This is a genomic window from Ramlibacter agri, from assembly GCF_012927085.1.
GTDB classification, from domain to species: Bacteria; Pseudomonadota; Gammaproteobacteria; order Burkholderiales; family Burkholderiaceae_C; genus Ramlibacter; species Ramlibacter agri.
Genome location: NZ_JABBFX010000006.1, coordinates 54,490 through 110,328, shown reverse-complemented (window position 1 = coordinate 110,328; position 55,839 = coordinate 54,490). Strand labels below are relative to the sequence as shown.

General features: G+C 69.2%; 51 protein-coding genes and 1 pseudogene (2 of these 52 cut by a window edge). 30 read left to right on the top strand and 22 right to left on the bottom strand.

Annotated elements, in window-relative coordinates:
- The 7 genes in view from HHL11_RS33295 to HHL11_RS33265 are tightly spaced (at most 46 nt apart) and all read right to left on the bottom strand, a layout consistent with a single transcriptional unit that may run on beyond the window.
- A protein-coding gene (locus HHL11_RS33295) for an adenosylcobalamin-dependent ribonucleoside-diphosphate reductase (RefSeq protein ID WP_169422945.1) crosses the window boundary here: on the bottom strand, positions 1-2,132 show its 5' portion. It extends 277 nt beyond the left edge of the window; the window shows 2,132 of its 2,409 coding nt (coding positions 1-2,132); it begins with the start codon at positions 2,130-2,132; the stop codon falls past the left edge of the window.
- Positions 2,129-3,289 carry an NAD(P)H-dependent flavin oxidoreductase gene (locus tag HHL11_RS33290; RefSeq protein ID WP_169422944.1) on the bottom strand — a complete coding sequence of 387 codons (1,161 nt, stop codon included), beginning with the start codon at positions 3,287-3,289 and terminating at the stop codon, positions 2,129-2,131. The genes HHL11_RS33295 and HHL11_RS33290 overlap by 4 nt, the downstream gene beginning before the upstream one ends.
- A 46-nt stretch (positions 3,290-3,335) precedes the next feature.
- A complete protein-coding gene (locus tag HHL11_RS33285; protein ID WP_169422943.1) occupies positions 3,336-4,529 on the bottom strand; it encodes an NnrS family protein in 1,194 nt (397 codons plus the stop codon).
- Positions 4,526-5,611, bottom strand: coding sequence for a hypothetical protein (locus HHL11_RS33280; RefSeq protein ID WP_342593319.1), 1,086 nt, complete (start codon positions 5,609-5,611; stop codon positions 4,526-4,528). The genes HHL11_RS33285 and HHL11_RS33280 overlap by 4 nt, the downstream gene beginning before the upstream one ends.
- A complete protein-coding gene (locus tag HHL11_RS33275; protein ID WP_169422942.1) occupies positions 5,608-5,940 on the bottom strand; it encodes a metal-sulfur cluster assembly factor in 333 nt (110 codons plus the stop codon). The genes HHL11_RS33280 and HHL11_RS33275 overlap by 4 nt, the downstream gene beginning before the upstream one ends.
- The gene (locus HHL11_RS33270; protein WP_169422941.1) at positions 5,937-6,401 is read right to left on the bottom strand and encodes an Rrf2 family transcriptional regulator; all 465 of its coding nucleotides are present in this window, start codon (positions 6,399-6,401) and stop codon (positions 5,937-5,939) included. The genes HHL11_RS33275 and HHL11_RS33270 overlap by 4 nt, the downstream gene beginning before the upstream one ends.
- Before the next feature lie 11 nt (positions 6,402-6,412).
- Positions 6,413-8,692 (bottom strand): cbb3-type cytochrome c oxidase subunit I, encoded by a 2,280-nt coding sequence (locus HHL11_RS33265; protein WP_169422940.1) that lies wholly within the window; start codon positions 8,690-8,692, stop codon positions 6,413-6,415.
- A 189-nt stretch (positions 8,693-8,881) separates the two neighbouring features.
- On the opposite strand from HHL11_RS33265, the gene nirK reads away from it, so the two are divergent.
- From nirK to HHL11_RS33245, 4 genes are read left to right on the top strand one after another with little or no spacing between them, the layout of a single operon-like run.
- Positions 8,882-10,360 (top strand): copper-containing nitrite reductase, encoded by a 1,479-nt coding sequence (gene nirK / locus HHL11_RS33260; protein ID WP_169422939.1) that lies wholly within the window; start codon positions 8,882-8,884, stop codon positions 10,358-10,360.
- A gap of 10 nt (positions 10,361-10,370) precedes the next feature.
- Complete coding sequence (locus HHL11_RS33255) at positions 10,371-11,147, top strand: SUMF1/EgtB/PvdO family nonheme iron enzyme (RefSeq protein ID WP_169422938.1); 777 nt, start codon at positions 10,371-10,373, stop codon at positions 11,145-11,147.
- Positions 11,144-11,713, top strand: coding sequence for an SCO family protein (locus HHL11_RS33250; protein WP_169422937.1), 570 nt, complete (start codon positions 11,144-11,146; stop codon positions 11,711-11,713). Before HHL11_RS33255 ends, HHL11_RS33250 begins: the two co-directional genes overlap by 4 nt.
- A gap of 5 nt (positions 11,714-11,718) precedes the next feature.
- Positions 11,719-11,922, top strand: coding sequence for a DUF3079 domain-containing protein (locus HHL11_RS33245; RefSeq protein ID WP_169422936.1), 204 nt, complete (start codon positions 11,719-11,721; stop codon positions 11,920-11,922).
- Here HHL11_RS33245 and HHL11_RS33240 read toward each other — a convergent pair.
- A complete protein-coding gene (locus tag HHL11_RS33240) occupies positions 11,900-12,316 on the bottom strand; it encodes a hypothetical protein (RefSeq protein WP_169422935.1) in 417 nt (138 codons plus the stop codon). The genes HHL11_RS33245 and HHL11_RS33240 overlap by 23 nt on opposite strands.
- A complete protein-coding gene (locus HHL11_RS33235) occupies positions 12,316-14,403 on the bottom strand; it encodes an ATP-dependent helicase (RefSeq protein WP_169422934.1) in 2,088 nt (695 codons plus the stop codon). The genes HHL11_RS33240 and HHL11_RS33235 overlap by 1 nt, the downstream gene beginning before the upstream one ends.
- A 115-nt stretch (positions 14,404-14,518) precedes the next feature.
- Between HHL11_RS33235 and HHL11_RS33230 the strand changes: the two genes are divergently transcribed.
- The 7 genes from HHL11_RS33230 (at position 14,519) to HHL11_RS33200 (ending at position 19,929) form a co-directional block, all read left to right on the top strand.
- The gene (locus HHL11_RS33230) at positions 14,519-15,484 is read left to right on the top strand and encodes an AEC family transporter (RefSeq protein ID WP_169422933.1); all 966 of its coding nucleotides are present in this window, start codon (positions 14,519-14,521) and stop codon (positions 15,482-15,484) included.
- Positions 15,485-15,594: 110 nt separating this feature from the next.
- Positions 15,595-15,969 carry a hypothetical protein gene (locus tag HHL11_RS33225; RefSeq protein ID WP_169422932.1) on the top strand — a complete coding sequence of 125 codons (375 nt, stop codon included), beginning with the start codon at positions 15,595-15,597 and terminating at the stop codon, positions 15,967-15,969.
- A gap of 137 nt (positions 15,970-16,106) precedes the next feature.
- Positions 16,107-16,526, top strand: a complete 420-nt coding sequence (locus tag HHL11_RS33220) for a hypothetical protein (RefSeq protein WP_169422931.1) — start codon at positions 16,107-16,109, stop codon at positions 16,524-16,526.
- A 191-nt stretch (positions 16,527-16,717) separates the two neighbouring features.
- A complete protein-coding gene (locus HHL11_RS33215; RefSeq protein ID WP_205964812.1) occupies positions 16,718-18,082 on the top strand; it encodes an Eco57I restriction-modification methylase domain-containing protein in 1,365 nt (454 codons plus the stop codon).
- A gap of 274 nt (positions 18,083-18,356) precedes the next feature.
- On the top strand, positions 18,357-19,013 hold the full coding sequence (locus HHL11_RS33210) for a hypothetical protein (protein ID WP_169422930.1): 657 nt from the start codon (positions 18,357-18,359) through the stop codon (positions 19,011-19,013).
- 43 nt (positions 19,014-19,056) lie between these two features.
- Positions 19,057-19,314: a hypothetical protein gene (locus HHL11_RS33205; protein ID WP_169422929.1), complete on the top strand. Its 258-nt coding sequence runs from the start codon at positions 19,057-19,059 to the stop codon at positions 19,312-19,314.
- A gap of 27 nt (positions 19,315-19,341) precedes the next feature.
- Positions 19,342-19,929, top strand: coding sequence for a TMEM175 family protein (locus HHL11_RS33200; protein ID WP_169422928.1), 588 nt, complete (start codon positions 19,342-19,344; stop codon positions 19,927-19,929).
- On the opposite strand, the gene HHL11_RS33195 is transcribed toward HHL11_RS33200, so the two are convergent.
- Positions 19,930-21,798, bottom strand: coding sequence for a carboxyl transferase domain-containing protein (locus HHL11_RS33195; protein WP_425355236.1), 1,869 nt, complete (start codon positions 21,796-21,798; stop codon positions 19,930-19,932).
- Between HHL11_RS33195 and HHL11_RS33190 the strand changes: the two are divergent.
- The 3 genes and pseudogenes from HHL11_RS33190 (at position 21,792) to HHL11_RS33180 (ending at position 26,949) form a co-directional block, all read left to right on the top strand.
- Positions 21,792-22,810, top strand: a pseudogene (locus HHL11_RS33190) (asparaginase). The gene HHL11_RS33195 and the pseudogene HHL11_RS33190 sit on opposite strands and share 7 nt — an antisense overlap.
- Positions 22,811-22,893: 83 nt before the next feature.
- Positions 22,894-23,802, top strand: coding sequence for an arginase (gene rocF / locus HHL11_RS33185; RefSeq protein WP_169422926.1), 909 nt, complete (start codon positions 22,894-22,896; stop codon positions 23,800-23,802).
- A 6-nt stretch (positions 23,803-23,808) separates the two neighbouring features.
- Positions 23,809-26,949, top strand: a complete 3,141-nt coding sequence (locus HHL11_RS33180; protein ID WP_169422925.1) for a PAS domain-containing protein — start codon at positions 23,809-23,811, stop codon at positions 26,947-26,949.
- A gap of 10 nt (positions 26,950-26,959) precedes the next feature.
- Here HHL11_RS33180 and HHL11_RS33175 read toward each other — a convergent pair whose 3' ends face one another.
- Positions 26,960-28,627: an FAD-dependent oxidoreductase gene (locus HHL11_RS33175; protein ID WP_169423018.1), complete on the bottom strand. Its 1,668-nt coding sequence runs from the start codon at positions 28,625-28,627 to the stop codon at positions 26,960-26,962.
- Positions 28,628-28,632: 5 nt separating this feature from the next.
- Positions 28,633-29,604 (bottom strand): Bug family tripartite tricarboxylate transporter substrate binding protein, encoded by a 972-nt coding sequence (locus tag HHL11_RS33170; RefSeq protein WP_169422924.1) that lies wholly within the window; start codon positions 29,602-29,604, stop codon positions 28,633-28,635.
- Positions 29,605-29,784: 180 nt separating this feature from the next.
- Here HHL11_RS33170 and HHL11_RS33165 point away from each other — a divergent pair, with 180 nt between their 5' ends.
- Entirely contained in the window at positions 29,785-30,594 is an 810-nt protein-coding gene (locus tag HHL11_RS33165) for a LysR family transcriptional regulator (protein ID WP_240980538.1), read from the top strand.
- Positions 30,595-30,597: 3 nt separating this feature from the next.
- Here HHL11_RS33165 and HHL11_RS33160 read toward each other — a convergent pair whose 3' ends face one another.
- Complete coding sequence (locus HHL11_RS33160; RefSeq protein ID WP_169422923.1) at positions 30,598-31,239, bottom strand: glutathione S-transferase family protein; 642 nt, start codon at positions 31,237-31,239, stop codon at positions 30,598-30,600.
- 113 nt (positions 31,240-31,352) lie between these two features.
- Between HHL11_RS33160 and HHL11_RS33155 the strand changes: the two genes are divergently transcribed.
- Entirely contained in the window at positions 31,353-31,853 is a 501-nt protein-coding gene (locus tag HHL11_RS33155) for a pyridoxamine 5'-phosphate oxidase family protein (protein WP_169422922.1), read from the top strand.
- Here the strand turns inward: HHL11_RS33155 and HHL11_RS33150 are convergent.
- The 5 genes from HHL11_RS33150 to HHL11_RS33130 form a co-directional block, all read right to left on the bottom strand.
- Complete coding sequence (locus HHL11_RS33150) at positions 31,850-33,208, bottom strand: methyl-accepting chemotaxis protein (RefSeq protein WP_205964810.1); 1,359 nt, start codon at positions 33,206-33,208, stop codon at positions 31,850-31,852. The genes HHL11_RS33155 and HHL11_RS33150 overlap by 4 nt on opposite strands.
- Before the next feature lie 59 nt (positions 33,209-33,267).
- Positions 33,268-33,912: a D-Ala-D-Ala carboxypeptidase family metallohydrolase gene (locus HHL11_RS33145; RefSeq protein ID WP_169422921.1), complete on the bottom strand. Its 645-nt coding sequence runs from the start codon at positions 33,910-33,912 to the stop codon at positions 33,268-33,270.
- Positions 33,884-34,969, bottom strand: a complete 1,086-nt coding sequence (locus HHL11_RS33140; RefSeq protein WP_169422920.1) for a D-alanyl-D-alanine carboxypeptidase family protein — start codon at positions 34,967-34,969, stop codon at positions 33,884-33,886. Before HHL11_RS33140 ends, HHL11_RS33145 begins: the two co-directional genes overlap by 29 nt.
- 157 nt (positions 34,970-35,126) lie before the next feature.
- Positions 35,127-37,211, bottom strand: a complete 2,085-nt coding sequence (locus HHL11_RS33135) for a sensor histidine kinase (protein ID WP_169422919.1) — start codon at positions 37,209-37,211, stop codon at positions 35,127-35,129.
- Complete coding sequence (locus HHL11_RS33130; RefSeq protein WP_169422918.1) at positions 37,208-37,909, bottom strand: response regulator; 702 nt, start codon at positions 37,907-37,909, stop codon at positions 37,208-37,210. The genes HHL11_RS33135 and HHL11_RS33130 overlap by 4 nt, the downstream gene beginning before the upstream one ends.
- Positions 37,910-38,053: 144 nt before the next feature.
- On the opposite strand from HHL11_RS33130, the gene HHL11_RS33125 reads away from it, so the two are divergent.
- From HHL11_RS33125 to HHL11_RS33115, 3 genes are read left to right on the top strand one after another with little or no spacing between them, the layout of a single operon-like run.
- The gene (locus HHL11_RS33125; protein WP_169422917.1) at positions 38,054-38,695 is read left to right on the top strand and encodes a hypothetical protein; all 642 of its coding nucleotides are present in this window, start codon (positions 38,054-38,056) and stop codon (positions 38,693-38,695) included.
- Between the two features lie 33 nt (positions 38,696-38,728).
- The gene (locus HHL11_RS33120; protein ID WP_169422916.1) at positions 38,729-40,003 is read left to right on the top strand and encodes an SPFH domain-containing protein; all 1,275 of its coding nucleotides are present in this window, start codon (positions 38,729-38,731) and stop codon (positions 40,001-40,003) included.
- A 2-nt stretch (positions 40,004-40,005) separates the two neighbouring features.
- The gene (locus HHL11_RS33115) at positions 40,006-41,439 is read left to right on the top strand and encodes an SH3 domain-containing protein (RefSeq protein WP_169422915.1); all 1,434 of its coding nucleotides are present in this window, start codon (positions 40,006-40,008) and stop codon (positions 41,437-41,439) included.
- Between the two features lie 64 nt (positions 41,440-41,503).
- On the opposite strand, the gene HHL11_RS33110 is transcribed toward HHL11_RS33115, so the two are convergent.
- Complete coding sequence (locus HHL11_RS33110; protein WP_169422914.1) at positions 41,504-43,219, bottom strand: RecQ family ATP-dependent DNA helicase; 1,716 nt, start codon at positions 43,217-43,219, stop codon at positions 41,504-41,506.
- Between the two features lie 7 nt (positions 43,220-43,226).
- On the bottom strand, positions 43,227-43,568 hold the full coding sequence (locus HHL11_RS33105; protein ID WP_169422913.1) for a hypothetical protein: 342 nt from the start codon (positions 43,566-43,568) through the stop codon (positions 43,227-43,229).
- 134 nt (positions 43,569-43,702) lie between these two features.
- Between HHL11_RS33105 and HHL11_RS33100 the strand changes: the two genes are divergently transcribed.
- The 7 genes from HHL11_RS33100 (at position 43,703) to HHL11_RS33070 (ending at position 51,256) form a co-directional block, all read left to right on the top strand.
- A complete protein-coding gene (locus tag HHL11_RS33100; RefSeq protein ID WP_169422912.1) occupies positions 43,703-45,208 on the top strand; it encodes a class I adenylate-forming enzyme family protein in 1,506 nt (501 codons plus the stop codon).
- A 76-nt stretch (positions 45,209-45,284) separates the two neighbouring features.
- Positions 45,285-45,770 (top strand): MarR family winged helix-turn-helix transcriptional regulator, encoded by a 486-nt coding sequence (locus HHL11_RS33095; RefSeq protein ID WP_240980537.1) that lies wholly within the window; start codon positions 45,285-45,287, stop codon positions 45,768-45,770.
- A gap of 20 nt (positions 45,771-45,790) precedes the next feature.
- Entirely contained in the window at positions 45,791-47,206 is a 1,416-nt protein-coding gene (locus tag HHL11_RS33090; RefSeq protein WP_169422911.1) for an efflux transporter outer membrane subunit, read from the top strand.
- 20 nt (positions 47,207-47,226) lie between these two features.
- Positions 47,227-48,540 carry an HlyD/EmrA/EmrK family protein gene (locus HHL11_RS33085; protein ID WP_169422910.1) on the top strand — a complete coding sequence of 438 codons (1,314 nt, stop codon included), beginning with the start codon at positions 47,227-47,229 and terminating at the stop codon, positions 48,538-48,540.
- A gap of 12 nt (positions 48,541-48,552) precedes the next feature.
- Entirely contained in the window at positions 48,553-50,121 is a 1,569-nt protein-coding gene (locus HHL11_RS33080; RefSeq protein ID WP_169422909.1) for a DHA2 family efflux MFS transporter permease subunit, read from the top strand.
- 152 nt (positions 50,122-50,273) lie between these two features.
- Positions 50,274-50,537: a hypothetical protein gene (locus HHL11_RS33075; protein ID WP_169422908.1), complete on the top strand. Its 264-nt coding sequence runs from the start codon at positions 50,274-50,276 to the stop codon at positions 50,535-50,537.
- 161 nt (positions 50,538-50,698) lie between these two features.
- Positions 50,699-51,256, top strand: a complete 558-nt coding sequence (locus HHL11_RS33070; protein ID WP_169422907.1) for a DUF3617 domain-containing protein — start codon at positions 50,699-50,701, stop codon at positions 51,254-51,256.
- Here the strand turns inward: HHL11_RS33070 and HHL11_RS33065 are convergent.
- Positions 51,228-51,935, bottom strand: a complete 708-nt coding sequence (locus tag HHL11_RS33065) for a YggS family pyridoxal phosphate-dependent enzyme (protein ID WP_169422906.1) — start codon at positions 51,933-51,935, stop codon at positions 51,228-51,230. The genes HHL11_RS33070 and HHL11_RS33065 overlap by 29 nt on opposite strands.
- Positions 51,936-52,000: 65 nt before the next feature.
- Here HHL11_RS33065 and HHL11_RS33060 point away from each other — a divergent pair, with 65 nt between their 5' ends.
- The 4 genes from HHL11_RS33060 (at position 52,001) to HHL11_RS33045 (ending at position 55,615) form a co-directional block, all read left to right on the top strand.
- Positions 52,001-53,044 carry a PilT/PilU family type 4a pilus ATPase gene (locus HHL11_RS33060; RefSeq protein ID WP_169422905.1) on the top strand — a complete coding sequence of 348 codons (1,044 nt, stop codon included), beginning with the start codon at positions 52,001-52,003 and terminating at the stop codon, positions 53,042-53,044.
- A gap of 24 nt (positions 53,045-53,068) precedes the next feature.
- Complete coding sequence (locus HHL11_RS33055) at positions 53,069-54,205, top strand: PilT/PilU family type 4a pilus ATPase (RefSeq protein ID WP_169422904.1); 1,137 nt, start codon at positions 53,069-53,071, stop codon at positions 54,203-54,205.
- Positions 54,206-54,305: 100 nt separating this feature from the next.
- Entirely contained in the window at positions 54,306-54,689 is a 384-nt protein-coding gene (locus tag HHL11_RS33050) for a tautomerase family protein (protein ID WP_169422903.1), read from the top strand.
- Positions 54,690-54,712: 23 nt separating this feature from the next.
- Entirely contained in the window at positions 54,713-55,615 is a 903-nt protein-coding gene (locus tag HHL11_RS33045; RefSeq protein WP_169422902.1) for an NAD(P)-dependent oxidoreductase, read from the top strand.
- Here the strand turns inward: HHL11_RS33045 and HHL11_RS33040 are convergent, their stop codons facing one another.
- On the bottom strand, positions 55,616-55,839 hold the 3' portion of the coding sequence (locus tag HHL11_RS33040) for a BON domain-containing protein (RefSeq protein WP_169422901.1). It continues 514 nt past the right edge of the window; 224 of the gene's 738 nt are visible here — the last part of the coding sequence; its start codon lies off the right edge, out of view; the stop codon is at positions 55,616-55,618.

The window sequence follows — 55,839 nt, the reverse complement described above, 5'->3', positions numbered from 1 at the left end:
CGCACCGGCCCGCGGTCCCACAGCACCTTGCGCATGTCGGCCAGCGCGCGCTCCAGGAAGCCGCCGCGCGCGGCCAGCGACAACATGCGCATGCTGGAGGTGATCCACTGCTGCGACTCGCCGCTCTGGCCCACCGGCATGAAGAACTCGATGGCGCGCTCGCGCCCGTCTTCCACCGGCAGGAAGGACACGACGATGTACAGGGTCTGCCGGCCTTGCTGCGTCCAGTATTCGACCTTCTCCACCACGCCGGGCAGCTGGCCCTTGGGCCGGCTTTCGACGATGGCGCGCATCGGGTCGACCTTGCGCCGCTCCACCTCGGGCGCGGGGGCGGTGTCCGTCGACAGCACGGCGCCGAGGATTTCGTTGGGCCGGTAGGTGGCCAGGCCCTTCAGCCCGGCGCGCCAGGCTTCGAGGTACAGGCCCTGGAAGTCGGCGTAGGGGTAGTCGGCCGGCACGTTCACCGTCTTCGAGATCGCGCTGTCGATGAAGGGCTGTACCGCTTCCATCATCGCCAGGTGGTCCGCGGCGGGCATCTGCAGCGCCGAGACGAAATAGGGCGGGAGCTGCGTGGTGTCGCCACCCAGCGAACGGAACAGGCGCCAGGCGTGGTCTTCCACCACGTACTCGACGAAGGTGTTGTCGGCCCCGCGCTTGCGGCGCTTGTAGGCCCAGGAGAAGGGCGGCTCGATGCCGTTGGACGCGTTGTCGGCGAAGGCGAGGCTGACGGTGCCGGTGGGAGCGATCGCCAGCAGGTGGCTGTTGCGGATGCCGTGCTGGCGGATCGCCTGCTTGAGCGGCTCGTCCAGGCGGCTCGCGAAGGTGCCGGCTTCCAGGTAGGGGTCCGCGTCGAACAGCGGGAAGGGCCCCTTCTCCGCGGCGAGTTCCACCGAAGCCGCATAGGCGGCATCGCGCATGCAGCGGCCGATGCGCGCGGCCATCTCGCGGCCGTCGGCCGCGTCGTAGCGCAGGCGCAGCATGGCCAGCGCATTGCCCAGGCCCGTGAAGCCGACGCCGATGCGCCGCTTGGAGACCGCTTCCGCCTGCTGCTGCGGCAGCGGCCAATGCGTGATCTCCAGCACGTTGTCGAGCGCGCGCACCTGCACCGCCACGGCCCGGGCGAAGCGCTCGAAGTCGAAGGCCGGCGCGCCGCCGAAGCCGAACGGGTGGCTCACGAAACGGGTGAGGATGACGGGGCCCAGGTCGCAGCAGCCGTACGGAGGCAAGGCTTCCTCACCGCACGGGTTCACGGCATCGATCCGCTCCGCATACCGCAGGTTGTTGTCGCGGTTGATCGTCTCCATGAACAACACGCCCGGCTCGGCGAAGTCGTAGGCCGAACGCATCACCGTGTCCCACAACTGCTGCGCCGGCAGCGTGCGATACACCCACAGACCGTCGCTGCGCAGGTGCGCGCCCTGCGCGACCAGCGCGGCGCCAGGCTTCGCCTTGTGCACCAGCGCCCAGTCGCCGCCGGCCTGCAGGATGCGCATGAACTCGTCGCCCACCGCCACCGACACGTTGAAGTTGTTCCAGCGGCCCGGCGTGCGCTTGGCCGTGATGAACTCCAGCACGTCGGGGTGGTCGATGCGCAGCACGCCCATCTGCGCGCCGCGGCGCGCGCCGGCGCTTTCCACCGTCGAACACGAGTGGTCGAACACGTCCATGTAGCTGCACGGGCCCGAGGCCAGCGAATGCGTGGCCTTGACCTCGGCCCCGCGCGGGCGGATGCGCGAGAAGTCGTAGCCGACGCCGCCGCCGCGCCGCATGGTCTCGGCCGCTTCGCGCAGCGCTTCGTAGATGCCGGGGAAGCCTTCGTCGTCGCGGCCCTGGATGCTGTCGCCCACCGGCTGCACGAAGCAGTTGATGAGAGTGGCTTCCAGCGCGGTGCCGGCCGCGCTCATGATGCGGCCCGCGCCGATCGCGCCGCCATTCAGGTTGTCGAAGAACTTCTGTTCCCAGTCGGCGCGCACAGGCTCGGCCTCGGCGCTCGCGAGTGCGCGCGCGACGCGTCGCAGCACGTCGGCCTCGGCCGCTTCGCCGGGCTTCAGGTACTTCTCGCGCAGGACGTCCTGGCTGATCTGCTGCGCGGGCAGCGCCGGCAGCTGGTTCGGGGAAGGATCGCGCTTCATGCGTTGCTTGCCTCCATGGAGTCGCCGCACAGCTGTTGCAGCAGGTCGCGCACGGGGCGGATCTGCTCGCCGAAGGGGAGCCGGCCCGCTCCCCGGAAGAATAGCCCTTTGCGAACGTCCCCGCTGAGGGCGTGGCCGAGGACCTTGTCGATGCAGAACTGGCCCCAGGCGGCCTTGCCGTCGCGCAGCCCGCAATGGGCCAGGCAGTCGAACCACATGGTGCAGTGCGCCTTTTCGTGCGCATGCTTCTGCATGCGCTCCTGCAGCCGCAGGTATTTCTCCAGCCAGGGCGTGCGCACGGCGCGCGCGGGCAGGCCGGCGACGCTGGTGAATTCGACGATGTCCTCGGGCTTGGCGCCGGCCAGCACCTGCTTGAAAGCCTCGCTCGCATCGCTTTCGCAGGTGACGGCGAAGGCGGTGCCCAGCTGCGCCGCCGCCGCGCCCAGGCCTTGCAGGCGCACGATGTCTTCGTGGCTTGCGATGCCGCCGGCGGCGATGAGCGGGATCTTGCCTTCCAGTCCAGCCGCGCGGAAGAAGGCCAGCACTTCGGGCAGCACCACGTCGAAGTCGAAGCGGCGGTCCTGCAGGTCGGCCAGTGCGGCGGCGCCGAGGTGGCCGCCGGCCAGGCGCGGATGCTCGATCACGATGGCGTCCGGCAGCCGGCCCTTCTTCTCCCACTTGCGCACCAGCAACTGCACGCCGCGAGCGTCCGAGAGGATCGGGATCAGCGCCACCTGCGGGAAGTCGCGCGCCAGCTCCGGCAGGTCCAGCGGCAGGCCGGCGCCGACAGCGAGCGCGTCGGCGCCGCTCTCCAGGGCCTGCCGGACGTAGGTCGTGTACTGGTCCAGCGCCTTCATCACGTTGACGGCGATGAGGCCGCGGCCCTGCGCGAGTTCTCGCGCGCGACGGATCTCGCGGGCCAGTGCTTCGCGGTTGGCCGCATCGATCTGCGCCTTGGCCTCCGGGCCTTCGAGGCGGGCGGTGCGCTCCATCAGGTCCGGATGCAGCCGGCGCAGGTCGACCGAGGAGATCGTGCCCATCGCGTCGAAGGAAGCCACGGTGCCGGCGAGCCGGCCGGCGGAGACGCCGACGCCCATGCCACCCTGGACGATGGGGCGCAGCTTGCGGCCCCGGAAGTTCCATGCCTGCAGTTCCATGAAAGTCACTTTAGGTTCGAGGGAGCCGGCGCGTCCTTGATCGTGATCAGCCTGGCTTGCCGTCCAGCCGCGGGCGAGTCAGCACGTTGAAGTAGCGCACGGTGTACAGCGCGAATCCCGCGGACCAGAGCACGCCGGAGGCGAGGATCGCCTGCAGCAGCAGCGCCGGCGCGATGACCGGCAGCAGCACGCGCACGAAGGCGGCCGCTGCCACGAGCAGGTAGGCGCTGGTGTCCCAGCGATCGGCCTTCAGCGGCCGCGCGGTGTGGCCGCGCGCGGTGCGGGTCATCATGCCGATCACCAGGCCGCCGATCGCGCCGACCGTGAGCGCGTGCGTGGCGGTGGACGACTGAACCCAGGCCAAGGCCGCTAGCGCACGCAAGGCGAGGTGCACCGGGATCCAGCCGTAGGCCAGGTGCAGCACCCACACGAGCGGCGTGCGCAGCGTGCGCCACGGACGCCACAGCAGCCAGCGGGTGAGATGCGCGGCGGCGGCGATGGCTGCCACGGCGGCCAGCAGCCACGCGGGCACTTGCAGCGCATCGGCCACCAGCAAGGCCAGCACCGAACCCAGCGCCAGCTTCTCGACCCACGGACGCTTTTCGGCGCCCGCGCCGGGCACGCCGTTGTTGGTGAACATGGGAATCACGCGGCCGCCCATCACGCACAGGATGAACAGCACCACGTCCAGCCCGAGGCCGATGCCGGCCCAGGCGGGCAGCGCCAGCACGCCGAGCTGGCTGAGGTGCACCGCGAGGTTCGCGATGGACAGCAGCACGAGCAGGCCGACGAAGAAATAGTTGCGCTTGTTGCCCGCACGCACGAACGGGATCGCGAGTGCGATCGCGGCGGCCAGCGGGAACGCGGCGTTCACCAGGGCCGAGGCCCAGCCCCAGGGTGTCAGCACCAGCAGGCGGCCGGCGAGCCACAGCGCGGCCAGCGCCGCGAGCTTGCCGCCGGCGGGCGTGGGCAGGCCGCTCCAGTTGCGTCCGGCCGTGAACAGGAAGCCCACGACCACCACGAGCGTGAAGCCGAACAGCATCTCGTGCGCGTGCCACAGCGGGCCGGGCAGGTAAGGCGCGGCCAGGTGGCCGGTGAACTGCAGCGCCCACAGCAGGATGGACACGGCCGCGAAAGTGCTGGCCAGCAGGTAGAAGGGCCGGAAGCCCAGCTGCCACAGGGCGAAGCCGCGCGGTGCGGCCGCGCGCGGCGGCTCTTCGATCTTGAGGAACTGCGTCATGGTTGTCGGGTGTCGTGGCGGCGGCGCCAGGCGCATGCGGCTGCGACGACCGTGAGGGCGAACAGAGCGAGCGCCACGGCATTGAGGAGGGCGCCGGTGCGCCGCGCCTGGAAATCGGCGAGGCCGCCGAACAGGCGCAGCAGCAGCGAGAGGTGCAGGGCGGCGAGCGGCAGGTAGAAGAAGTTGCCGAACAGCAGCTTGATGCGCGCGATGGCCGGCAGGATCACCGGCGCGTGGCCCAGGATCATGCTGAAGAGGAAGCCGAGGCCGAGCGCGTGCAAGGCGATGTCGCGTGCGGGCAGGCCGAGCGCAGTGGCGGCCCAGGCCAGGCCGCCGGCGGCGAGCCAGGCGTAGCCGGCGAGCAGGCACACGGCCATGTAGCGTGGCAAGCCCTGCGCGCGCACGGTGCGCCGGGCGATGTCGAAGGTGAAGAGCCACGCGGACAGGGCGAGCAGCGCGAGGCCGAACAGCACGCCGCAGGCCACCGGCGCCACGCCCGATAGCGCGGCGCCCAGCAGCAGCAAGGCGAGGACCAGCGCCAGCAGCGGTTGCGCCGCGGGGCGGCGGCGCATCAGCCGCGTCATCTCCAGCCGCTCCGCGGCGACGGTCATCACGAGGAAGGCGAACCACCAGGGCAGCACGGCCACCGGCGCGGCAGCGGCTGCAAACAGGAAGTTGCCGATGGCCCAGGCACAGGCGCTCGCCAGCAGCAGGAAGGTGTGGGCTGCGCGCTGGCGCCGCAGCAGCAGTGCGTTCACCGCGATGAAGGCGATGCCGGCGGCGAGCAGCAGGAAAGCCGCCGCGGTGTTCGCACCGCGCAGCAGCAGCAGGCCGGCGGTGCCCGAGAGGAGTGGCGCACTCCACGCGAACCGGTGCCTGGCGGCGACGGCGCGTTCGATGCCGATGACCGTGCCCATCAAGCCGCACATCATCAATGCCGCATGCGAAAGCGCGGCGCGCCCGAGCCAGTCCGCGCTGGCGACGACGATGCCCACCCGCATCAACCCGCCGGCGATGCCCGCCAGCAGCGAAGCGGCGACGCAGGCGAACAGCGTGGCGCCCAGCAGGCGCCGCGCGCTCACCAGCCCATGAAGGCGCGGGCGCGCGGGCTCATGCGCTGTGGTGTCCATGGCGGTTCCCACACGAGTTCGACGTGGATCTTCAGATCGGGCGGCAGCGCGTCGTCGAGCGCGTTCTCGACGTCGTCGACGATGATGTCGGTGACCGGGCAGGCGGCCGAGGTCATGGTGATGTTCACGTCCATGCGGCCTTCGCGCACCGTCACGCCGTACACCAGGCCGACGTCTACGATGTTGAGGGCGACCTCGGGGTCGACCACCTTCTCCAACGCCTGCACGATGGTGGGCAGCAGCTCCCGCGGCCCTTCGTAGGCGAAGCGTTCTTCCGTCATGCGGCCGCCTTGGCGCGCCGCGCCGGTGGCTGCTCGAAGAACAGCACCTGCGCCAGCTGCTGCCGGTTGCTCACCAGGTCGGCCAGGGTGTAGCGGTCCAGGACGGCCTCGAAGGCGGTGACCGCTTCGCGCAGCACGCCGCGCAAACGGCAGCTCGGTGCGATGCAGCAGTCGCCGCCTTCGCCGAAGCACTCGGCCACCACGGCCTCGCCTTCGGTCGCGCGCACCACCTGGCCCAGCACGATGCGCTCCGGCGGCAGGCCCAGCTCCAGCCCGCCGCCCTTGCCGCGCACGTTCTTCAGCCAACCCTGCTGGCCGAGGAAGTGCACGACCTTCACCAGGTGGTTCTCGGAGATGCCGTAGGCGGCCGCGATGCGGGCGATGGTGGTGCGCTGCGCCGGGTCGGTGGCCAGGTACATCAGCACCCGCAGGCTGTAGTCGGTGAAGGCGGTGAGTTTCATGGGCTTGAGGATCAACGTGCGGCTGCGGCCACCTCCGCCGCGGGCACCGCGACAGCCCGTGCCTTGCCGGGCACCAGCAGCCGCAGCGCATAGATGGCCAGGTACAGCGCGCCGATCGAGAACACGATATCACCCGGCACGCGCAGCCACACCAGCGTTTCCATCACGTGCGAGTGGACGATCTCCGCCGAGCGGGCGTACCACAGGCCTTGCGTGATGCTGGCCCAGGCCTGGTACATGCCGGCGGGCAGCAGCGACAGGAACACCATCATGGCCAGGCCGATATTGAGGCCCCAGTAGGCGGGCTTCAGCAGGCCGTCGGCGTGCAGGTTGCGGGCATACAGCCCACGCAGGCAGAACAGCATCAGGCCGATGCCCAGCATGCCGTAGACACCGAAGAGCGCGGCGTGGCCGTGGGCGGCGGTCATGTTGAGGCCCTGAACGTAGTACAGCGAGGCAGGCGGGTTGATGGCGAAGCCCAGGAGGCCGGCGCCGACGGTGTTCCAGAAGCCCACCGCGACGAAGCACAGCACGGGCCACTTGTAGGCATCGAGCCAGGCGACGCCTTGCGACTTCTTCCAGTTCTGCAGCGCTTCGAGGCCGATCAGCGTGAGCGGCACCACTTCCAGCGCCGAGAACACGGCGCCGACGGCGATCACCGAGGTGGGCGTGCCGGTCCAGTACAGGTGGTGCAGGGTGCCCAGGATGCCGCCGAACAGGAACACGATGGTCTCGGCGATGATGGCGCGGTTGGCGCTGCCGGCGCGGACCAGGCCCAGCTTGACGAACAGCAGCGCGATGACGGCGGTGGCGAACACTTCGAAGAAGCCTTCCACCCACAGGTGCACCAGCCACCAGCGCCAGTATTCGACCATCGAGTAGTGGGTATGCTGGCCCCAGGCGAGCGAGCTGGCGTAGAAGCCGCCGATGCAGGTGGCCGACAGGAACACCATGGCGATCAGGCCGCGGCTTTCCGAAGGCGTCTTCAGCGCGGGCCAGAGGGCGCGGCCGAGGAGCAGGGCCCACAGCAGCAGGCCGATGAACAGCAGGTATTGCCAGACACGGCCCATGCTGGTGTATTCCAGGCCCTGGTTGCCGATCCAGAAGCTGAAGTCGGTGCCTTGCTTCTGCAGGCTGCCGAGCCAGCCGCAGGCGGTCGAACCCACGACGATCAGCAGCAGCGCGTAGAACAGGAAGTCGACGCCCAGCTTCTGGTACTTCGGCTCCTTGCCCCCGAGCAGCGGCGCGATGTAGAGGCCGGTGGCCAGCCAGGCGGTGGCGATCCAGAAGATGCCGACCTGGGTGTGCGCCGTGCGGCTCACCACGTAGGGCAGGAACTCGGCGAGCGGGAAGCCGAAGAACGACTTGCCTTCCACCGCGTAGTGCGCGGTGATGGCGCCCATGCCGATCTGCAGCAGCAGCAGGCCGATGACGACGAAGAAGTACTTGCGGGTGGCCTTCATCGAAGGCGTGGCGGCCGCTCCGATCAGCGGGTCGGCCTTGGGCACCACGGCGTCTTCCTCGTGCTTGCCGGCGCCGTGCAGCCACAGCATGGCGGCGATGGCGGCCAGCAGCAGGATCACCGAAGCCATCGACCACATCGCGGCCGAGGTCGTCATGGTGTTGCCCACCAGCGGCTCGTAAGGCCAGTTGCTGGTGTACGAGAGGCCGGTTTCGCCGGGACGGTCGGTCGCGGCGGCCCAGGCGCTCCAGAAGAAGAACGCGGTCAGCGCTTCACGGTCCGAGGCCTGCACCACTTCGCCGTCGGTCATGGCGTACTGCTCGCGCAGCTTGGCCAGCGCCGGGTCGGTGCCGAACAGGCCGGCGTAGTGGTCCGCGGTCTGCCTGATCGCCTGCGCGCGGACATCGCTCACCGTGACCTTGCCGGTGGCGGCATCGTAGGTGTTGCGGCGCATCTCGTCCTGCACGATGCCTTGCACTGCGCCGCGTTCTGACGGGCTCAGGTTCTTCGCATCGAGCGCGATCGACTTGGCGCGCAACGCCTGCAAGGCCAGCGCTTCGCGGTGCAGCCAGTCAGCCGACCAGTCGGGCGCCACATAGGCGCCGTGGCCCCAGACGCTGCCTTGCTGCTGGCCGCCGGCCGCCAGCCAGACCTGCTGGCCGCGGCCTATCTGTTCGCCCGTGTAGAGCGTCTGCCCGCTGGCGCTGACGACGGCCTGCGGGATGGGCGGGGCAGTCAGGTAGATCTGCCAGCCCAGGTACGACAGGGCGCCGAACGACAGCACGAAGATCAGTGCCAGCCAGCGCCAGAGGGTGTTGTTTGACCTCACGGTAACCTCTTTAAGGTGCATTGTGAATGCACCTAATATCCTGGGTCCAGCCTCATGGGTATTTGACGTGGATCAAGGAAGTGGTCGGCGGCAGGGGAAAGGCGGGGCCGTTGACGTGCGTCAAGCCGGTTCCGGCGGTGGCTCGATAAGGTTGATCCGCGATGCACCTAAAGCATCCGGAGGAAAAAAATGAGAGCCCTGAACCTGGCGCGCACGCTGCTCGTCGCGGCGAGTGCCTGCCTCCCCCTGTTGTCCCTGGCGGCGCCGAAGGCGGCCACCGGCGACTTCGGCCCGCCGCGCGGCGAACCCATTCACGCCGTGCTGACCAGCCCGCCGCACGTGCCGCCGCCCACCAACCGCAACTACCCGGCCAAGGTCATCGTGGACCTGGAGGTGGTCGAGAAGACGATGCAGATCTCCGAAGGCGTGAACTACACCTTCTGGACCTTCGGCGGCAGCGTCCCCGGCAGCTTCATCCGCGTGCGCCAGGGCGACACGGTGGAATTCCACCTGAAGAACCACCCGGGCAGCAAGATGCCCCACAACATCGACCTGCACGGGGTCACCGGCCCCGGCGGCGGCGCCGCGTCCAGCTTCACCGCGCCCGGGCACGAATCGCAGTTCACCTTCAAGGCCCTCAACGAAGGCATCTACGTCTACCACTGCGCCACCGCGCCGGTGGGCATGCACGTGGCCAACGGCATGTACGGCCTGATCCTGGTCGAGCCGCCGCAGGGCCTGCCCAAGGTGGACCGCGAGTACTACGTGATGCAGGGCGACTTCTACACCGCCGGCAAGTACCGCGAGAAGGGCAACCAGGCCTTCGACATGGAGAAGGCGATCGACGAGAAGCCGACCTACGTGCTGTTCAACGGCGCGGAAGGCGCTCTGACCGGCGACAAGGCGATGACCGCGAAGGTCGGCGAGAAGGTGCGCCTCTATGTCGGCAACGGCGGGCCCAACCTGGTGTCCAGCTTCCACGTGATCGGCGCCATCTTCGACCAGGTGCGCTTCGAGGGCGGCACCAACGTGCAGAAGAACGTGCAGACCACGCTGATCCCCGCCGGCGGCGCGGCCATCGCGACCTTCACCGCCAAGGTGCCGGGCAGCTACGTGCTGGTGGACCACTCGATCTTCCGCGCGTTCAACAAGGGCGCGCTGGCCATCCTGAAGATCGAGGGCGACGAGAACAAGGGCATCTATTCGGGCAAGGAACTCGATGCGGTGTACCTGGGCGACCGCGCCGGCCCGAACCTCGCAGCCGTGGCGCAGGCCACCCAGGCGGCCGCGGCCGGCAAGCTGACCGCCGACGAGCAGGCCAAGGCGGGCCAGGCGCTCTTCGCCGGCACCTGCTCGGTGTGCCACCAGGGCAACGGCGCGGGCATGCCGGGTGTGTTCCCGCCGCTGGCCAAGTCGGACTTCCTGGCAGCGGACGTGAAGCGCGCGGTCAACGTGGTGCTGCACGGCCTCTCGGGCAAGGTCACCGTCAACGGCCAGGAATACAACTCGGTGATGCCGCCGATGAACCAGCTGAATGACGACGAGGTCGCCAACATCCTGACCTACGTGCTCAATAGCTGGGGCAATCCGGGCGGGCAGGTGTCCAAGGAGGACGTGAAGGCGCAGCGCGCCGCCAAGCCGCCGGCGCAGAACCAGGCCAAGGAGTGAGGAGAGCGTCGTGAAGGTGCTGCCCGTCCTCGCCCTGCTGGCCGCGCTCGCGGCGCCGGCGCAGGCCGCGAACTACGTGGACCTGCCCGGTGGCCGCTTCGAGAGCGTGCTGCCGCAGGGGGCGGTGCCGACCTTGTCGACGCCAGTGGACGTGCAGCCCTTCGCCATGCGCGCGCTGCCGGTCACGGTGGCGGAGTTCGCCGCCTTCGTGCAGGCGCATCCCGAGTGGCGGCGCGGCGAGGCGCCTTCCGTGCTGGCCGATGCGCGCTACCTGCTGCAGTGGCAGACGCCGGTGGATCCGGGCCTGCGCGCCGACATGCCGGTGACCGAAGTGAGCTGGTTCGCCGCCCGCGCCTTCTGCGAGGAAGAGGGCGGCCGCCTGCCGACCTGGCTGGAATGGGAATACGCTGCCGCGGCCGATGCGAGCCGCGCCGACGCGCGCCGCGACCCGGCCTGGACCCGCCGCATCCTGGGCTGGTACGAGAAGCCGGGCGGCGAAGCACTGGCCAGCGTGGGCGGCGAAGCCAACCTGTGGGGCGTGCGCGACCTGCACGGCCTTGTCTGGGAATGGGTGGACGACTTCAATGCCCTCTTCATCGCCGGCGACAGCCGCACCCAGGGCGACCCGGACCTGCTGAAGTTCTGCGGCGCCGGCGCCATCAACATCATCGATCGCGACAGCTACGCGGTGCTCATGCGCATCGCCTTGCTGTCGTCGCTCAACGCCGCGGACAGCACCAGCACGCTGGGCTTCCGCTGCGTGCGTCCCGCGAAAGGACAATCATGAACACCCTGTATTCACGCCGCGCGGCGCTGCTGTCGCTGGGCGCGCTCGCTGCCTTGCCGGCCTTTGCCACCAACGCACCGGGCGACTCCATCTACCGCCTCGACGCCACGCTCACCGACCAGGACGGCAACGCCTTCCAACTCGCTTCGCTGCAGGGCCTGCCGGTGCTGGCGAGCATGTTCTACACCTCGTGCGACATGGTCTGCCCGATGATCTTCGAGACGGTGCAGGCCACCCTGCGTGCGCTGCCCGCCCCCGAGCGCGCCAATGTACGCGTGCTCATGGTGAGCTTCGACCCCGCGCGCGACACGCCCGCGGTGCTGAAGAAGGCCGCGCAGGCGCATGGCTGCGACGGCCAGTGGGTGCTGGCACGGGCCGAGGAAGCGACCGCGCGCAAGGTGGCCGCCGTGCTGGGCATCCAGTACCGGCGCCTGGCCAACGGCGAGTTCAATCACTCCACGGTGATCAGCCTGCTGGATCGCCAGGGCCGCATTGCCGCGAAGTCCGGCAAGCTGGGTCCGGCGGACCCGGCGCTGGTCGCGGCCGTGCGCAAGACGGTGGCCTGAACGCCATGGCCAAGAAATTCCCGATCCATCCCGCGCACCCGGAGCGCACTTGCTGGGGCTGCGACCGCTACTGCAAGGCCGACGAGATGATCTGCGGCAATGGCACCGAGCGGACGCAGCATCCGATCGAGACTTTCGGGGAAGGGTGGGAGCACCTGGGGTCCGACCCCTTCGTGCCGGTGGACCTCAACGAGGAGCTGCGGGCGTAACCTTGCGCAGCACGAAGTCCTTCCCTTCCTTCGCCCCATCCGCCTTCCACGTCCCGCGGATCTCCTTGCCGCAGGAGCCGTCGACGACTTCGCCGATCCACGCCGCCGTGATGTGCACGCCGTCCGCGGATTCCTCCAGCGTGAAGTCGCCTTCGTCGACGTCGCCGGTCGCCTGGCTCACGCCGCCCGCGCGCTTGACGCCGCCGCGGAAGTTGCCGGCGTAGTCGGGATGCTTCTCCAGCAGCACGATGGTGGTGTCCCACTCGCCGGCGAACTGGGCATGCCACACGCCGAGCATCTGCTCCGTCGTCACTTCCCACGCCTCGGGGCAGGGCGCCTGCGCGCCGGCGGTGCCGGCGCAGGCGAGCAGCAGGAGCGCGAGCAGGCGCCGCATCAAGCCGCCGCGCTGCCGCCCGCAGCAGCAGCCGCCGCCGCGGCTGCCGACTCGGCGCTCTTCTTCGCGAACTCCGCGCGCAGCGCCCTCAGCTTCTCGCGCGGGTCTTCCTTCATGGTCTTCACGTCCAGCGCCATCTCCGCGATGAAGCGGCTGGGCTGCGCGTGCACCATCTCGCGGCCCTTCTTGCGCTTCTTCGGGTAGCTCACCACCAGCGAGCGCTGGGCCCGCGTGATGCCCACGTACATCAGGCGCCGCTCTTCCTGGATGCGCTGCAGCCCGCCTTCGCTGGGTGCCTGGCCGGCCTCGAGCTCTTCCGGCTTGAAGGGCAGCAGCCCCTCCACCACGCCGGCCAGCACCACGTTGGGCCACTCCAGGCCCTTGGAAGCATGCAGCGTGGACAGCGTCACGACGTTCTGGTCCTTCTCGCGCTCGCTGATGGTGGACAGCAGCGCGATGGTCTGCGCCACTTCCAGCAAGGTCTTGGTCTCGGCGACGGTCGTCACGCCGGCGGCGTCGTCGATCTGGCCGCCGCAGCGGCCGGCCATCCACTCGGAGAACTCCAGCACGTTGTTCCAGCGCGCCGCCGCGACCTTCTCGTTGTCCTCGGCGTCGTACAGGTGCTGCTCGTAGCCGATCTCCTTCAGCCATTCCAGCATGAAGCGCTTGGCGTCCTCGGCGCCCACGGTGTGGCGCGCGCGGTATTCGAGGTCGTTGATGTAGCGGCCGAACTCGTGCAGGCTGCCCAGCGCCCGCGCGTTCAGCACGCTGGGCAGCGAGGACGCGAACAGCGCCTCGAACAGCGACAGCTTGTACTGGCTGGCGAACGTGCCCAGTGCGCCCAGCGTCTGGTGGCCGATGCCGCGCTTGGGCGTGGTCACGCAGCGCAGGAAGGCTGGGTCGTCGTTGTTGTTCACCCAGAGCCGCAGCCAGGCGCACAGGTCGCGGATCTCGGCGCGGTCGAAGAAGCTCTGGCCGCCCGACACCTTGTACGGAATCTGCGCGCGGCGCAGCGCCTGTTCCAGCACGCGCGCCTGGTGGTTGGCGCGGTACAGGATGGCGAAGTCCTTCCATTCCTTGTACACGCCGTTGGCGCGGATGGACTGGATGCGCGCCACGGCGCGCTCGGCCTCGTGCTCCTCGTTGTCGCAATCGACCACGCGCACGGGCTCGCCTTCACCGAGTTCGGAGAACAGCGTCTTCGGGAACAGCTTGGGATTGGGCTGGATGACGTTGTTGGCCGCGCGCAGGATGGCGCTGGTGGAGCGGTAGTTCTGCTCCAGCTTGATGACCTTCAGCTCCGGGTAATCCACCGGCAGCTTGCGCAGGTTGTCCAGCGTGGCGCCGCGCCAGCCATAGATGGACTGGTCGTCGTCGCCCACCGCGGTGAAGCGGCCGCGCTCGCCCACCAGCAGCTTCAGCAGCTCGTACTGCGTCGCGTTGGTGTCCTGGTATTCGTCGACCAGCACGTGGCCCAGCGCCTTCTGCCACTTCTCGCGCACTTCGGGGAAATCGCGCAGCAGCTTCAGCGGCATGCCGATCAGGTCGTCGAAGTCCACGCTCTGGTAGGCCTGCAGGCGCTCTTCGTAGCGCTCCATCACCATGGCGGCGACGCGCTCGTTTTCGTCCTTGGCCTGGGCCAGCGCCTGCGCGGCGTTCAGGCCGTTGTTCTTCCACAGGCTGATGGTCCACTGCCACTGGCGCGCGGTGGCGATGTCGGTGGTGCCGCCGGCATCCTTGAGGATGCCCGTGACGTCGTCGGCGTCGAGGATGGAGAACTGCGGCTTCAGCCCCAGCACGTGGCCGTCGCTGCGCATCAGGCGCACGCCGAGCGCGTGGAAGGTGCAGACCAGCACGTCCTTCGCCTCGCGGCCGATCAGGTGCTTGGCGCGCTCGCGCATTTCGGCGGCGGCCTTGTTGGTGAAGGTGATGGCGGCGATGCGCTTGGCCGCCAGGCCGGCCTGGATCAGGCGGCCGATCTTCATCGTGATCACGCGCGTCTTGCCGGAGCCGGCGCCGGCCAGCACCAGGCAAGGCCCATGCAGGTAGTTGACGGCTTCTTGCTGGGCGAAATTCAGGCCGGACATCGATGGGGCGTAGCTGCGGGAGAAACGGGAAGCAGCGGGGGATGATACCGGCGCATCCTTTCACAGGCTGGGACGGGGGCGAGCCGTGGAACGTGTTACAGGGACAATACGCCCCGTGCTTGACATCCTGCTGGTCACCTTCCCCTTCTTCGCGCTGGTGCTCGCCGGCTACGTGGCGGCCCGCCGCCGCATGCTGCCGCTGGAGGCGATCAGCGGCCTGAACACCTTCGTGCTGTTCTTCGCGCTGCCCTGCATGCTGTATCGCTTCGGCGCCGGCACGCCCATCGCGCAGTTGCTGGACCCGTCCGCGCTGCTCACCTGGGTGGTGTGTGCGTTGCTGATGGTCGCCGGAACCGTGAAATTCAGCATGAATGCGCGCATTCGCTGGAACGACGCCTCGTTCGGCGCGCTGGTGGCGGCCTTTCCCAACACCGGCTTCATGGGCGTGCCGCTGCTGGTGGCGCTGCTGGGCGCCGCGGCGGCGGGGCCGGCCATCCTCACCATCCTGATCGACCTGGTGGTCACCAGCTCGCTGTGCATTGCGCTGTCGCGCCTGGACAGCGCGGACGAACACGGCGCGGCCGAAGCGGCGAAGAAGGCGCTGAAGGGCGTCGCGCTGAACCCGATGCCGTGGGCCATCCTGCTGGGTGGGTTGTCGTCGGCGCTGGGCGTGGTGCCGGTGAAGCCCGTGATGAACACCATCGGCCTGCTGGCGGATTCGGCCTCGCCGGTGGCGCTGTTCACCATCGGCGCCGTGCTGGCGCGCTCGCAGTTCCTGGCGGCGCAGGAGGAGCACGCGCCGCTGCCGCTGCGCGACTTCGTGCCGGTGTCGCTGGCCAAGCTGCTGGTGCACCCGCTGCTGGTGTGGGGCGTGGGCCTGGGCGCGCGGGCGCTGGGGCTGGGCCTCGATGCCTTCACCTTGAAGGTGATGGTGCTGGTGGCGGCGCTCCCGAGCGCCAGCAACGTGTCGTTGCTGGCCGAGCGCTTCGGCGCGGACACGGGGCGTATCGCGCGGATCATCCTGCTGACGACGGCGGCGGCCTTCTTCACTTTCTCCGGAGTCGTTGCGCTTTTCTCGTAGGGTGCGCAGCTTCGCTGCGCACCGCGCCCGAATCGTCCTCGCACGGTGCGCAGCAAGCTGCGCACCCTACAAGGCTATATTCGCGGGACAACGATTGGGAGGAATCACACATGTCCGGACTCGGCCTGCTGCGCATCGCCGCGCTCTGCGCCTTCGCCTACGCTGCGCTCTGCATCGCCGGCCTCGTCACCCACTTCCAGCACACCGGCAACTTCGGCGCGCTGCTGCACGGCCTGCTGCGGCCCGAAGTGGGGCTGGTGTTCGCCATCGCGCTGCTGGTGGGCATCGGCGTGTGGGCGCGCTACGCGTGGGCGTGGTGGGTCGGGCTGGCGGCCGCGGTTTTCCAGATCTATCGCATCACCATCGGCTACTGGCACGCCGGGCGCATCCCGCATGCTTTCGCGGTGCTGTTGGCGCTCGCACTCCTGATCGCCTTCCTCGTGCTGGTGCTGCAGCGCAAGGCGCGGCTCGCCTGCAACAGGTGAGTGCGAAAGGCGTTAAGCGCCTGCCCTAACCGTGGCGCGGGCGCTGCAAATGGCGCCCGTTCTTCGCGCAGCCATCGACGCGCCGCCCCTGCTCGCGTAGATTGGCCCGCGACCGCACAACAACGAGGAGAGAGCCCATGGACTCTGGCGGCGGCGATTTCTACGCGCTTTCCGAAGACCAGCTCAAGCGCCTGCTGGCGGGCGAGCTCGATCACGCCCAGTTCCTGGCCGCCGGCGGCAGCGAGCAGCCGCGCGAACGCTTCGCGCAGGCCAATGCCGTCTGGTACGAGCTGAGCCAGGTGCTGCAGGCCGAAGCCGCCTGCGGCAAGGAGCAGACCACCGCCATCCCCGCGATGGCCGGCTACTCGTATGCCGCGCAGGTGCAGGCCACGGCCGGCGAGCTCGCGCAGCTGGCCGAACCCGAGCTGCGCACGCGCTGCGCCGGCGCGCTGATGGAAGCCTCGGTGGACCAGGTGCTGGAGGCGATCCAGGCCTTGACTGGTTTCTACGCCCGTGCCGCAGGCAACAAGGACGCCATCCTGTTTCGCGTCATGTAGATCGGCGCCCTCCGTAGCAGCGGGGCGATGGTGTCCGGCATACAATCCTGTATAAACGTACACCCCTCGCGAGATACGGGCGAAAATTGAACAAGCGACCTTTGAATCGGAAGGAAGCCGGGGCGTACTACACGCCGCCCCAGGTTGCCAGTAGCCTCCTGCGATGGGCTCTGCGGAGTGAGCGCGACCGCTTGCTTGATCCCTCGTGCGGCGATGGTCAGTTCATCGCTGGTCACCCAAACGCTGTTGGCATCGAGCAGGATCCCTACGCCGCGAGGCAGGCAATGGATCGTGCACCTGGCGCGCTGGTGCACGAAGGTGACTTTTTTTCCTGGGCTTCCAACACGTCGGAGCGCTTTGAGTGCGCGGCGGGCAATCCGCCGTTCATTCGCTATCAGACGTTCAAAGGTGAGCTCCGAGACCGGGCGTTGGCCTTTTGCTCTCGACTTGGGGTCCGCTTCAGTGGGCTCGCATCGTCCTGGGCCCCCTTCTTGGTCGCAACGGCAGCCCTGCTGAGACGGGGGGGGCGGATGGCATTCGTTGTTCCAGCGGAAATCGGCCATGCTCCCTATTCGGCTCCCCTGCTTGAATATCTGCTCGCCAACTTCGCGGTTGTGCACATCGTTGCAATACGAGAGAAGCTCTTCCCAGAGCTTTCGGAAGATTGCTGGCTGATGTACGCCGAGGGGCATGGAGCATCGACAAACGAGATCCGCTTCACTGCATTGGATGCATTCAGTGAGATGTCTGCTCCTCCGCGACAATTCCAAAACATCCCGGCGGACGTATGGCGCACCACGTGGAAGAGGCGCCTTCGACCGTTTCTCATGACCAGCGAAGCTCGGTTGCTCTATCAGGAGATAGTTGAACACCGAGGAACACACCGGTTTGGGGAGCTTGCGACGATTGGGATCGGGTACGTGACCGGAGCCAACGATTTCTTTCATCTGCGCCCATCGGATGCGCATCAGTGGCGGATACCTAAGGATTTTCTTAGACCAACCGTACGTAAGGGCGCGTCTCTACGTGGCGATAGGCTTACGACAGCCGTCGTTGACAAATGGCGCAAGGACGACGAGCAGGTTTTGCTTTTGCACATTCCGAAGCATGAGCGGGTTCCGAGAGCGGTAGAGCGGTACTTGGACACAGAGGCTGGGCAGCTAGCGCGAGAGGCCTATAAGTGTCGCGTGCGCGAACCGTGGTATTCGGTTCCAGACGTGCAAGTCCCGGACTTCTTTCTTTCCTACATGTCTGGCGTACAAGCGAATCTTGTTGTAAACGAAGCGAGTTGTACGTGCAGCAATTCAGTTCATGGTGTGCACCTGAAGCGCAAGGGGGGCGGGGCCACGCTGCTTGAATCCTGGAGCACGGAGTTTGTAAAACTGAGCTCGGAAATTGAAGGCCATCCCCTGGGGGGTGGAATGCTTAAGCTGGAGCCCCGTGAGGCTAAGGAGATCGCCATCCCTTCGAAATCCATACTGCAGCGGATATCAAAGCCTGTTGTCGAGGATGCCCTTTCTACTCTGAGGAAATGGAGGCACTATGACTCGGCGTAGCGACGCGATTCAGACCGAGTTTCGCGTTTGTCGATGGGTCAATCTTCGAGAGGCGCTCCATCACTTCGGGACTTATGCAGGAGGCATTCAAGGCCAGCAGCACATCAAGCCTCTCCACTGGTACGTAGCATGCCGGCTGGTCCTGGAAGGCGGATTCCATCCCGACGACATCACGCCACGGCCTCCGTTTCGGGTGAAAAGCAGAGGTGGAAGGTTCATTCTTGAGTTCGACCCAGCTGCTGCCGGAGGTGGCGAGCGTACGGTCTTGGGCGGCATGAAGACGAAAAACGTGGATGTGGTTGTGACCAAGAACGGCATAGGTCCAGTCCTCGCAGTCTCGTGCAAGGGCATGACTGGGGCATTCCGAAATCTCACAAACCGGATGGAAGAAACGATTGGGGAGTGCACGAACCTCCACATCACGTACCCGGCCATGGTCTTCGGGTACCTGTTCGTCCTTCGCGCGAACCGTCAGGCAGAAGCTGCTGCGGCATTGTTGCCCAGCGAACATGCCGAGCCTGCACGTCAGCTTGCGGCCAACGATATCGCCGTAACGTCGGGTGGAGAGACGGTTGAATCGATCATTCGATTCCATTCAGCGTTGCGTGAACTTACAGGCAGGAGAGGTATCCGCGATGATGTCAGTCGGTATGAGGCTGTTGCACTTGGAATGGTCGAGGCCGTTGGCAAGGATGCGGGCAATGTATTGGCTGGTTTCCCGCCGGTAGATAGTCCGCTTCGCGTCGAAGACTTCTTTCAGACCATGTACCTTCGATACGAAGAGCGATTCTTGTTCGGAGCGCCTGATCTGAAATCGGTGACGACACGTTTGGAGTGGGATCCCGATTCGCCGGCGTTTCACGCCGAGCCTTGGCAGGAGCCTGTTCGTCCGCAACTCGACTACGAAGTTCGCACTGCACAGAGCACTTAATTTTGCGGCGATGTCACATCGTTTGGTTTGGATCGCGGTTGCCATGCTGCTGCCGGCCTGCGTCTATGTGCCGGTGGCGGTGGACACGTACGACTACGAGTGCCGCACGGTGGCGCGCCAGTACACCCTGCAGCCGGTGCAGATCGCGGCCATCCAGGGCTGCGCCAACAGCGGCTGCGCCGCGCTGATGGCCGCCGCGGGCATCACGGCCGCCGGCAGCCTGGTGATTTCCGGCAGCGTCGCGATCGTCGGCAACGTGGTCTACTGGCTGGAGAAACAGGGGCGCTGCCTGCGCGGTTGAAGCCGGGCCGCCCACCCGGAGGCGAGCATGGGCAAGGCAAGGCTGGAAGCGTTCAGCGATGGCGTGATCGCCATCATCATCACGATCATGGTGCTGGAGTTGAAGGTGCCGCACGGCGATTCGCTCCAGGAGCTGGCGCCGCTGGTGCCGGTGTTCCTCAGCTACGTGCTCAGCTTCCTGTACGTCGGCATCTACTGGAACAACCACCACCACATGCTGCATGCGGCGCGCACCGTGAATGGCGGCGTGCTGTGGGCCAACCTCCACCTGCTGTTCTGGCTGTCGCTGTTTCCTTTCGCGACCGGCTGGATGGGCGAGAACCATTTCACCGCCGTGCCGTCCGCGCTGTACGGCGTGGTGCTGCTGATGGCGGCCATCGCGTACTGGATCCTGCAGCAGGCGATCATCCGGGCCGAGGGCAATGCGTCCGTGCTGCAGCGCGCGGTGGGGCGCGACCTGAAGGGCAAGCTGTCGCCGCTGTTCTACATCGCGGCGATCCTGAGCACCCTGTGGACGCCCTGGGTCAGCGAGGCGCTGTACGTGGCGGTGGCGCTGCTGTGGCTGGTGCCGGACCGGCGCATCGAGACGCTGATCGGGCACGAGCGGCCGCAGTGATCACCAGGCGTCGATCGCCGGCGCGCCCACGGCCGGCGCCACACGCGCCGCGGACAAGCCGCGCACCAGCCAGTCGCGGGTTTCGGCGGGGTCGATGACCGCATCGATTTCCAGGGTTGCCGCCATGTTCGTCGCCTGGCCGGCGGCGTACTGCTTCGCAACCAGTTGCTCGAACAGCGCCTCGCGTTGCGGGCCTTCCGGCAGCGCCTCGAGTTCCCTGCGATAGCCCAGGCGCACCGCGCCTTCCAGGCCCATGCCGCCGAATTCGCCGCTGGGCCAGGCGACCATCGCGTCCGGTTCGTGGAAGCCGCCGGCCGCCATCGCCATCGCGCCCAGGCCATAGCCCTTGCGCAGGACCACGCTGAAGAACGGGACGCGCAGGTGGGCGGCGGCGATGAACATGCGGCTGACGTGCCGCACCTGCGCCTGTTCCTCGATCGCCGGGCCCACCATGAATCCGGGCGTGTCGACGAGGCTCACGATGGGCAGGCCGTGCGCGTTGCACAACTGCATGAAGCGCGCCGCCTTGTCGGCCGCATCGGCATCGATGGCGCCGCCCAGGTGCAGCGGGTTGTTCGCCAGCAAGCCCACGGGCCGGCCTTCGATGCGGCCCAGCGCGGTGTGGATGCCCAGCCCGAAGCCGCTGCGCAGATGCAACAGCGATCCGGCATCGACGATGCCTTCCAGCGCGGCGCGGCTGTCGTACACGCGCAGCCGGTTTTCCGGCACCACGTTGCGCAGCGCCAGTGGATCCGGCGGCTCGAAGAAGGGCACCTCGCCCTGGAAGAAGGCGAGGTAGCGGCGCGCAGCGGCAACGGCTTCTGCCTCGTCCTGCACCAGCACGTCGATGACGCCGTTGCCATGCTGCACGCCTGCCGGGCCGATCTGCTCCGGCTGGAACACGCCGAGGCCGCCGCCTTCCACCATCGCCGGGCCGCCCATGCCGATGTTGCTGTCCCGGGTGGCGATGATCACGTCGCAGCATCCCAGCAGCGCCGCATTGCCGGCAAAGCAACGGCCGGCCGCAATGCCGATCACCGGCACCTGGCCGTTCAGCCGCGCGAAGCTGGCGAAGGTGGGCACGTGCAGGCCGGCGACGATGGGCATGTCGGTGTCGCCCGGCCGGCCGCCGCCGCCCTCGGCGAACAGCACCACCGGCAGGCGGTTCTTCAGCGCCACGCCCAGCATGCGGTCGGTTTTCTGGTGGTTGCGAAAGCCCTGGGTGCCGGCGAGCACCGTGGCGTCGTAGGCCAGGACGACGGCGCGCGAGCGCTCCGGCGGGAACAGCTCGCCGTTGATGCTGCCGACGCCCGTGACCATGCCGTCGGCGGGCGTGTTGCGCTGCAGGTCGTCCTCGCTGCGCCGGCTGCGCTGCGCGGCGACGGCCAGCGTGCCGTATTCGCTGAAGGAGCCGGCGTCGCACAGGTCGGCGATGTTTTCGCGGGCGCTGCGCAGGCCCAGCGCATGGCGCCTGGCGATGGCTTGCGGGCGCGCGGCGTCCTGAGTCAGGGCGTGGCGGTCGAGGACGCGTTGCAGGTCGGGGCGGATAGCGCTGGCCGCAACTTGCGCTGCCGGCTTCGACCCGTTGTCGCCTTCAACGGCCGCAAGCTCCAGCGTCGCCAGCAAGTCCCGCTCACCGACCGTCTCGCCTTCCTCGAAAAAGCGCTCGCGTACGCGCCCTGCGCCCGGGCTGCGCAGCTCGTGCTCCATCTTCATCGCTTCCAGGATGACGAGCACGTCGCCGGTGCGCACGGTGGCGCCGGGCGCCACCAGCCACTGGACGACCTGGGCTTGCAGGGGAGAGCGCAGTTCGGTCATGCGCGGCATCGTAAGGCAGCGTCCCCGGATGCAGAATCGCCTGCATGACAACGCTCGCTCCCCTGGTCGAGACCACCCGCGGCGACACGCGCGAGAACCTGCACTTCGGCGCCGTCGCCGTCAGCGACGCCGCCGGCCAGGTGCTGGCGAGCGCCGGTGACCCGCACTGGCTCACCTTCACGCGTTCGACGCTCAAGCCGCTTCAGGCGCTGCCCTTCCTGGAGGGCGGCGGCGTGCAGCATTTCGGCTTCACGCCGGCCAACCTGGCGCTGCTGTGCGCCAGCCACAGCGGCGAGCCGATGCACGTGGCGCAGGTGGACAACATCCTGGCCAAGACCGGCGTCGGCTACCAGCGGCTGCAATGCGGCTGCCACTTGCCCTTCTACGCCGAGCTGGGCGCGTGGCCGCCGCCCGCGCCGGGCAGCTACGACGAGCGCAACCACAACTGCAGCGGCAAGCACAGCGGCTTCCTCGCGTACTGCGTGCAGCATGGCGCGGCGCTGGAGAGCTACCTGCAGCCGGCGCATCCGCTGCAGCGCGCCGTCCGCCGGCAGGTGGCTGCGGTGGCCGGCCTGGACGAAGCGCAGCTGGCCATGGCATCGACGGCTGCTCCGCGCCCAACTACGCCCTGCCGCTGTCCCGCCTGGCGCGGGCCTTCGCCCGCATCGCCAGTGGCAAGGCCGACGCCCAGTTCGGCGCCAGCTTCCAGCAGGTCGCCGATGCGATGACGGCGCATCCGGAACTGGTTTCCGGGACCGGCCGCAACGACCTCGCCTTCATGCAGGCCGGCCGCGGCGACTGGGTCACGAAGGCGGGCGCCGATGGCGTCCAGGTGGTGGCCAGCCGCAGCCGCGGCGAAGCGCTGGCGGTGAAGGTCAGCGACGGCAGCAAGCCGGCGGTCTACGCCGCGACCGTGGAAGCGCTGGACCAGCTGGGCTGGCTGGACGCAGCACAGCGCGAGGCGCTGCGGCCCTGGCGCGGCGAAGTCATCGCCAGCATCCAGGGCGTGCCGGTGGGCGCGCGCCGCCCGCTCTTCCGGCTGGCCGGCTCCCGGCTTCGGTGACTGCCTGCAACGCTTCCAACCCGGATCCCGGCTCCTTGCCGCAAAATGACCCGCATTCGCGGCCGACCTGGAGCGAGGACCGGATGAAAACTGTGAGCCTGATCGGTGCGCCCACGGACGTGGGCGCGAGCGTGCGCGGGGCCGGCATGGGCCCGGACGCGCTGCGCGTGGCCGGCATCGGCGATGCCCTGCGCGGCCATCGCATCGAGATCATCGACCGCGGCAACCTGTCCGGGCCGCCCAATCCCTGGTCCTCGCCGCAGAGCGGCATCCGGCACCTGCCGGAAGTGGTGGCCTGGAACCGCGCCGTGTTCGACGCGGTCTCCACCGACCTCGCCATGGGCCACGTCCCGGTGCTGATGGGCGGCGACCACTGCCTGGCCATCGGCTCCATCAGCGCGGTGGCGCGGCAGTGCCGGCAGCAGCACAAGAACCTGCGCGTCGTCTGGCTGGACGCGCACACCGACGTCAACACCGAAAGCATCAGCCCCAGCGGCAACATCCATGGCATGCCGGTGGCCGCCCTGCTGGGGCACGGGCCGGCCGACCTGGTGGGCTGGAGCGGCGAACGCGCCGCGTTGACGCCGGACAACATCGACTTCATCGGCATCCGCAGCGTCGATGCCGAGGAGAAGCAGGCGATCCGCCAGCTCGGGCTGCAGGTGTTCGACATGCGCCACATCGACGAACACGGCATGCGCTACACCATGACCGAGGTGCTGCAGGACGTGGACGAGGACACCCACCTGCATGTGAGCTTCGACCTGGATTGCCTGGACCCGATGGAGGCGCCCGGCGTCGGCACCGGCGTGCGCGGCGGCCCGACCTACCGCGAGATGCAGCTTTGCATGGAGATGATCGCCGACACCGGCCGCCTCGGCTCGCTGGACGTCGTCGAGATCAATCCGGCGCTGGACGTGCGCAACCGCACCGCAGAACTGGCCGTGGAATTCATCCAGAGCCTCTTTGGCGCTTCGACACTGGCAAGATAGGAGCCGATGAACGGCGCCTCCTCCACCCCTGAAACCGAGCGCCTGGAGGCGCTGCACCGGCTGGGCGTCCTGGACACGCCGGCCGAAGCCCTGCTGGACACGCTGGTGCGCAGTGCCGCGGCCGCCTGCGGCACGCCCATGGCACTGATCGGCCTGATGGATCGCGACCGCCTCTGGATCAAGGCGCAGGTCGGCCTGCCGGGCCTGTCCGAGCTGCCGCGCGAAGCCACCTTCTGCGACCTGGTGCTGGGCTCCGGCGCCACCGTGGAAATCGCCGACGCCCGCCAGGACCCGCGCGTGCAGGCCAAGGCCTGCGTCACCGGGCCGCCGCACGTCGTCTTCTACGCTGGGGTGCCGCTGCGCACGCCGGGCGGCCACGCGATCGGCACCTTGGCCGTGCTGGACCAGCAGCCGCGGACGGCGCTGGCGCCCGCCCAGCGCGCCGCCCTGGAGGAACTCGGGCGCGCCGTCGTGCAGGCCTTGCTGCTGCGGCAGGCGGCGCACCGCACGGTTCAGGCGTCCAGCGAGCAGATGTTCCGCCAGATGTCGGAAGCCTGCCCGGTGGGCATCTTCCACAACGACGCGCGGGGCGGCTGCACCTACGTCAACCCCGAGTGGCAAGCCATCTTCGGCATGCCCTTCGAACAGGCGCTGGGCGAGGGCTGGACGCGGGCCATCCATCCCGACGACCTGCCGGCCGTGCTGGCGAAGTGGGACGAGGCGACGGCGCGCGGCGAGGTGTTCGACATGAATTTCCGCGTGCTGCGCCCGGATGGCCAGGTGCGGCACGTCTGGGCGCACGCGCGCAGCATCACGTTGCCGGACGGCTCGCGCGCAGCCTTCGTCGGCACCATCAGCGACGTCAGCAAGCAGGTTGCGCAGGAGCAGCAACTGCGCGCCAGCAACACCTTCCTGGCGCGCGCCGAGGAGATCGCCGGCGTCGGCGGCTGGCGCATGGACCTGCGCACGCGCGAAATCCTGTGGACCCGGCAGGTGCGCCGCATCTACGAGCTGCCGCCCGAGTACGAGCCGCGCGGCGACGAGCACAAGCGCTTCTTCTCGGACGGGGCCCAGGCCGTGATCCGCGACACGGCCAGGGAGTGCATCGCGAGCGGACGGCCGTGGGACGTGCTGTTGCCGATGGTGACGGCGCAGGGCCACCCGCGCTGGGTCCGTTCCATCGGCCAGGTGGAGATGGAGGGCGGCCAGCCGGTGGCGCTGGTCGGCGCGCTGCAGGACGTGTCGGACACGCACGAGGCGCGCACCGCGCTGCTCGAAAGCCAGGAGCGCCTGCGCCGCGCGCTGGAAGGCTCCAGCCTCGCGTTGTGGGACCTGGACGTCGGCGCCGGCACGCTCTATCTCTCCGAGACCTGGAGCCTGATGCTGGGCGGCGAGCCCGTGGAGACGCGTCTGCGCGCCGGCGACCTGCTGAAGATGGTGCCGGTCGAGGAGCTGCCGCGCATCCAGGCGGCGCTGGAGCCGGTGCTGGAAGGCCGCTCGCCGCGCTACATGGTGCAGCACCAGGTCAGGCGCGTCGACGGCAGCCTGATGTGGATCCACAGCGAAGGCCGGGTGGCCGAAAAGGACCCGCAGGGCCTGCCGCTGCGCATGATCGGCACCAACCGCGACATCACGGTCATCAAGCGCACCGAGCAGGAGCTGCGCATCGCGCGCGACGCCGCGGACGCGGCCAGCCGCGCCAAGAGCGTGTTCCTGGCGACCATGAGCCACGAGATCCGCACGCCGCTGAACGGCATCATCGGCATGACGAAGCTGCTGCTGGACGAGCCGCTGTCGACGGAAGTGCGGCGGCACGCGGACCTGATCGACCGCAGCGCGCATTCGCTGCTGGCGCTGGTGAACGACATCCTGGACGTCTCCAAGATCGAGGCCGGGCAGATGGAGATCGAGGACGTCTCCTTCGACCTGCTCGAACTGCTGGAGGACCTGGCCTCGCTGTACCGGCTGCGCGCCAGCGAGAAGAGCCTGCTGTTCCGCCTGCGCATCGACCCCGAGGTCCCGCGCCACGTGCGCGGCGACCAGACGCGCATCCGCCAGGTGCTGGTCAACCTGCTGGGCAACGCGCTGAAGTTCACGCAGGCCGGCTGGATCGGCATGGACGTGCAGGGCCGCACGGACCACGAGCAATGCACGCTGCAGGTCACGGTGGCCGACACCGGCATCGGCATCCCGGTGGAAGTGCAGCCGCAGCTGTTCACGCGCTTCATGCAGGCCGACAGCTCCACCTCGCGCAAGTACGGCGGCACCGGCCTGGGCCTGTCGATCGTGCGGCAGCTGGTGGAATTGATGGGCGGCACGGTGGACTTCCACAGCGCTCCGGGGCAGGGCTCGCGCTTCACGGTGAAGGTGCCGGTGACCTGCAGCGAGCAGGCGCTGCCCACCTCGAGCTGGCAGGACCTGCCGCGGCCTTCGCGCAGCACGCGGGTGCTGGTGGCCGAGGACAACCCGACCAACCAGGTGGTCGCCTTCGGCATGCTGCACAAGCTGGGCTACGACGACGTCAGCGTCGCCAGCGACGGCCTGCAGGCCGTGGAGATGGCCGCGGGCGATGGCTTCGACGTGATCCTGATGGACTGCCAGATGCCGGAGATGGATGGCTACGAGGCGACGCGCCGGCTGCGCGCGCTCGGCTCGAGGGCGACCATCATCGCGATGACGGCCAATGCGATCAAGGGCGACCGCGAGCGCTGCATCGAAGCCGGCATGAACGACTACCTCACCAAGCCGATCGACCTCAAGCTGCTGGGGCAGGTGCTGGGGCGCTGGGCGCCGCCGGGCGAGGGCTCGCCTTCGCAGATGGGCGACCTGCCGGCCTTCGGCCGCGATTCGATGCGTTCGCGCTTCGGCGGCGACGTCGAGCTCGAACAGGTGGCGCTGGCTTCCTTCCAGGCCGCCACGCCGCCGCTGCTGGCCAAGCTGCGCGCGGCGCTCACCGCCGGCAACCGCGCGCAGGTGCAGCTGCTGGCGCACTCGGCCAAGGGCGCGGGCGCGATGATCTGCGCCGAGCGCTATGCCGCCATCGCCGGGGCGATCGAGGAGCGCGCCGGCGCCGCGCCGCTGCCGGTGCTGGAGCAGCTGCACCAGGAGCTGGCGCAGGCCTTCGACGCCTTCCTCGCCTCGCTGTAGCGGCGCGGCTTCAGGCCGCGAGCTGCATCGAGTCTCGCCGTGCGCCGCGCAGGAAATCGACCAGCGCAGTCGCATCCGCCGGCACCGCATCGGAACGCCAGGCCACGTGCTGGTCGTCGCGGCACAGCACCAGCTTGTGGCGATAGGCCGCGGGCACTGCGGCGGCGTCGACGTCGATCACCTGCAGCGGCAGCTTGCGAGCATGTGCGGCTGACAGCAGGGGCTCGACGTCGACGCCCGCATCGAAGCGCAGCAAGGTGTAGCCTTGGCCGAAGGCGTCGTACAGCGAGCGGCCATCGGCCAGCCAGAAGTGCGGCGCGCGGCAGCCGGGCACCGTCGATTCGGTGAAGCCGCCCATGCTGTAGGCCGGCGGCGCCTCGCCGTCGCCGGCGATGATGGGCGAGCCCTGGTAGAAGTAGCCGAAGTTCAGGCCGGCGCAGCAGAACTGCTGCACGTTGAGCTCGTAGGCTTCCTGGCCGATCTCGCGCCGCGCGCGCTCGCCTTCGGCGTCGTCGGCCTCGATGTTGGCCGGCACCGCGCGCCGCGCCTTGATCATCTTGGCCGCATGTTCCATCGCGAAGTGCGAGACCTGCTCGGTGATCGGTTGCCGCTCCGCCTCGTAGGCATCGAGGATGGACTCGTCGGCCCAACCCTGCAGCCGCGCGCCCAGCAGCCAGGAGAGGTTCAGCGCGTCGGCGATGCCTGCGTTCATGCCGTAGCCGGCGTAAGGCACCCACAGGTGCGCGGCGTCGCCGGCGATGAAGACGTTGCGGTCGCGGAAGCGGTTGGCCACGAGGCGGCGGCCGACCCAATCCTCCTTGCTGATCACCTCGTACTGGAAATCGGCGCCCACGCCCAGGATCTGCCTGATCGACCAGTCGCGGTCGATCGAGTCGAACTCCGGCTCGTCCGGGTTCAGGTGGTTGTGCACCAGCCAGGTGGTGCTGCCGTCGATGGCGAACATGGTGCCGCAGCGCCGCGGGTTCACCGAGTAGTAGGACCAGGCCGGCGGGCCGGGGATCAGCGCGCGCAGCTGCGGCGCGCGGATGTAGGTGGACTGCACGCGCTGTATCACCGGCGTGCCTTCCAGCTTGGCGCCGATCGCCTTGCGCACCGTCGAACTGCCGCCGTCGCAGCCCACCAGGTAGCGCGCGCGGATGCGCCGCTCCTGGCGCGTGTCCAGGTCCAGCGCCACCGCTTCCACGCCGCCGTTCGCCTGCGTGAAGGACGTGACCTGGGTGCGATTGAGCAAGCTCACGCCGGGCAACGCCGCCGTGTGCTCCAGCAGGATCGGCTCCAGGAAGATCTGGTTGATGCGGTGCGGCGGCTCCGGCGTCGGCCACCAGGTGTCAGGGCCTTCCTTCGAGACGTAGCGCTCGGCGCGGCCCGGGATCGGGATGCGCGTGAGCTCGGCGCCGCAGACGCTGGTGCGGAACACCACGTCGTTCGGGTGGTCCGCCGGCAGGCCGGCATCGCGCAGCTTCTGCGCCACGCCCAGCCGGCGGAAGCGCTCCATCGTGCGGGCGGCAACGTGGTTGCACTTGACGTTCGGCGGCTCGGCGTAGCGGCGGATCTCGGCGACCACCACCTTCGCGCCGCGCGCCACCAGGTCCATCGCCAAGGTCAGGCCCACGGGGCCGGCGCCGACGACGAGGACATCGCATTCCAGGTCCTGCATGTTCTTCAATCCAGCTTGATGTTGCCCTGCTTGATCACGCGCGCCCACTTGGCCGTTTCCGACTGGATGTAGGCGCCGAAGGCTTCCGGCTTGCCCGGCTCGGGTTCCACGCCCAGCTCGCGCATGCGTTCCTGGATGACGGGATCGGACAGCGCGTTGTTCAGCGCCGCGTTCACTTTCGCGATGGCTTGCGGCGGCGTGCCGGCGGGTGCGACCACGCCGAACCAGCCGGTGGAGTCGTAGCCGCCCAGGCCCGCTTCTTCCATCGTGGGGACGTCGGGCAGTTGCGGCAGCCGCTTCGGGCTGGTGACCGCATAGGCGACCAGCTTGCCGGCCTTGATCTGCTGCAGCGAAGCCGGCAGGTCCACCATCGCCAGCTGCACCTGGCCGCTCAGCGCGTCCAGCGCCGCCGGGCCCGAGCCCTTGTACGGCACTTCGACCACCTTGACGCCGGCCAGCTGCGCGAACAGCGCCGTCGACAGGTGCATGGCCGTGCCGTTGCCGCCGTGCGCCACCGAGAACTTGCCGGGCTGCGCCTTGGCCAGCGCGATCAGCTCCTTCGCGTTCTTCGCCGGCACCGCGGGGTTGCCCACCAGCACGAAGGGAATGCCCGCCAGCATGCCGACCGGGCGGAAGTCCTTCTGCACGTCGAAGGGCATTTGCGCATAGAGGCTGCTGTTGGCGGACAGCGCGCCAGCCGCGCCCACGCCCAATGTGTAGCCGTCGGCCGGCGCCTTGGCGACCAGGCTCAGGCCGATGTTGCCGCCGGCGCCCGGCTTGTTGTCCACGATGACGGCCTGGCCCAGCTTCTCGTTGAGGCGCGGCACCAGCATGCGCACCACGGCGTCGGCGCTGCCGCCGGGCGGGAAGGTCACCACCAGCCGGATCGGCTGGCGCGGGTAGTCGGTCTGCGCGCTGGCGCCGGCGGCACAGGCGGCCACCAGCAGCGCGAGGGCGGCGCGGGCGATTCTTTGCATCGGTTTGTCTCCTTGTCGCCCCATTGGACCGTGGAAGCATTCATTCGTAAATCGAAGATTTTTTGCGCACTTATGATGGCGCTTCATGAATGCCCGTCCGCACTTCACGCCCAGCGTGCGTCAGCTGCGCGCCTTCCGCGCGTCTACCAGCTGCGCAAGCTCAGTGCGGCGGCGGAGCAGATGGCGTTGACGCAGTCGGCCATCAGCGTCCTGATCCGGCAGCTGGAAGAAGGCCAGGGCACGCGCCTGTTCGACCGCACGACACGTTCGCTGCGGCCCACGCGGGCGGCGGAGGAGGCGGTGGTGGTGGCCGAGCGCATCCTGCGCGACATCGATTCACTCGGCGCCGGGCTGCGCGACCTGTCGGCGCTGCGGCGCGGGCGCGTGTCGCTGGCGGTCACGCCGACGCTGGGCGAGATCCTGCTGCCCAAGGTGCTGGAGCGCTTCAGCCTGAAGCATCCGCAGATCCAGGTAGTGGTGGACGATTGCGCGCCGGAGCAGTTCGTCTCGCGCGTGGTCGGCGAGCACGTGGACCTCGGGCTGGGCACGCCGGAGCGGGCCGCCGCCGACGTCGACACGCAGCGGCTGCTGGTCGACCACCTGGCGCTGGTTTGCCGGCGCGACCATCCGCTGGCGGCGCTCCGCAGCACGCGCTGGGCCGACCTGCAAGGCCACGCGCTGATCACGGTGCGACCGGGCTACGGCATCCGCCCGCTGATCGACGGCGCGGCGGCGCAGGCCGGCGTGCAGCTGGACGTGGTGAACGAAGTGACCTTCCTATCCACGGCGCTGTGGATGGTGCGCAGCGGCCTGGGCGCCGCCCTGATGCCTTCCGCCTACGCGCGCACGCCGGCTGGCGATGCGCTGGTGGTGCGCAAGCTCACCGCGCCGGTCGTCTCGCGCGACATCTCGGTGGTCACCAAGCGCGGCCGCTCGTTGTCACCGGCCGCCGAAGCGCTGGTGGCCGTGCTGCGCGCGGAGCTGAAGTAAAGCTCAGCGCCGCGGCGCGATGCGTTCGCCGGGCAGGCAGTCGTAGGGCAGGCGGAAGCCGGGCTGGACGGCGATGCGCTGCATCCAGCGGCCGATGGCCGGGTATTGCTTGCGCACGTCGTAGCCGCTTTCTTCCGGCGGGAAGAACAGGTAGCCGCACAGCGAGAAGTCGGCCACGGTCGGAGCCGTGCCGACCATGAAATCGCGCGACTGCAAATGCTTGTCCACCAGGCCGAAGGCGTGGTCGATGCGGCTCCTGAGCCACTGCGTCACCGCCGGGTCCGTGGGCTCCGGCGCGAAAGCGTGCTGCCAGCGGTGGCTGGCGAAGTAGCTGGTGAACTTGTGGTTGTCGTAGAGGATCCAGCGCAGCACTTCGCGCTGCTGGTCTTCGCCTTCGCCGCCGAAGCGGCCGTGCTTGCGCGCCAGGTGCAGCAGGATCAGGCCGGACTGCGTCAGCCGCAGCTCACCGTCCTGCAGCACGGGCGCTTCGCCCATCTCGTTGAGGCCGTCGCGCCAGGCGGCGTCGCGCGTGGCGCCGCCGAAGTAGTCCACGAAAACGGGCTGCCAGGGCTGGCCCAGCAGGTCCAGGGCCAGCGCAGCTTTCCAGGTGTTGCCGGATTGGCAGAAGCCGTGCAGTTGATACATGGCCGCTTTCTACCATGCGCCTGTCGGCCGGCCCGCACAAGCGCTGGGGCGCCAGCCCGACCCCGGCCGCGCCTGGCCGCGGGGACCATGGCTGCAACACGAAAGGACCCGCCATGCCCGAACAACGCTCCAGCCACGAAGTCCTGTGGGACCTGGTCAAGGACACCCGCTTCTGCATGCTGTCGCACCGCCATGCCGACGGCACGTTGCATTCGCACCCGCTGACCACCCAGAACAAGGCGCTGGACGAAGGCGCGACGCTGTACTTCCTGGTGTCGAAGTCGACCGAGCTGGGCCAGCGGCTGCAGCTGGATGGCAACGTGAACCTGAGCTACGCCAACCCCAAGGACGACACCTGGGTCTCCATCAGCGGCACGGCCCGCGTGCTCGAGGACGCGCAGAAGAAGCAGGAGGTGTTCGACACCATGGACAAGGCCTGGTTCTCCGGCCCGCAGGACCCCGACCTGGAACTGGTCGCCGTGCACATCGACGAAGCCGAGTACTGGAACGTCAAGGAGAACAAGCTGCTGCAGCTGCTGAAGATGGCCCGCGCGGCCAGCGGCGGCGACCGCCCGAAGATGGGCGAGCACCGCGAGCTGCACTTCAACAGCTAGTACTGCTGCCAGCCGGCCTTGGGGAGGCCGGCGGGGGCCCGGGAGGCGATGCGCGCGAACGCCGGCTTGGCTGGCGTGACCGCCGGAGCTTCTTCCACCTGGAAGCGCTTGATCATCTCCCGCATCTGGCGCGCTTCCTCGGCCAGCGCATCGGTCGCCGCCGCGGCCTGTTCGACCGCCGCGGCGTTCTGCTGCACCACCTGTTCCATCTCGCTGACGGCGCTGTTCACCTGGCCGATGCCGGTGCTCTGCTCCGCGCTCGCTGCCGCGATCTCGGCGATCAGTTCGCCCACCTTGTGGACCGAGCCGACGATCTCCGTCATGGTGGCGCCGGCCTCGCCGACCAGGCGGCTGCCGGCATCGACCTTTTCCACCGAGTCGTGAATCAGCGCCTTGATCTCGCGCGCCGCTTCTGCGCTGCGCTGCGCCAGGTTGCGCACCTCGGACGCCACCACCGCGAAGCCGCGGCCCTGTTCGCCGGCGCGCGCCGCTTCCACCGCTGCATTCAAGGCGAGGATATTGGTCTGGAAGGCGATGCCGTCGATCACGCCGATGATCTCGCTGATGCGGCGCGAGGACGCCGTGATCGCGTCCATCGTGGCGACCACCTGGCCCACCACTTCGCCGCCGCGGCCGGCCACGGTGCTGGCGCCGCGGGCCAGGGCGTTGGCCTCGTGCGCCGTTTCGGCGTTGTGCTGCACGGTGGCGGTCAGTTCCTCCATCGAGCTGGCCGTTTCCTCCAGCGTGGTGGCCTGCGCCTCGGTGCGCTGCGACAGGTCGCGGTTGCCCTGCGCGATCTGCGCGCTGGCGTCGGCCACCGTGTGCGCGCTGCGGGCCACGCCGCTCACCAGCGTGCCCAGGTCGCGCGTCATGCGCTCCAGGCCGTCCAGCATCTTCTGGGTCTCGCCGTAGGCGGTGACGTCGACGCGGGCCGTCAGGTCGCCCTCGGCAACGCGGCCGATCACGCGAGCCGCGGCGCGGATGTTGCGCAGGATGCCATCGCGGATGGTGAGCCGCAGCACCACGGCCAGCACACCGGCGATGAGGATGAAGCCGCCTGCCAGCCGCAGGGCTTCGTTGCGATCGGCTTCCTGCTGGCGCTCGAGGCGGGAGGCCTCCTGCTGCGCCCAGTCGTGCGCCGCGCCGTGGTCGGCGGCCGCTTGCAATACCGCGCGGGCCTGCACCTGCGCGCGTTCCTGCGCCAGCAGCCCCCAGCCGCCCAGGGCCAGCAGGGCGGCGAACACCAGGCCCAGCAAGGCGTTGAGCTTGGTGATCACGGAGATATTGCGCAGCATCGGGACATCCAGCAGGCGGTCGTCGCCTCGCCCCACTGTGGCACGGTCTTGGTGCGCCATCCCCCGAATGGAGTAGATGGCGTGAAGAACTCCGCAAAACTGCGGGTAAACCCGGGGACTTAAGGTCGTTTCTGTGCCAACTGGCGGCAGAAGCTGGTGCGGCTGGTGTAGTCCGCGCCCCAGGTTCGGAAGCCGGTGCGGTCCACGTGGATGCGCCCGCTGGGGTAACGGCTCAGGCCCATGTTCCAGCCTTGGCCGCTCTGGCGGAAGAAGTCGCACAGCTTCTGGTCGTCGCCGGGCGCCAGCAGCACCAGGTCCACCGCGAACTGCATGTGCGAGCTGTGCCTGGCCCCGCCGGCGCAGCGGTTCAGCGCCGGGTCGCGGTAGGCCGAGACCACCGAGAACGGGCCGAGCACCTTGGTCCGCCGCAGCTCCTGCAGCAGTGCCAGGACGCGGGCGGCCTCCGGCCATTCCGCGCGCGGCGGGACCTGGAAGGGCGCGGCCTGGCATTCCTTCCACATCGACGCCGTGCGCAGCAGCTGCCAGGTGGGCGAGACGTCCAGCACCTGCTGCTGCGCCAGGTAGGCCTCGAAGGCGGCCACCTCCGCGCGCTGCATCGGCAGCCACTGCAGGAACATGGCTTCGGTGCGGTTGTCATCGGGCACGGCCGCGGCGCTGCAGCCGCACGCGAGCAGCAGCGTGGCCAGGCAGGCCAGCCGCCGGCTGCCACCGCCTTCAACTGTGGCGCGGTGTGGTCCTGCCATCGGCCAGGGTGTCGTTGCCACCTGATTGCGCACCCACCCAGCGTTTCACCCGCTCGGCGTCGTCGAGGCGGCTGCGCTTGTCGCCGGAATCCAGCAGGACCATCACGACGTCGTGTCCGCCCATGCGCGACTTCACCGTCATGCACATGCCCGCTTCGATGATGTAGCCGGTCTTCTGGAACTCGACGTCCCACTTCGGGTTCTTCACCAGCCGGTTGGAGTTGTTGTACAGGAGCTTGCGGCCGCCAAACGCCACCTGCAGGCTCTTGGTGGTGGTGAACTCGCGCAGCAGCGGCTGCCTGGACGCGGTCAGCGCCAGCAGCGCGAGGTCGTGCGCGGTCGACTGGTTCTGGTGCGAGAGCCCGGTCGGTTCCACGTAGGTCGTGCTCTTCATCCCGAGCTGGCGTGCGCGCGTGTTCATCGCGTTGACGAACTGGGCGAGGCCGCCGGGGAAGGTGCGGCCCAGCGCGTGTGCCGCGCGGTTCTCGCTGGACATCAGCGCCAGGTGCAAGGCCTCGACGCGCGTCAGCGTGGTGCCCACGCGCAGGCGCGAGCGGCTGTGCAGCTCGGTGTCCACGTCTTCCTGCGTGATGGTGATCACTTCGTCCATCGGCAGCTTCGCTTCGACCGTGAGCAGGCCCGTCATCATCTTGGTGAGCGAAGCGATGGGCAGGATCGCGTCCTCGTTCTTCTGCACCAGCACCTGGCCGGTGTCGGCGTCGATCGCATAGGCGGCGCTGGCCGACAGCCGCAGCGGATCCTTGACCTTGTTGAGGCCGGCGGCGTGGCCGGCCGACTGCCGGATCGTGATGGGCGGCGGCGACTCGGCTTCCGGCACGACCTCGACTCCGGGCGGCGCGGGTGGCTCCGCCGTGGCGACCTCGGTGTCGGGCGCGGGCGCCGGTGCCACCGGGCCGGTCGCGGTCGCGCGGCCCTGCGGCGGCCCGTTGTGCGGCAGGTCGAAGGTCGTGCGCACGCAGACGACGGCCACCGCAATGAGCGCGGCGAGCGCCGCGGCGGTGAGGCCGGTTCGCAAGGTTCGGTCGGAATGGCGCATCGGCAAGTCGCTCCCTGGTGCAGCCTTCTCTGGGCTGCAGACATTCTGGCGAAGCACGAGCGCGGCCACGCTGGAGAAGGGAGGCAGCTCGTGTAGTCTGATTCCGCCGCTTGCGCCAGCGGTCGCCGCGCCAGGGGTGCAGGACTACAACGGAGGTTTATGCAGCCAACGGAAGAGACAGCTCGAAGCGCACGCCCTCGTCCGCATTGACCGCGCGCACGCTGCCGCCCATCTTGGCCATGTAGGTCCGGGCCACGAACAGGCCCTGGCCGCGGTGCGATGAGCCAGGGGCGGCATCGCTGACGCCGTAGTCGAAGATGGCCTCCAGCCGCTCGGGCGCGATCATCGCGCCGGCGTTGTGGATCCCGATCACCGCGAAGCCCTCCTGCCGCGCCAGGCTCAGCGTGATCGGCGTGCCCGGGTTGCGGTGCCGGTCCGCGTTGCGCAGGATGTGCGTGACCGCGTCCTCCAGCGGGAATTCGTCGGCGCGCACCATCACCGGCTGGCCGCCGCCGGCATAGCGCACGCCGGCGATCTCGGCGAACTGGGCGTTGTCGGCCACGTGCTGCAGGAAGCGGTCCAGGTCCAGCGGCGCCAGTTCCAGCTCCGCCGCCGCCAGTGCTTCGCTCGGTGAAGCCTGGCCGTACAGGACGCGCACGGCCTGCTGCATGCGCTGGACGTAGCGGTGCGCCGGGTCGCCGGCGTCGGGGTGCAGCACCATCAGCGACTGCAGCGGCGACAGGATCTCGTGGCCCACCGCCTGCAAGGTGTCGCGCTCGCGCTGGGCCCGCAGCTGCTCGCGCTGCACGTCGCTCTTCACCCGTTGCATCAGGTCCGACAGGCCGCCGGCCAGGATGCCCAGCTCGTCGGAGCCGCGCAGGTCGGACACATCGAGCTGGCCGATGCGCGCGTCCCAGGTCGGCTCCTTCTGCATGTTGTGCGACACCGCGGCGGCGCGCCGGGTCAGCACGGCGATGCGCCGGATCAGGCCGATTTCGATGACCAGCCACGCGACGACGATCGCGCCCAGCATCGCGGCCACGTACCAGGACAGCCGCGTGGCGATCACGCCCAGGCTGCGGTCGATGCCACGGGCGTCGCCGGTGAAGCGCGCCTCGTAGCTGGCCAGCGGCGTCGCGATGAGGTCCTTGCCTTGCAGCGGCGCCGGCTTCTCCGTGACCGGCAGTTGGTCGATCAGGCGCAGGATCAGCGGCGAGGTGCGGGCGGCCGCATCGTCGCGCGCCTTCAGCACCAGCGGCGGTTCGCTGGTCTCGCCCTGGCGCGTGAGCGTCAGCACTTCGCCGGGCTGCAGCGGGCGCGCGAGATCCGACAGCGAGGCCGGCGCCAGCGCGCCCGGCGCATTGCTGTCGAACAGCGGTGGCGTGTCGCCGGGGCCCAGCACCTGCACGTGCACGCGGATGTGGTCCAGGTCCGGCGGCGGCCACTGTGGGTGGCGGGCCGTCAGCGCGTCGCGGAAAGCTTCCACCGGCAGCCGGATCGCATAGGACACGCGGCGCGGGCAATCGGGCAGCTCGCCGCCGGCGGAGCAGGTGGCGCTTTGCCACAGCCAGCCGCGGAAGTCGCGCACCGGCTTGTCGTCGTCGGCCAGCGGCGCTTCGCCCGTCGTCGCGAAGGCGGTGAGCCGGCCGCGCACCAGCGGCTCGCCGCGCAGCGACAGCTGCTCGAAGGGCGCGACCCAGGTCATGAGCTCGCCGCGCATTTCGACGCGGATGCGCATGCGGTGCACCGACTGCAGGTCGAGGATGCCGGGGTCGCGCCAGGCCAGTTCGCCGGCGGAGAAGCCGCCCACCAGGTAGAGCCAGCTGCCGGTGTAGGGGTTGCTGCCTACCGCGGCGCACAGCGAGCTGTCGTCGGGGTAGACCACGGCGCAGCCGGCCTGCTCCACGGCCTGTTGCGCCTTGCTGGGGTCGTCCAGGTCCAGCGCGGGGTAGGGCAGCACCAGCGGCCGCAGGGGCGTGGCCACTTCGACGGCCCTGGTGTTCATCAGCGCGAGCTGGCCGGCGGGCTGGCGCAGCCGCGCCATCAGCTCCGCCTGCGACTGCCGGAAGTTCTGCTGGTAGCTGCGGTAGCTGCGTTCCTTCTCGTCCTGCAACAGCAGCACGGCGAAGGCGATGGTCGCCAGCGCCAGCAGCAGGAACACGCCGCGGAACAGCAGCCGCCGGCGGAAGGAGGCGATGCCGAGCCGCGGCACCTCCAGCAGCTCGGGCAGCCCCAGCTTCATCGCCGGGCGACCCAGCGGAAGCCGCGCATGGGCACGTTCTCGATGCCGTCGAAAGCGGCGTCCACTTCGCGGAAGGCGTCGCGGATGGTGCTGACGTGCTTGCGCACGTTGTCGCGGTTGCGCCCGCTCTTCACCACGTCGAACAGGTCCTCGTAGGAAACGACTTCACCCTGGCGCTGGTACAGCGTGGCCAGGATGCGCTGCGCCGTCAGCGGCAGGTTGATGCGTTCGCCGCGCCAGGTGGGCGTGCGCTGCCACAGCGGGTCCAGCGCCAGCTCGCCGGCCTGTGCCGCGGTGGCGCCGCGCTGCGCCTTGCGCTCGCGCGCCACCCGCAGGATCTCGAGGAAGGTCTCGATGAAATCGGCCTCCTCGAAGGTGGTCTTCTGCAGGTAATCCCAGGCGTCCAGCGCCTTCATGATGCTGCGGTAGATGGCCGCCGGCATGGCGCTGACCACCAGCACCGGCACGCCCGTGCCCTGCTTGTTGATCTCGTTGATCAGGGCGACGCCGGCATGGCGTTCGCGGCCCAGTTCGATGTCCAGCAGCACCACGTCGTAGGCCTCGCGGGCCAGCGCGGCTTCCGCCTCGTCGCGGGTGAACCACTGGTCGATGGTGAGGTCCGGCCGGGCGGCGCGGATCCAGCCGGCCAGCTGGTTGCTGGTGGGGTGATCGTCCTCGATGACGGCGACGCGGGTCATGGCGCGGATTATCGGCTGCGCCTTCGCAGGCCCTCGTGAAGATTTCTTCCGGGGCGTGAACGAAGCCGCCCCGCGGCTGCATTGTTCCCTCCCGGCGCGCTCCGAAGAATGGCCTCCACACGTCAAGCACGAAGGAGAAACGCGATGCAAACCAGGCCCGACACCACGCTCCGCGCCCTGCGCGACCTCGCCCTGCTGGCCGCCGCCGGCCTTGCCGCCGCCTCGCTGTGGGCGGGCAGCCTGCAGGAAGGCTACATCGTCGAATCCGGCACCTGGCAGCAGGAGGTGCAGCGCGCCGGTGCCGAGCCCTGGCCGCAGGACGGCTGGTATCGCCTGGTGCCGCAGCAGCGGGCGCTGGAAGTGCGCGCCGTCCGCCCGGCCGATGTCGCCGCCGCGCCGGCGGACGCCCTGTACCTGCACCTGCCCGGCGCGCCGCTTGCGGAAGGCGTGCGGCCGACGTACTTCGCGCCCTCGGCGTTGCAGCTGCCGGAGCTGGGCCAGGACTACGAGCTCACCTTCAAGGGCCAGCGCTTCGCGCTGCGCGTCGAGAACGTCGTCAAGGGCATGCAATACACCATCGCCTACGGCGGCCACACCTACAGCTACGTGCTCGGCCCGTTCGACGCCACCACGACCGCGGTGCGCCTGGTCGCCGATCTCGATGGCGACAACCTGCCCGACTTCCTGGTGCAGGTCGATGGCGCCGGCTACCTGCTGCTGTCCTCGCGCGCCGTGCCGGGCGCCAACCTGCCGGCCGCCGAACTCTTTGCCAGCCTTGACGGCTGAACCCACGACCGAAGTCCCCCCACGGAGAACACCATGCTCGCCAAGCTGAAGACCATCGCCCGCGCCGCCCGCCTTGCCGTGGCGCGCACCCTGCGCCGCCACCGCGGCGCGCCGGACCCGCTGACCGCCGAAGGCGCGCAGCAGCGCTTCGCGCAGGTCCGAGGGGCGGCGATCGCCATCGCCGTCGTCGGTGCCACCGGCTGGGTGCTGTGGAAGCACGCCCCGGTGCAGGGCGCAGGCCCCGGCGAGGTCGGCGTGCGCACCAACCAGCTCACGGGCCAGGTGGTGCAATGGCGCGACGGCTCGGTGCTGGTGCTGCCCGGCGTGCACCAGGCCCAGGTGTTCTCGCTGCGCGACCGCGTCTACAAGCCGCTGCAGATGTCCAGTGCCTCCGGCCAGGCGCCGGTGCAGTCGGTGGAAGGGCTGTCGGTCGGCGTCGACCTCGCGGTGCGCTACGCGCTCGATCCGTCCAAGGTCACCACGACGGCGCGCAACCTGCCGCCCGACCTGGGCGCGGAGGTCGTCGAGCCCGCGGTGCAGGGCATCGCCTACAAGGTCTTTGCCCGCTATACGGTGCGCGAGATCTTCTCCACCAGGCGCGTGGAGATCCAGCAGGCGCTGGAAACCGAACTGCGTGGCAAGCTGGCCGCCGACGGCGTGCTGCTGCGCGGCGTGCAGGTGGGCAAGGTGGACCTGCCGGCCGACTACAAGCGCGGCATGGAGAACCTGCTGGCCGAGGAACTGGAAACGCAGAAGATGCAGTACACGCTGGAGCTGAAGGACAAGCGCGTGAAGCAGGTGGAGCTGGAAGCGAACGCCGAAAAGGTGCAGCGCGAAGTGCGCGCCGAAGCCGCGGCGCGCGAGCAGGTCATCGCCGCCCGCGCCCAGGAAGAGGCGATGAAGCACGTGCTGCCCTTCAAGGAGCGCCAGATCGAGCAGCGCCGGCTGGAAGCCGAGGCCGAGAAGGAAGCGCGGCTGAAGATGGCCGAAGGCAACGCGCAGGCTCGCCGTATCGAGGCGACCGGCGAGGCCGATGCGCGCCGCAAGCTGGCCGAGGCCGAAGCCTTCCGCATGGAGAAAGTGGGCCAGGCCAACGCCGACCAGATGGCGCGCGAGGGCAGCCTGATCAGCAAGCATCCGCTCCTGATCCAGAAGACGTTGGCCGACAAGCTCTCGGACAAGGTGCAGGTGATCATCGCCCCGCCCGGAACTGGCAGCAGCTTTCTGGCCGCCAACCTGCTCGGTGGCGCCGGTGCGCAGCCGCAGCCCGAAGTGCAGCACGCCGCCGCGTCGGCCGAGGAGCAGTGAGCATGCTGGCCGCCGCTGCCCTCCTCACCGCGATCGTCACCACCGACCAGGCCGCGCTGCGCGCTTCGGCGCGCGACTCGGCCCCGCCGCAGTCGCAGCTGTGGCAGGGCGAGGTGCTGGAAGTGCGCGGCGAACGCCTCGACTACCTGCAGGTCTGGGACCATGCACATGAACGTGGCGGCTACGTCAAGGCGACGCAGGTGAAGCGGCTGGCGCTGGCACCGGCCGAAGCGCCGGAGCTGCTGGCGGTGCTGCGCTTCATGCGCGAGGCGCCCGGCGCGGAGTCGCTGGGCATCGCCATCGCCGCCGCCTGGCTGCAGGCCGCGCCGGCTGAATCGGTGCGTGGCCCGGAAGGCAGCGAAGTGCTGGACGTGCTGGGCACCTTCGCCGAGCGGCTGGCGCAGCGCGCCACCACCGGCGCGGCCAGCAAGCAGGGGCAGGCGGCGCTCACGGCGCACCTGGACGTGGCGGGCCGCTACGGCGTCAAGTTCGCCAGCTACGAGCAGCAGGGTCGCATGCGCGTCTGCTATGACGGCGAGGCTTTCCGCCGCGTGCTGGCGCTGCCGGCCTCCCAACCGCAGCAGAAGGCGCATGCAGCGCTGGCGCTGACCAAGCCCGAATGCCTGGACCCGGCCCTGCAGCCGCTGCAGCGGCACGAGGTGAACTTATGGCGGGCGCAGGTGCTGGAACACGTGGACGCCGCGGCCCTGCCCGCCTGGCTGCAGAACAAGCTGGCGCTGCGGCGGGCCAGCGTGTTCGCCACACTGGCTTACGAGCAGGCGCGTATCGACGGTGGCGGCGAAGGGCAGGCGCAGCGCGCGATCGTCGAACTGGCGCGGGTGCAGCGAGGCGAACTGCTGGAGGAAGACGCCGCCGCGTACAACGACGCAGCGATGCGCGTGAACGCTTCGCGCTGGGCGGCAGTGGCGCGGCCGTCGGATGCGCCGTTGACGGCGCGGGCGAGCATCGCCACGGAGCGAGGGCAGCCCGGCGAGACCTGCGTGCTGCTGGTCGACGCGAAGCACGATGCGGCGAATCCGCTGGCGCGCCGCTGCACTTATGCGCTGGTATGGACGCAGTCGGCCAGCCTCAACCGCGAGGGCAACGCGCTGGCGCTGGCGGTGCAACCCATCGACGGCTGGCGCGAGCTGTGGGTGTTCCGCCAGCAGCGCGGGAAGTGGGCTATCGATGTCTTGCCGCCGGCAAGCCTGCAACCGGAGCTGGGCTACGCGGAATTCGCGGGTTGGGTGCCGGGTGGGCAGCAATTGCTGCTGGCGCGGGAGGCGCGCGGGGAAGGGAAGTACCGGCGCAGCTTCGAGGTGGTGTCGCTGGACAGCCTGGTGGCGCAGAAGCAGGGCGGGGACGCCAACTCGCTGGGGCAGTTCCAGCGGTGGGCGGATCCGTCGTGGCGGAAGATGTCGGTGGCTGTGCGGTGAGGAACACTGGGGTCGCTCGCCTTGCTCGCGAACCCAGCCTACAGCGTCGTTGTTGGCAAGCAGATCACAGCGCCGCCGCCTGGCGCCGCGCCCGCTTCACATACTCCGGCAAGAAGCTCCGCCGGCTGCGGTCCGCGAAAGCCACCGTCACCTGCGTCGCGTTGGCTTCCTCCACCACGCCGCGGCCATAGCGCTTCACTTCCACCACGTCGCCGCGCGTGAACACGGGTGACGTGTCTTCTTCTTCGGCTTCCTCCACGACCGGCGCGCGGCGCAGCAAGTCTTCCACCACGGCTTCATGCGCGGCGATGCGGCGGCAGTTGTCGCAGTGTTCGCAGCGCTCGAAGGGCGCGCCGCCTTCCAGGTGCTCCAGCAGCACGCGCCATCGGCACTGGCCGGTCTGCGCGTAGAACACCATGCGTTCCAGCGCCTCGCGGTCCAGGTCGCGCTTGCGGCCATAGGTCTCGGTCAGCTCGCGCATGCGCGCGCCGCCGGCCTGGGCTTTCAGCAGGCGCAGCGAGCCATCCCTGGCCTGGCCGACGATCCTGTCCTTGCGCAGCAGGCCCAGCGCCACCTGCAGCTTGGCGCGGGCGCGCGCCACGCGCGCCTGCAGCAGCGGCAGCGTCCACGCGGACACGCCTTGCGGCGGCGGGGCGCGCAGGGTCTGCAGCACGGCGGCCGCGTCCTCCTCGCCGGGATAGCGGCCGGCCATGAAGAACTGCTGGATCGCCTTGTCGCCGCGCAGGAACAGCAAGGTGCAGCGCGCCAGCTGGCCGTCGCGCCCGGCGCGGCCGGCTTCCTGGTAGTAGGCCTCCAAGGTCGCCGGCAGCTGGTAGTGCAGCACGAAGCGGATGTCCGGCTTGTCGATGCCGAGCCCGAAGGCATTGGTCGCCACCATCACGCGGCGTTCGCCGGACATGAAGGCCTCCTGCGCCGCATGCCGGTCCGGCGTCGACAGCTTGCCGTGGTACAGCCCCGTCGATTCATCGGCGGCGAGCAGCGCCTCGTGCACCGCTTGCGCCGCCTTCACGGTGGCCGTGTAGACGATGCCCGAGCCGCTGGTGCCGCGCACCAGCTTCAGCGCCTGCGCCAGCTTGTCGGCTTCCCTGGCCACCGGGACGACGCGCAGGTCCAGGTTGGGCCGGTAGGCGCTGGTGTTCACCAGGCCGGCGGCGGGGATGCGCAGCTGCTTGCAGATGTCCTGGGCGATCTCCTCGGTGGCGGTCGCGGTGAGCGCCAGCACCACGGGCTTTCCCAGGCGCGGCAGCGCGTGCGCGATCTCCAGGAAGGCCGGGCGGAAGTCGTGGCCCCATTGCGAGATGCAGTGTGCCTCGTCCACGGCCAGCAGGCTGACCGGGTGGGTCAGCACCATGTCCAGGAAGGCGGGTTCCGCCAGCCGCTCGGGCGTGGTCATGATGATGCGGGCGCTGCCGTCCGCCACGGCTTCTTCGGCCGCCCGCGCCTCTTCGCTGTCGACGGCGCTGTTCACCTGCACGGCGGGGATGCCCAAGGCGCGCAGCGACTCGCACTGGTCCTTCATCAGGGCGATGAGCGGCGACACGACCACGGTGCGACCGGGCAGCAGCAGCGCCGGCAGCTGGTAGCACAGCGACTTGCCGGCGCCGGTGGGCATCACGGCCAGCGTGGGCAGGCCGGCGAGCACGCGCTCGATCACCGTGGCCTGGCCAGGGCGCAGGCGCGACAGCCCGAAGGTGTCGCGCAGCACCGTGCGCACCTGCCGCGGCGCGGCTTGCGGGGTCCTCCTCCGGGGGGCGGCCATGCGCCGCTCAGGTCTGCGGGTCGGATTCGTCCTGGTCGGCGAGCGCCTGGGCCTCGTCGCTGTCCAGGTCGGTCATCTCCATCGCATCCGGGTCGGCTTCCGGGAAGCCTTCATCGTCCGCCAGGTTCACCACCTTGTCGGGCAGGATGTCGCCGCCTTCGCGGCCGTCGCGACCCGCCACGTTGGCGCGCTCGCCGGTGCCGGCGGCGTCGCTGTCTTCATGGGCTTCGCTGCTGCCCACGGTGTCGCTGCCGCTGTCCGAGTTGTCGCTCGGGCCCAGCAGGTCGGAATCGCGGCCGGCGGGGTTGGTGGGCGCGGTGTCCGCGCCCATGATGCTGCTGTAGGCCATGGGATCTCCTTCGCGTTGTTCGTTAACTAGTTTGCGGCGGCGCCCTGTCGTGCAAGGTCGGAGCCCGCACCGCCGCGGTGTCGGACGCCGCCCAGCGCCGGCCTGTACAGTCGGCGCCAGAGGAGACCAGCAAGATGAATGCCCCTGCCTTCCGCGCCATCGCGCAGCTCGTCGCGGCACACGCCCGGGCGTGGCCGCGGCAGGTAGCTGTGCAGCAAGGCGGACGCAGCCTGGACTGGGCCAGCCTGGACGCGGCCGTGGACCGCGTGGCCGCGACCCTGCAGCGCGACGGCGTGCGGCCGCGCGACAGCATCGCCATCTGCGGCGCCAATTCGATCGACTACCTGGTGCTGTTCCTGGGAGGCCTGCGCGCCGGCGCGGCCGTGGCGCCGCTGCCGAACACGGCGCTGCCGCAGCAGCTGGCCGGCATGGTCGAAGACAGCGGCGCCCGGGTCTTCTTCACCGACGCCAGCGTGCCTGACTTCGCCACCCGCGCGCCGCGCATCGGCATGGAGGACCCGGATGCGCTGCGGGCCTGGCTGGCGCCGGCCGGCAGCCGGCCTCGTCCGGTGGCTGTGCAGCCGGACTGGGCCTTCAACATCATCTATTCGTCCGGCACCACGGGGACGCCCAAGGGCATCGTGCAGCCGCACCGCATGCGCTGGGCCCATGTGGCCCGGGCCGAGAACTACGGCTACGACGCCGACGCGGTGGCGCTGGTCGCGACCTCGCTGTGCTCCAACACCACGCTGGTCGCCGTCTTTCCCTGCCTGGCCAAGGGCGGCCGCGTCGTGCTGACCGAAGGCCGCTTCGACCCGGCCGCCTACCTGCGTCTGGCCCAGCGCGAGCGGGCCACCCACGCCATGCTGGTGCCGGTGCAGTACCAGCGGCTGATGGCGCTGCCCGATTTCGACCGGCATGACCTCGGCGCCTTCCGCATGAAGTTCTGCACCAGCGCGCCTTTTGCGGCGGCCCTGAAGGCCGACGTGCTGGCGCGCTGGCCCGGCGGGCTGGTGGAGTACTACGGCATGACCGAGGGCGGCGGCACCTGCGTCCTGGAAGCCCACAAGTTCCCGGACAAGCTGCACACCGTCGGCAAGCCGGCCGAAGGCCACGACATCCGGCTCATCGACGAGGCCGGGCAGGTGCTGCCGGCGGGCGAGGTCGGCGAGGTGGTGGGGAATTCGGGCGCGATGATGGTCGGCTACCAGAACCAGCCGGGCAAGACGCGCGAAGCCGAGTGGCACGACGCCGGGGGCAAGCGCTTCATCCGCACCGGCGACGTCGGCCGCTTCGACGCCGACGGCTTCCTCACCTTGATGGACCGGCGCAAGGACATGGTGATCAGCGGCGGCTTCAACATCTACCCCAGCGACCTGGAAGCGGTGCTGCGGGGCCACCCCGCGGTGGCCGAGGCCGCGGTGGTGGGCGTGCCGTCGGAAACCTGGGGCGAGACGCCCGTGGCCTTCGTGGTCCCCCACGATGGCGCTCCCGCCGCGCCCGAACTGCGTGACTGGGCCAACGCCCGCCTGGGCAAGACCCAGCGGCTGGCGGACCTGCGTTTCCTGGCCGAGCTGCCGCGCAGCGACATCGGCAAGGTCCTGAAGCGCGAACTGCGCCAGTTCTACCTGAGGTCCTGAAACCACACCGGGATAGTTGCCCCGGCAGAGGTAGCCTTGACAATATTTGCCTAGGCAACTATTATTCGGGTTATCCATGAGTGCCCGACCTCCCAGCAACGCCGCCGACAAGGTGTTCTACCGCCCGGAAGACTACAAGCCGGAGGACAGCGCCGCCTATTTGATGCGTCGCATCCTCAACGTGGCCGCTTGCGAGATCGACCAGGCGCTGGAACCGCGCGGCCTGACCCACGCCCAATGGGTGCCGCTGCTCAAGCTGCACTGGGGCGAGGCCTCCACGGTGGCCGAACTGGCGCGTGAATGCCAGCTCGATGCCGGCGCCATGACGCGCCTGCTGGACCGCCTGGAAGCCAAGGGCCTGGTGACGCGCGTGCGCTCATCCTCCGACCGCCGCGTGGTCAACCTGGAGCTCACCTCCGAAGGGCGTGACACCGCCAAGCAGATCCCCGCGGTGCTGTGCGCCGTGCAGAACCAGATGCTGCAGCCGCTCAGCGTCGCGGAATGGGAGCAACTGCGTGGGCTGCTGCGCCGCGTCCTGGACAACGCGCTGGCCCGCCAGTAACAAGAAAACGGAAACCAACAATGAAGCCCCTCCTGACAGGCCTTGCCGCCGCCCTCGTGCTGGCCGGCTGCGCCAACTTCTCCGGCATCGAACCGCAGGCCAAGCTGCGCGACGCCGCTGTTCCCCACGCCTCTTCCGCTTCCGTGGCCACGCTGGCCCCGGATTGGTGGAAGGAGTTCGGCGACGCGCGCCTGGACGCCCTGGTCGATGAAGCCCTCGCCGGCAACCCGAACCTCGGCGTGGCCCAGGCGCGCCTGCGCCGCGCGCAGTCCACGATCGAGTCGGCGCGCTCGGCGGATTCGCCGCAGCTCACCGGCCAGGCCGACGCGATGCGGCAGCGCTTCACCGAGCACGGCCTGTACCCGGCGCCGCTCGCCGGCTCCATCAAGGACACCGGCACGCTGCAGCTCAATGGCAGCTGGGAGCTGGACTTCTTCGGCAAGAACAAGGCGGCGCTGCAGGCCGCGCTGGGCGCCGCCCGCGCTTCCGAGGCCGACGTCGCCGCCGCCCGCATCCTGCTGGCCAGCAACGTCGCCCGCAGCTACTTCCAGCTGGTGCGCGTGCAGGAGCAGCTGGCCGTCGCCCATCGCACGCTGGAGCAGCGTGACCAGCAGCTGAAGCTGGTGCAGCAGCGCCTGCAGGCCGGCCTGGACACCAACCTGGAACTGCGCCAGGCCGAAGGCGGCCTGCCGGAAGCGCGCCAGCAGATCGAGGCCCTGCAGGAGCAGGCCCAGGTCGCGCACAACGCGCTGGCCGCGCTGGTCGGCCGCGACGACGTGCCCGCCGTCGGCGGCGTGCCCGCGCTGCACGCCATTCCCACCGCGCCGGCGCTGAGTGCGCTGCCCGCCGACCTGCTGGGCCGCCGGCCCGACATCGCCGCCGCGCGCTGGCGCGTCGAAGCCGCGGGCGAGGACATCAAGAACGCGAAGGCGCAGTTCTATCCCAACATCAACCTGGTCGGCTTCATCGGCCTGAACAGCCTGGGCCTGGGCAAGCTGCTGGACATGGGCAGCGAGCAATGGGGCTTCGGTCCCGCCATCCGCCTGCCGATCTTCGACGGCGGCCGCCTGCGCGCCAACCTCAAGGGCAAGACGGCGGACCTGGACGTCGCCATCGAGAGCTACAACGGCGCTGTGCTGGACGCCATCCACGAATCCGGCGACGCCATTGCCGCCGTGCAATCGGTCGCCCGCCAGCAGGTCGAGCAGAAGCAGGCTGAAGCCGCGGCCGAAGGCGCCTACGACATCGCCGTGCAGCGCTACAAGGCCGGCCTGGGCACCTACCTGAACGTGCTCAGCGCCGAAACCACGGTGCTGCAGCAGCGCCGCCTGGGCGTCGACCTCGCCGCCCGCGCGCTCGATGCCCGCGTGTCCCTCTATCGCGCCCTCGGCGGCGGCTACCAGCCCGCCGCCGACACCGCCGTCGCCGCCCACTGAAGAATCCGGAGTCAAGAAACATGAGCGAAAACCAAGCGCAATCCCTCAACGCCCCGAACCAGAAGCGCCGCAAGGCGCTGACCGCCCTGGCCGCCATCGTGGTGGTCGGCGGCCTCGGCTGGGCCGCCTACGAGTGGCTGGTGGCCAGCCACTACGAGAGCACCGACAACGCCTACGTCCAGGGCAACGTCATCCAGGTGACCCCGCAGGTCGGCGGCACCGTGCTGTCCATCCATGCCGACGACACCGACTTCGTCAAGGCGGGCCAGCCCCTGGTGAAGCTGGACCCGGCCGACGCCCAGGTGGCGCTGGACCAGGCCGAAGCGGCGCTGGGCCAGACCGTGCGCCAGGTGCGCACGCTGTACGCCAACAACGGCTCGCTGTCGGCGCAGATCGCGCTGCGTGAAGCCGACGCCAGCAAGGCGCAGTCCGACCTGCTGCGCGCCAACGACGACTACAACCGGCGGGCCTCGCTGGTGCAGTCCGGCGCCGTGTCCAAGGAAGAACTGCAGCACGCGCAGACGCAGGTAAACGCCGCGCGCAGCGCCGTCGCCGCCGCGCAGGCCGCGGTGGTGAGTGCGCGCGAGCAGCTCGCCAGCAACCAGGCCCTGACCTCCGGCACCGACGTCGAGCAGCACCCGCAGGTGCAGGCCGCCGCCGCCAAGGTGCGCGAAGCCTGGCTGGCCTCGTCGCGCGCCACGCTGCCCGCCCCGGTGGACGGCTACGTCGCCAAGCGCACCGTGCAGCTGGGCCAGCGCATCGCCGCCGGCACGCCCGTGATGTCCATCATCCCGCTGAACCAGGTGTGGGTGGACGCGAACTTCAAGGAAGTACAGCTGCGCAAGATCCGCATCGGCCAGCCGGTGACGCTGACCGCCGACGTGTACGGCAAGAAGGTCGAATACAAGGGCACCGTGGACGGCCTGGGTGTCGGCACCGGCGCCGCCTTCTCGCTGCTGCCGGCGCAGAACGCCACCGGCAACTGGATCAAGGTGGTGCAGCGCGTGCCCGTGCGCATCGCCCTGGACCGCCAGCAGGTGGCCGACCACCCGCTGCGCGTGGGCCTGTCGATGGAAGCGACCGTGGACATCAGCAAGCAGGACGGCAAGTCGCTGGCCGATGCGCCGAAGGACGTGACCTCGCACACGCAGGTCTACGGCGCGCAGGACAACGGCGCCGACGCCGAAGTGCGGCGCATCATCGCGCTGAACTCCGGCCGCGGCATCGCCGCGCCCGCCACCGCCAGGAACGGCAGCGGCAAGGGTGCCAAGGGCACCACGCCGGTCGCCGCGCAGAACGTCGCCCACGCCGCTTCCGCGACGGTCAGCCGCTAAAGCGTCAAGCCCATGGCTACTTCCGCACCTCCGGTGGCGCACCCGCCACTCGAGGGTTCCGCGCGCCTGTGGGGCACGATCGCGCTGTCCGCCGCCACGTTCATGAACGTGCTGGACAGCTCGATCGCCAACGTCTCGCTGCCGGCCATTGCCGGTGACCTCGGCGTCAGCCCCAACCAGGGCACCTGGGTCATCACCAGCTTCGCCATCGCCAACGCGATCGCGGTGCCGCTGACCGGCTGGCTGTCGCAGCGCTTCGGCCAGGTCCGCCTGTTCGTGGCCAGCATCGTGCTGTTCGTGATCGCTTCCTGGCTGTGCGGCCTCGCGCCCAACATGCCGATGCTGATCGCGTTCCGCGCGCTGCAGGGCTTCGTCGCCGGGCCCATGATCCCGCTGTCGCAGACGCTGCTGCTTTCCAGCTATCCACGCGCATCCGCCGGCCTGGCGATGGCGCTGTGGTCCATGACCACCCTGGTCGCGCCCGTGATGGGGCCGCTGCTGGGGGGCTGGATCACGGACAACATCACCTGGTCCTGGATCTTCTACATCAACATCCCGGTGGGCATCGTCGCCGCCTTCGGCGCCTGGGGCATCTACCACAAGCGCGAGAGCGTGCGGCACAAGCTGCCGATCGACCGCGTCGGCCTGGCGCTGCTGGTCGTGTGGATCGGCTGCATGCAGATGGTGCTGGACCTGGGCAAGGAGTACGACTGGTTCCACTCGCAGCTGATCGTGGGGCTGACGGTGATCGCCATCGTCGGCTTCGCCTTCTTCATCATCTGGGAGCTGACCGACAAGCACCCGGTGGTGGCGCTGCGGCTGTTCGCCGGGCGCAACTTCTGGGCCGGCACCCTGGCCGTCTCCATCGGCTACGGGCTGTTCTTCGGCAACGTGGTGCTGCTGCCGCTGTGGCTGCAGCAGTTCATGGGCTACACGGCCACCGATGCGGGCATGGTGACGGCGCCGGTGGGCTTGCTGGCGCTGGTGTTCTCGCCCATCGTCGGCAAGACCATCGCCAAGGTGGACCCGCGCCGCTACGCCACGTTTGCCTTCCTGGTGTTCGCGGTGGTGCTGTGGATGCGCTCGAACTTCAACACCCAGGCGGACATGCGCACCATCCTGATCCCCACGATCATCCAGGGTGTGGCGATGGCGTTCTTCTTCATCCCGCTGATGACGATCACGCTGTCCGGGATGACGCCGGCGCAGATGCCCTTTGCCTCGGGCCTGAGCAACTTCGTGCGCATCACCGCCGGCGCGATCGGCACTTCGGTGTCGACCACGCTGTGGGAAAGCCGGGCGGCGCTGCACCATGCGCAGCTGGTCGAGTCGGTGGGGCCGGGCAGCAACGTGGCCATGCAGACCTTGCAAGGCCTGCAGGCCTCGGGCCTGTCGCCGGAGCAGGCGCTGGCGCAGATCAACCGCCTGGTGGACCAGCAGTCCTTCATGATGGCCGCCAACGACATCTTCTACGGTTCGGCGGTGCTGTTCCTGTGCCTGATCCCGCTGGTGTGGCTGACGCATCCGCAGAAGTCGCCGGCCGGCAGTGGCGGAGCCGACGCGGCCGCCGGCGCGCACTAGGACTACACGCCGTTGCCGCGGAAGCTACGCAACGGCTGTGCCGGCCGCTGACGTGCCCCTACAGCCCCGGCCGGCCCGAACACTCCGGGTCGGCCCACAGGGCGGGGGCGCGGCAGCGTCCATCCTTCTGGGCATCCCACGGAGATGCTCGAATGAAATACATGCACAAGGCCATCTGGCAAGCCGACGGCAACCTGGTGATCCGGGGCAACAGCCGGGCGCTGCTGTTCCGCGCGTTGCAGGACGCCGACGCCGAACTGAAGCGCTGCGCCGATGGCGTCGACCCGCAGCTGTTCCGCACCCTGCAGGCGTTGCAGGATGTGCTGGGGCGCTTCGACGGCAGCCTGCCGAGCGCCATCGACCTCCTGGGCGACCCCCAGAAGGAACAGGTCGCCCGCAACCTGCTGAAGCTCTGAGGCCGGCCAGCCTCCCGTAGACGCCGCCGGCCCCGCTGGCGGCGTTTTCATGCCTCCGCACGATGGCGGAAGCGCGTGCAGCAGTTCACGCGGCGGGGATCCTCCCCCTGGGCGTGGCCACTGACCCTGGGCAGAATCGGCGCTTTCTGCCGGAGACAACGATGCGCCGACCCGCTGCCCTTCTCGTTCCCTTCATCCTCGCCGCCGCCTGCCTGCCCGTCGCCGCGCAGCAGCAGCTGAAGCCCGGCCTGTGGGAAATCAACAACAAGATGAAGGGCAACCCGCAGATGGATGCGGCCATGGAGCAGATGCAGAAGCAGCTGGCCGCCATGCCGCCCGAGCAGCGCAAGCAGATGGAAGACATGATGGCGCAGCGCGGCATGCGCATGGCGCCCGGCGCCGCCGGCGGCGGCATGACGGTGCAGATGTGCATGACCAAGGAGATGGTCGAGCGCAAGGAGATGCCGGTGCGGGAGGGCTGCAAGACGACCAAGCAGGACCGCAGCGGCAACACGATGAAGATCGCGTTCACCTGCAGCAGCCCGCCTTCCAGCGGCGAAGGCGAGTTCACCGTCGCCAGCGACCAGGCCTACAGCAGCCACATGGTGGTGCGCAGCACGGTCCAGGGCCGCGAGACGACCACCGAGATGGACGGCTCCGGGAAGTGGCTGGGCGCGGACTGCGGCAGCATCAAGCCGGTGCAACCGCCGAAGAACTGACCCGCCCCCCGAACACCGCCGTTCCCACCCGCACCATCGTGCTGCCGGCGTGGATGGCGGCCTCGAGGTCGGCGGTCATGCCCATGGACAGCGTGTCCAGCGCCAGGCCGGCATCGCGCAGCTGGTCGAACAGCTGGCGCGCCTTGCGGTGCACCGCCAGCTGCGCGGCGTAGTCGGCGCCCGGTTCCGGGATCGTCATCAGCCCGCGCAACCTCAGGCGCGGCAGGGCCGCCACTTCGCGCGCCAGGGCCAGGGTGTCCTGCGGGGCGACGCCGGACTTGGTGTCGCCGCCGTCGATGTTTACCTGGAGGCACACCTGCAGGTCCGGCAGGCCTTCGGGCCGCTGCTCCGACAGGCGCTGCGCGATCTTCAGCCGGTCGACGCTCTGCGCCCAGTCGAAGTGCGCGGCCACCAGCCGCGTCTTGTTGCTCTGGATCGGGCCGATGCAATGCCACTGCAGGCCCAGGGCGGCCAGCGCGGCGATCTTGGCTACCGCTTCCTGGATGTAGTTCTCGCCGAAGGCCATCTGGCCCGCGGCATGGGCCGTACGCACGGCATCTGCACCGAAAGTCTTGGAAACGGCGAGCAGCGTGACTTCGTTCACGTCGCGTCCGGCGGCCGCACAGGCCGTGGCTATGCGCTCACGCACAAGCTGGAGGTTGCTGGAAATCGTGGTCATAATCGACCAGCCCTTCCCGGGAGGCTTGCGCCGAGGGGAGACGGGCGATCAAACAAGAGGGACTCGTGGATATTACCCAGCTGCTGGCATTCAGCGTCAAGAACAAGGCATCCGACCTCCACCTCTCGGCAGGCCTGCCCCCGATGATCCGCGTGCACGGCGACGTGCGGCGCATCAACGTGGACCCGATGGACCACAAGCAGGTCCACGCCATGGTCTACGACATCATGAACGACAGCCAGCGCAAGAACTACGAGGAATTCCTCGAGTGCGACTTCTCGTTCGAGATCGAAGGCCTGGCCCGCTTCCGCGTCAACGCGTTCAACCAGAACCGTGGCGCCGGCGCCGTGTTCCGGACGATTCCGTCCAAGATCCTGACGCTGGAGCAGCTGAACGCGCCCAAGATCTTCCAGGACCTGGCGCTCAAGCCGCGCGGCATGGTGCTGGTGACGGGCCCCACCGGCTCGGGCAAGTCCACGACGCTGGCGGCCATGATCAACCACCTGAACGAGACCGAGTACGGCCACATCCTGACGGTGGAAGACCCGATCGAATTCGTGCACGAGTCCAAGAAGTGCCTGATCAACCAGCGCGAAGTGGGCCCGATGACCTTGTCCTTCTCCAACGCGCTGCGTTCGGCGCTGCGGGAAGACCCGGACTGCATTCTCGTGGGCGAAATGCGTGACCTGGAAACCATCCGCCTGGCCATGACGGCCGCGGAAACGGGCCACCTGGTATTCGGCACGCTGCACACCTCGTCCGCCGCCAAGACCATCGACCGGATCATCGACGTGTTCCCGGCCGAGGAAAAGGAAATGGTCCGCGCGATGCTGTCGGAGTCGCTGCAGGCCGTGATCTCGCAGACGCTGTGCAAGACCAAGGACGGCGCCGGCCGGGTGGCGGCGCATGAGATCATGATCGGCACGTCGGCCATCCGCAACCTGATCCGCGAAGCCAAGATCGCGCAGATGTACTCGGCCATCCAGACCGGCAGCAGCGTGGGCATGCAGACACTGGACCAGAACCTCACGGACCTGGTGCGGCGGAACATGATCACCGCCGCGGAAGCCCGCGGCAAGGCCAAGATCCCCGAGAATTTCCCCGGTTAAGAGTCCAGGAAGGAGAGTTCCACCATGGAACGCGACCAGGCAACAAAGTTCATCAACGACCTGCTGAAGCTGATGGTCGGGCGCAACGGCTCGGACCTCTTCATCACGGCCGATTTCCCGCCCGCGATCAAGGTGGACGGCAAGGTCACCAAGGTCTCGCCGCAGCCGCTGAACGCGTCGCACACGCTGGCGCTGGCGCGTTCGATCATGAACGACAAGCAGGCCGCCGAGTTCGAGCGCACCAAGGAGTGCAACTTCGCCATCTCGCCGCCGGGCGTGGGGCGCTTCCGCGTGAACGCCTTCGTGCAGCAGGCCAAGGTGGGCATGGTGCTGCGGGTGATCCCGCAGATCCTGCCGACCATCGACAAGCTCGGCGTGCCCAGCGTGCTGAAGGACGTGGTGATGTCCAAGCGTGGCCTGGTCGTGCTGGTGGGCGCCACCGGCTCGGGTAAGTCGACCACCTTGGCGGCCATGATCGACTGGCGCAACGAGCAGAGCTACGGCCACATCATCACCATCGAAGACCCGGTGGAATTCGTGCACCCGCACAAGAACTGCGTGGTGACGCAGCGCGAAGTGGGGCTGGACACGGACAGCTGGGAAGCGGCGCTGAAGAACACGCTGCGCCAGGCGCCCGACGTCATCCTGATGGGTGAAATCCGCGACCGCGAGACGATGGAACACGCCATCGCCTTCGCCGAAACCGGCCACCTTTGCATGGCGACGCTGCACGCCAACAGCGCCAACCAGGCGCTGGACCGCGTGATCAACTTCTTCCCGGAAGAGCGCCGGCCGCAGTTGCTGATGGACCTGTCGCTGAACCTGAAGGCCTTCGTGTCGCAGCGCCTGGTGCCCAAGCAGGACGGCAAGGGCCGCGCCGCCTCGGTGGAGATCATGCTGAACTCCCCGCTGATCTCGGACCTGATCTTCAAGGGCGAAGTCAGCGAGATCAAGGAAGTGATGAAGAAGAGCCGCAACCTGGGCATGCAGACCTTCGACCAGGCGCTCTTCGACATGTACGAGAACAACGTCATCTCCTACGAGGACGCGCTGCGCAACGCCGACTCGGTGAACGACCTGCGCCTGCAGATCAAGCTGAACAGCCAGCGCGCGAAGACGCAGGACCTGGCGGCGGGCACCGAGCACCTGGCGATCGTCTAGATCCCGGTTTTGCGGCGGGCGCACAGCCGTTTTGCGGCGGCGCGCCTTTCGCCGCGCGCCGCGCCATCGCACAGTGGCGTTCCCTTTGCAGGAGAACGCCATGCCCCTCGTCCGGATCGAAGCTCCCGAAACGCTCTCCGCCGCGCGCGCCCAGCGCGCCGGCGACGCCGTGCACCAGGCGCTGGTGGATACCTTCGGGGTGCCGCCGGACGACCGCTTCCAGGTCATCACGCGGCATCCGCCGGGTGCACTGGTCTGCACGCCGGAGTACCTGGGCGTGAAGCACACGGCGCAGGCGCTGTTCGTGCAGGTCTATTGCGCGCCGGGGCGCACCTTGCAGCAAAAGCGGGCCTTCTACGCGCGCACGGCGGCCGACGTGTCCGCTGCCTGCGACGTCAGTCCGTCGGACGTGATCATCAACCTGGTCGAGACCTTGCGCGAGAACTGGTCCTTCGGCGACGGCATCGCCCACTACACGCTCTGAAGGCGGGCCCTAGAATCCGCCGCATGCCTTCGACCAACCCCAAGACCTACGAACCCACCCCCAGCCGCCAGGTCGCCTTCCTCGGCCTCGGCGTGATGGGCTTTCCCATGGCCGGCCACCTGGCGCTGGCGGGCCATGGCGTCACCGTCTACAACCGCAATCCCGAGAAGCGCGCCGCCTGGTGCCAGGAATTCGGCGGCGCTGCCGCGGCATCGCCGCGCGAAGCCGTCGCGGGTGCGGACTTCGTGTTCTGCTGCGTCGGCAACGACGACGACCTGCGCTCGGTGGTGCTGGGCGAGCAGGGCGCGCTGGCCGGCATGAAGCCGGGCGCCATCTTCGTCGACCACACGACGGCCTCGGCCGACGTGGCGCGCGAACTCTCCGCCGAAGCGGCCAGGCGCAAGATCCAGTTCGTCGATGCGCCCGTGTCGGGCGGCCAGGCCGGCGCGCAGAACGGCATGCTGACGGTGATGTGCGGCGGCGACGCGGCGGCTTTCGAAGCGGCCAAGCCAGTCGCGATGTGCTTCTCGCGCGCCTTCACCCTGATGGGCGGAAGCGGCGCGGGGCAACTCACCAAGATGGTCAACCAGATCGCGATCGCCGGCCTCGTGCAGGGCCTGTCGGAAGCGATCAGCTTCGGCCAGAAGGCCGGCCTGGACATGGGCCAGGTGCTGGACGTGATCGGCAAGGGCGCGGCCCAGAGCTGGCAGATGGACAACCGCGGCAAGACCATGGTGGCCGACCAGTTCGAGTTCGGCTTCGCCGTCGACTGGATGCGCAAGGACCTCGGCCTGGTGCTGGACGAAGCCAAGCGCAACGGCGCGCGCCTGCCGGTGACGGCGCTGGTGGACCAGTTCTACGCCGACGTGCAGGCGCTCGGCGGCAGCCGGTGGGATACGTCGAGCCTGATCCGCAGGCTCAAGTAATCAGCGAACCGGCGTGGCCACTGCCCCGCCCGACTCCGTCTGCAGCGTCGTCGTCGCAGGCGGCACGGCGGTCGCGGGGTTCGCGGCGGGCACGGGCGCGGGCGCCGGGGCAGGCGCGGCAGGCGCCGTGATGCCCAGGGCGCGCAGGTCTTCCGGCGTCACCAGTTCGAACATCCGCACCACCTTGCCCACGCCGCTGGTCTGGCGGGCGATGAGCGTGCCGC

Coding starts and splice junctions, on each gene's coding strand:
- HHL11_RS33290 (WP_169422944.1), bottom strand. CDS start 3,289: ATGGAACTGCAGGCATGGAACTTCCGGGGCCGCAAGCTGCGCCCCATC.
- HHL11_RS33285 (WP_169422943.1), bottom strand. CDS start 4,529: ATGACGCAGTTCCTCAAGATCGAAGAGCCGCCGCGCGCGGCCGCACCG.
- HHL11_RS33275 (WP_169422942.1), bottom strand. CDS start 5,940: ATGACGGAAGAACGCTTCGCCTACGAAGGGCCGCGGGAGCTGCTGCCC.
- HHL11_RS33270 (WP_169422941.1), bottom strand. CDS start 6,401: ATGAAACTCACCGCCTTCACCGACTACAGCCTGCGGGTGCTGATGTAC.
- nirK (WP_169422939.1), top strand. CDS start 8,882: ATGAGAGCCCTGAACCTGGCGCGCACGCTGCTCGTCGCGGCGAGTGCC.
- HHL11_RS33250 (WP_169422937.1), top strand. CDS start 11,144: ATGAACACCCTGTATTCACGCCGCGCGGCGCTGCTGTCGCTGGGCGCG.
- HHL11_RS33245 (WP_169422936.1), top strand. CDS start 11,719: ATGGCCAAGAAATTCCCGATCCATCCCGCGCACCCGGAGCGCACTTGC.
- HHL11_RS33240 (WP_169422935.1), bottom strand. CDS start 12,316: ATGCGGCGCCTGCTCGCGCTCCTGCTGCTCGCCTGCGCCGGCACCGCC.
- HHL11_RS33235 (WP_169422934.1), bottom strand. CDS start 14,403: ATGTCCGGCCTGAATTTCGCCCAGCAAGAAGCCGTCAACTACCTGCAT.
- HHL11_RS33225 (WP_169422932.1), top strand. CDS start 15,595: ATGTCCGGACTCGGCCTGCTGCGCATCGCCGCGCTCTGCGCCTTCGCC.
- HHL11_RS33220 (WP_169422931.1), top strand. CDS start 16,107: ATGGACTCTGGCGGCGGCGATTTCTACGCGCTTTCCGAAGACCAGCTC.
- HHL11_RS33210 (WP_169422930.1), top strand. CDS start 18,357: ATGAAGACGAAAAACGTGGATGTGGTTGTGACCAAGAACGGCATAGGT.
- HHL11_RS33205 (WP_169422929.1), top strand. CDS start 19,057: ATGCTGCTGCCGGCCTGCGTCTATGTGCCGGTGGCGGTGGACACGTAC.
- HHL11_RS33200 (WP_169422928.1), top strand. CDS start 19,342: ATGGGCAAGGCAAGGCTGGAAGCGTTCAGCGATGGCGTGATCGCCATC.
- rocF (WP_169422926.1), top strand. CDS start 22,894: ATGAAAACTGTGAGCCTGATCGGTGCGCCCACGGACGTGGGCGCGAGC.
- HHL11_RS33180 (WP_169422925.1), top strand. CDS start 23,809: ATGAACGGCGCCTCCTCCACCCCTGAAACCGAGCGCCTGGAGGCGCTG.
- HHL11_RS33175 (WP_169423018.1), bottom strand. CDS start 28,627: ATGCAGGACCTGGAATGCGATGTCCTCGTCGTCGGCGCCGGCCCCGTG.
- HHL11_RS33170 (WP_169422924.1), bottom strand. CDS start 29,604: ATGCAAAGAATCGCCCGCGCCGCCCTCGCGCTGCTGGTGGCCGCCTGT.
- HHL11_RS33165 (WP_240980538.1), top strand. CDS start 29,785: ATGGCGTTGACGCAGTCGGCCATCAGCGTCCTGATCCGGCAGCTGGAA.
- HHL11_RS33160 (WP_169422923.1), bottom strand. CDS start 31,239: ATGTATCAACTGCACGGCTTCTGCCAATCCGGCAACACCTGGAAAGCT.
- HHL11_RS33155 (WP_169422922.1), top strand. CDS start 31,353: ATGCCCGAACAACGCTCCAGCCACGAAGTCCTGTGGGACCTGGTCAAG.
- HHL11_RS33150 (WP_205964810.1), bottom strand. CDS start 33,208: ATGGCGCACCAAGACCGTGCCACAGTGGGGCGAGGCGACGACCGCCTG.
- HHL11_RS33145 (WP_169422921.1), bottom strand. CDS start 33,912: ATGGCAGGACCACACCGCGCCACAGTTGAAGGCGGTGGCAGCCGGCGG.
- HHL11_RS33140 (WP_169422920.1), bottom strand. CDS start 34,969: ATGCGCCATTCCGACCGAACCTTGCGAACCGGCCTCACCGCCGCGGCG.
- HHL11_RS33135 (WP_169422919.1), bottom strand. CDS start 37,211: ATGAAGCTGGGGCTGCCCGAGCTGCTGGAGGTGCCGCGGCTCGGCATC.
- HHL11_RS33130 (WP_169422918.1), bottom strand. CDS start 37,909: ATGACCCGCGTCGCCGTCATCGAGGACGATCACCCCACCAGCAACCAG.
- HHL11_RS33125 (WP_169422917.1), top strand. CDS start 38,054: ATGCAAACCAGGCCCGACACCACGCTCCGCGCCCTGCGCGACCTCGCC.
- HHL11_RS33120 (WP_169422916.1), top strand. CDS start 38,729: ATGCTCGCCAAGCTGAAGACCATCGCCCGCGCCGCCCGCCTTGCCGTG.
- HHL11_RS33115 (WP_169422915.1), top strand. CDS start 40,006: ATGCTGGCCGCCGCTGCCCTCCTCACCGCGATCGTCACCACCGACCAG.
- HHL11_RS33110 (WP_169422914.1), bottom strand. CDS start 43,219: ATGGCCGCCCCCCGGAGGAGGACCCCGCAAGCCGCGCCGCGGCAGGTG.
- HHL11_RS33105 (WP_169422913.1), bottom strand. CDS start 43,568: ATGGCCTACAGCAGCATCATGGGCGCGGACACCGCGCCCACCAACCCC.
- HHL11_RS33100 (WP_169422912.1), top strand. CDS start 43,703: ATGAATGCCCCTGCCTTCCGCGCCATCGCGCAGCTCGTCGCGGCACAC.
- HHL11_RS33095 (WP_240980537.1), top strand. CDS start 45,285: ATGAGTGCCCGACCTCCCAGCAACGCCGCCGACAAGGTGTTCTACCGC.
- HHL11_RS33090 (WP_169422911.1), top strand. CDS start 45,791: ATGAAGCCCCTCCTGACAGGCCTTGCCGCCGCCCTCGTGCTGGCCGGC.
- HHL11_RS33085 (WP_169422910.1), top strand. CDS start 47,227: ATGAGCGAAAACCAAGCGCAATCCCTCAACGCCCCGAACCAGAAGCGC.
- HHL11_RS33080 (WP_169422909.1), top strand. CDS start 48,553: ATGGCTACTTCCGCACCTCCGGTGGCGCACCCGCCACTCGAGGGTTCC.
- HHL11_RS33075 (WP_169422908.1), top strand. CDS start 50,274: ATGAAATACATGCACAAGGCCATCTGGCAAGCCGACGGCAACCTGGTG.
- HHL11_RS33070 (WP_169422907.1), top strand. CDS start 50,699: ATGCGCCGACCCGCTGCCCTTCTCGTTCCCTTCATCCTCGCCGCCGCC.
- HHL11_RS33065 (WP_169422906.1), bottom strand. CDS start 51,935: ATGACCACGATTTCCAGCAACCTCCAGCTTGTGCGTGAGCGCATAGCC.
- HHL11_RS33055 (WP_169422904.1), top strand. CDS start 53,069: ATGGAACGCGACCAGGCAACAAAGTTCATCAACGACCTGCTGAAGCTG.
- HHL11_RS33050 (WP_169422903.1), top strand. CDS start 54,306: ATGCCCCTCGTCCGGATCGAAGCTCCCGAAACGCTCTCCGCCGCGCGC.
- HHL11_RS33045 (WP_169422902.1), top strand. CDS start 54,713: ATGCCTTCGACCAACCCCAAGACCTACGAACCCACCCCCAGCCGCCAG.